Below are 53,081 nucleotides of genomic sequence, written 5' to 3'. Positions count from 1 at the left end.
GTAAATTGGGCGTGAAGAGTGGTGAAGGATTTTATAATTATGCGGGAGGAAGTAAAGAGTTGGTGGTGAGTAATTCATTTAAAAAATAAAATTAGAATAGGTTACAACAAAGCCTGCTGATATCAGCAGGCTTTGTTGTAATAAGTCGATCCTGATCAATTAACTTTTTTATACCTCACTTTATAGTCCGCTGACATATACAACAACAATTGATAAAGCTTTATTTCAAACTCCTCTCCTTTTGTGATCCATGTAAAACTATCTGCAGTATAAACGATTCCATTGCTGTTTGAATAATCAATAAAACGAAGTTTGCCATTCACTATTGAATAAGTTGTGTTAGCAGTTGTTGGCCAAGCAGGGCCGGGAGAGCCGGAGCAATCGAATTGCAGCTTATTAGTTCCGTTTACCTGCGAAAATACAAGGGTGGCGGCAGGGCCTGTGCCATCAGTACCTACTCTTACCCAAGTTCCATGGAGTTGTGCCTCATCAGATTGTTTTTCTTTTTTACAAGAAGCGGTGAAAATCAGAAATGCATAAATGACAAATAAGTATTTCATAATATCAACAAATTCCTAAAAGTGATAAATACATGTTGCTCAATACAGGGCAACCGGCTGTCTTATTTCTGACAACTCAAATCCCAATTCCGTTGTATAGCCGATTTTTTTTGCCGGTATTTGTTGCGCAATCGTTCCTCCATCGTCAATTCCGTTCTTTCGCCTATCTTCGGAATACAACCACAAGCGATGCGTCAATATTTTTTCTTAGCACTCTCATTATTCTTTATAAATTGCAACTCACCGAAGCAAACACAATCAACCGATCAATGGGTTTCTTTATTTAATGGTAAAGACATCAACGATTGGTTTGTAAAAATTCATCATCATGATGTTGGTGTCAATTTCGGAAACACTTTTCGTGTGGAAGATGAGATGATCAAAGTGCGTTATGACCAGTACGATAAATTCAACGAACAGTTTGGACACCTGTACTACAAAACGCCTTACTCCTACTATCATTTAAAACTTGAATATCGTTTTGTGGGCGAGTGGTTCAAATCAGCACCATCTTATACGTTGCGCAATAGTGGCGTCATGTTTCATTCACAGGATCCGCATACGATGCCGAAAGAACAGGACTGGCCTATTTCTGTGGAAATGCAATTCCTTGGTGGATTAAGCGATGGCAAGCCTCGTTCAACAGGAAACATGTGTTCACCCGGAACAGAAGTAGTTCAGAAAGGAACTATTGTTCCATCGCATTGCATTAATTCTTCGTCAAAAACATATGATGGCGAACAATGGGTGAGTGCAGAATTAATTGTGCTTGGCGATTCATTGATCACACATATCATTAATGGGGATACTGTATTGCAATATTCAAAACCACAGATTGGTGGTGGCGTTGTTGCACGTTATGATCCCAAAATAAAACAGGATGGAAAATTGTTGAGCAGTGGTTTCATTGCATTGCAAAGCGAAGGCCAGCCAATTGATTTCAGGAATATCCGCATCAAAGATTTGTCGAAGCAATACAGAAAGAACTAATTACTTTTCTAATCGCAGAATCACTTCAGTTCCTTTGCCTGGTTTGCTTAACACTGTAACCACGGCGTTAATAGAAGCAGCCCGCTCTCTTATTACCGTCAACCCGTTGCTGTGTTGTACTGCATCAACGTCAAAGCCTTTGCCATCATCTGCAATAATAAATGAAAGCTCTTCGTTGGTTTCAGTAATCGTTACAGTTGCGTTGGATGCTTCTGAATGATAAAGCACATTATGTAATGCTTCCTGGCAAATACGGAAAATATCAAGTTGCATTTCTTTACTTAATGCAGCATCATTACAACTTCCCTGCAGTACACAATTAATAGAACTGATCACAGAAAATTCGTTGCAATGCCATTTCAATGTTTCAACCAAGCCAAGATCATTTAACATACCGGGGCTGATTGTAAATGAAATGCGTTGAATGGTTTTCATGAGTAACTCTGTAATCACCGCCGCATGCTCCAGGCGATTGGCAACAGCATCGGTTAATTCAACTTCTTTTGCACGTATCCAATCGATATCAATTTTTAACACGGCCAGCAACTGCGCCAATTCTTCGTGCAATTCAATAGATAGATATTTACGATCCCGTTCTATACTGCCTTTAAAATGATTAGCCAGGCCTTTGAACCTGTTGAATTTTTCTTCGATTTGCTTTTCCGTTTCTTTCCTACGTGTTACATCTTTCGCAATAGCGAATACCAATTCCTTGTCAGGAAAATAAATAGCTGTCCAGTCGAGCCAGAGAATGCTTCCGTTTTTCTGAACATACCTGTTTTGGAAATTGATAAGTGGTTGGCCATTGATCATTTTCTCCCGCTCAAGTTTTGTGACCTCTTTATCACCAGGATGTATGAAGCTGCTGATGGGTTGGGCAAATAATTCCTCCTTTGTGTAGCCAAGTTTGTCAATTGCCGATTGGTTGACTTTACGGAAATATCCATCCTTACCTGCAATACAAACAAGATCGGGAGTGAGTTCAAAAAAGGGTAACAACTCAAATTCAGTCGTGTACAATAGATCAGACATATGCGTTCGTGGCAGGCAATAATACATTTAAAACGCAATTAAAAAGTCAACACATACATATTCAAAAAATACAACAGGTTTATACAACAGGTTTGCAAATGCATAGAAGTATACTAATCAAAAAACATTTTCAATACTAATGGCTCTCCTTTACCGATTGCACGAAAATAAGACGGTACGTTATTTGATATTTTACTTTATAACGATGTTAAAACATCCTACTATAATGACAATTTTTGCAACGGGGTACCTGTTACTGTATGTGTTGCTGTTGCAGTTAGAACCTTTACCTAATCTCAGTTTTATTTTATTTTTCTTTTCACCCGTTGTTGTTCTTGCACTCGCTTACAGCATTCTCCGTTATGGAAAATATACCGGCAAAGAACTTCCTGAAAGCGAACATTGGGGTTACCAGGACCGACCGGATAAAAAACCAAGATAGTATTTCAACTGCAGTATAAAACTGCCAATCGGCAAGCACTAAGGTTCAGCAAAAATTCCGTCTATCAATTTCCCTCTTCATTAATCATAATCAATTTAAGCAGGCTGAATGTTGTGGGTAGATTACAGCTACTAAAACTTAATGCTCATGAAAAAATTTTGTTTGCTGTTATTCAGCAGCGCATTTTTTATTTCTTCCTTTGCACAAATTCCATTGACTGTTTCACCGAGTGGCGGTAATAAAAAAGCTTCAGTAAGTGAGCGAATTGGCTTAACTGATGTAACAATTCACTACGATCGTCCGGCGGTAAAAGGCCGTGAAGGAAAAGTGTGGGGTGAATTGGTACCTGTTGGTTTTACCGATCCCGGTTTCGGAAGCAGCAAATCGGCTCCATGGCGTGCAGGTGCCAATGAAAATACAACAATTGAATTCAGTACTGATGTAACTGTTGAAGGGAAACCAGTGAAAGCTGGTCGTTATGGTGTTTTTCTTGCGTACGATCCTGCTGGCTCTACTTTGATTCTTTCGAATAATTCTACTTCATGGGGGCATTATTATTACGATGCAAAAGAAGATGCTTTGCGTGTTCCGGTAAAAACAGTTGCATCGGATAGATCAACAGAGTGGCTGAAATACGAATTCATGAATGAAAGTGAAGCAGGCGCTACTGTTGCATTGCAGTGGGAAAAACTCATGTTCCCTTTTCGTATAGAAACAGATTACGTAAAAGAACAGATCGCTTCTTTTCGCAGAGAATTACGCACTGAGAAAGGATTTATCTGGCAAAGTTGGAACCAGGCAGCTGCATGGTGTTTACAACGCAACACTAATTTAGAAGAAGCATTACTGTGGGCCGATTCTGCTACAAGCCGTGGCTTTGGTGGCGATCGTGTATTTGGTGCATGGGCAGTAAAAGCACAGTTGCTCCAAAAGCTTAATCGTGGAGATGATGCTTCAGCCGTTATGAAAAAGGCGATGGCGTTTGGCAACATGCAGGATCTGCATCAATATGGCCGTCAATTATTACAGTTGAAGAAAACGAAAGAAGCTTTGGAAGTATTCAAACAAAATCATGATAAAAACCCCGGTCAGTTTACAACGTTGATGGGCCTGGTGCGAGGATACTCGGCCAATGCTGATTACAAGAGTGCATTGAAGTATGCAAATCTTGCCCTGCCACTCGCCGCCGATGAGCAAAACAAAAAGAATATTGAAACAATGATCACTAAACTGAAAGAAGGAAAAGATGTGAATTGAGGAAAGAACGTTTGGAAAAATAAAAAAGGTTCACAATTGTGAACCTTTTTTCTGTGGGAGCACACGGGCTCGAACCGCGGACCCTCTGCTTGTAAGGCAGATGCTCTGAACCAACTGAGCTATGCTCCCGTTTGGGGAGTGCAAAGATAAGGGGATGACTTATTCAGACAAAAAAATCTAAAAAATATTTGAAGATTATTTTTTTGTGGGGATGATAAAATTCATCGGACGTTTACGGAAGTATTTCCACAAAATGCCCAGGAACTCAGGATAGTCTCTCAACTTAATTCCCCTTGATTTCACCGCAACAAAAAAGGCAAAACCAAAGCTCACAAAAAAATTAAGAAAGCCAATCAAACTTACACCTAACAAGATCACACCAAGATAACGGTAATCGATGGGGCCTTCCATGCCAAAGAAACCGATGGCTGTGTTACCAGCTGAAATGGTAATATGCCTGATATCTAGAGGAATCCCGAATGTCTTTCCTATGAATGCTGCCATACCAAGGAAGAAACCCAATGAAAGACTACCGGCAATCGATCCTAATTTATTCTCAACAAGATTAACCAACCGGCTTAATTGCTTTTTGCCAAGTGAATGATGTAAAGCCGGGTGCATTTGAATTCGCTGAGGCAATTGTGCATATACTACATAATTTTCTACCCAGCCTGCTATCAATCCACTTAAGAATAAAAAGAAACCCGTAAAGCATGCGTATAATAATGCCAGTGATTGAAACGGATGCTGTGCCTGCAACAATCCTAATGCTTCGCTTCCAGCTGCTATCTTGGTGCCGGTGATTTCATAATAGAGCATTGCCAACAGGTAAGTCATTGGAAAAACGATCAACAGGTTACCAGCAAAAGATGCCAACTGGCTACGGGATACCTGCGATACAGTTACAGCTAGATTATCAAGATCAGGCCTTCCTTTCAACTTTGATGAATCCAGTGAACTGGCTACAGCAGATGCTGTAAACGCCGGCTGCTTTGTTGCCAATGTTGAACCCGATGATTGTATAAGCAAGAAACCAATACTGTAATTTGTACTGTATGCAACGCCTTGCCAGAAAGGTGCAAGGGTTACTTTCACCAGCAGATTTTTAAAAATAGCAATGAAGGAAATAATAAATCCCCCGCCCATTGCACTGAGAAAAAGAAGATTGAATTCTTTCCTGGTTTTTGTGATGAATGTTTCCCCTCGTCTTCCACCATGTTCCGAAATCTGGTAAGCCAATAACCCAACGTTCTGCGACAGGAATTCACTTAAACTGTTTTTACGGTTTTGATTACGTACTACGGTTATAAAATAAGTTATGAAGCGATCAATATCAAAACGTTTATCATTGTCAACCGCATCAAGTATTAGCAGGATTCGTTCAACATGCTGCTCCATACGTGTGAGCAGGAAGGTCTCAGCTAAACTTGTACCTATACTCTCCCGTTGCTCTTTAATATACCTTATACTTTGCAGGCAATTGTTCAACGCTTCGAAAATACCCGCAGCGATCATTTTCTCATCTTCGATATTATGCGTATTCTTCTTTTTCTCAAGCAGCATATTCACCAAACGGCTTTGCTCAAGAAACGGAAACACAGCATCGTTCCGGGCATCATGCAACCGGGTGATTTCTTTTTCAAGTCCCATCATTGCTAAACGATACGACAGGGTTTGCATTGACTGTAACAACTGGTTGTTTAGCGTTGGCTCATTCAGATTAACTTCAATGCCTATTCGGCCAAAAAAAGATTTCCATAATTCACCGTCGATCTTTTCTATCCACACATAATCGTTCTTCTTGTAAAAAAGACGTTCAATTACAAAAAGAAAATCAGTGGGCTCTAGTAAAGCCGGTATAATTTTATGTTTGAATTTTGAACCGAGCTCCTGAATAAATCCTCTCGAACTCAGCAAACCACTTTCTGTAAGTGCAGTGGTAACATCGCTATTAGAAAATTGAGTAAGTAACGCCTTTCGTATAGAAAAAAGTAAGGACCGGTCTTCCTGTAGTTGAAATAAAAACGCTTTAAACTTTAGTTCGGCGGCTTCTTTGTCATTCACATCTGCGGGCCTTATCTTTCGAAACAATTCAACAAGAAAATCGAGGCCCCGATTGCTGTTATCCATAGAAATGACAACCGCCTGGCCCTGGTTTGGGCTTTCTTCAGTTTTCTTTTTAAGCAGTTGCCTGAATTTCATATGATTTCCCGTCTGTTATGCTTATCCATGACAACTTTTGTACCACTTAAGTTGCTTTCCCAATATGAAGAAATTGTTTTTTTCTTTTCATTGGTTAATTTTGCAGCTAATGTTCAGCACAGAAACACATACCAAAGAATTAATAGAAACGGATGTTCTCACAGACGTAGAAGAACCTTGTCATCTCATTATGTGGAATGACGAGGTGAATACATTTGAATGGGTAATTGAAACACTCATCGATATTTGCGACCATGCACCCGAACAGGCGGAACAATGTGCCTGGCTTATTCACAGCAAAGGAAAATATGCAGTAAAAAACGGATCATATGATGATCTGAAACCTCTTTGCGATGCAATTACTGAACGTGGCATTGGTGCCACTGTTGAAGTTATTGCCTGATTTGCACTTTACAATCCGACCTTTATTTTTGCACATGCCCTTAACGGTTTTAAATGACAAGCTCTGGTTTCCACCTGTTGAAGATTCATCAGCAGATGGTTTGCTTGCCATTGGCGGCGATTTAAGTACAGATCGATTGCTGCTTGCCTATCGCAGTGGCATTTTTCCCTGGTTTAATGATGACGAGCCACCGCTTTGGTGGTGCCCTGATCCACGATGCGTTTTGTTTCCCGACGAGTTATATGTGAGCAAGAGTATGCAGCAGCTTCTCAACCGGAATGCATTTGAATTTCGTTTTAATACAGCGTTTAAAGAAGTAATTCATTTGTGCGGACAAACACGCAAGCTTACCGAAGGCACATGGATCACCAAAGAAATTGAACAAGCCTATACAAAACTTCATCAACTAGGATATGCTATTAGTGCAGAAACATGGCTTAACAATGAACTTGCAGGTGGTTTGTACGGCATACGCCTGGGTTCAGTTTTTTTTGGTGAAAGCATGTTTAGCAAAGCAAGCAATGCCAGCAAATATGCTTTTATAAAGCTTGTTCAGCAATTAAAACAAGAAAACATTGTGTTGATCGATTGCCAGATATACACTCCTCATCTTGAGAGTTTAGGTGCACGCATGATTCCGAGAGAAGAGTTTAAGAAAATAGTTGAAGCGAACATTTGAGTCGTTATAATTCAAATGTTCGCTCATATAATTATGCTTGCGGTGCTTTTACTTTTTTCAAAACTGAACGTTTAACGGCCCATACCACAAGTGTAATAATTAAAGCAAGAGGCCAGATGTTTAATAAGCCGATCATTACTTCCACCAATCCACTCCATCCACTTAAAAAAGCTGTTTTACTTTTTTCCCAAAAGCTAACTGTTTGTGTTTCCTGGGCTGCAGCATTTATTACCTGGTAATACGTAAGATGGATAGTGCTCATTGCTGAAGCATTTGACAAGTAGTTGATACGGCCACTGGCACTTTCAATTTCTTCCTGTATACCGTTGATCTCGCTTTGAACTTGTAATATCTCTTCCATATTCTTTGCCTGCTTCAGCAAATCAAGATAACGCAACCGCACTTGTTTCTTTGCTTCCAGTCTTGATCTTGTGTCTACGTACTGCGTCGTTACATCTTCAGATGATATTTTCTTTTCATTGATCTTTCCATCGCCGCTGGTAAAAAAATCTACCGCAGATTGAAACTGATCAACAGGGACTTTAATAACAATTGTATTTTCAATCTTGTATTCTGTTTCCGACTGTAATTCATCAGCTACATAGCCGCCAAAACGGCTGGCAGATGAATGCACCAACTGGTTGAACTTTGAATAATCTTTTAGTTCCACATTTAGTGTAGCGGTCTTAATGATCTTTTTATTCCAATCGGGTTTACTTTCAGGTGACGGTGATGATTGAGCAGATGGCTTGCTTGGCTGTTGTTTTTCTTTTTCATCACCAGGAATTGCTGGTGAATGCTGTAGCATCGCAGTTGTATCTGCTATGTTGTCTTCCAATTTTACACCTGCAACCCTTATAGATTCAGCTGCTTCTTTTTTATTCTCGTGGTTGCATGAGACGGCCAGGAGCAGGAATGCGATTCCGGCAAAGAGTAATTGTTTCATGATGATGTTTTTATTTCAGATGCAGAATAGTTTTAAATACATAAACCGGCCGATAAAATATCAGCCGGTTCGTTGGTTTATTTCTTTCTCTTAAAGTGGATGACAGAGCTATCGGCACTCATGAGATTCAACTGCTCAGTAGTTAGAATTGCTACATGCATCAACTCTTGATCATCTAATGAATCTCCTTCGATAATTACGAGTTGTGAACTGTCTTTCCATTCATACTTACTTTTCTGCGGCACAATACTATCATTGAGCAATTGTGTAATAGCACCATCAGCACTAAAGCGAAAAGTATAATTGGTAAGGTTAGAGTCAAGTGATAACAACAGTAATCCAATACTGCTGGTATCTTTTGAAGCTATTGATTCAATTTTCCAATCGCCGATGATGGTTTCCTTGTAAGAAGTTTGAATAGGTGGTTTAATGTTTCTGTTGCGTTGAGAATATAAATACACAGCTCCGCCAGCTGCTGCCAATAGTACGACAGCCAAAATGATCTTTTTCATTTGATAATTTTTTAATTGTTTTTAAAAGGCCAAATGTTATTCGGATGGAAATTTCCTTCGCACTAAAAATATAGCTGCGAAAATTTTACGCTCATTTCATTTTGAAATGTTTTTGATTGTTTTAAATGAGAAGCAAGATGCAGGAGCAGCGAACCACTTGCTGAATTCATTTGCCGGCGTGCAAATCATTCAACTGCTGATGTATCATTCATAAGTAAAGATTGATACCGGGTAACGGCAAAATGTAACCGAAGCGAATTGTTAAAATATCTTAAGAGATTAAAAAGGGAAAGGAGAAAAACAATTTCGTTGAGTTCGTAAAATAAAAAAAGAGCTGACAACGTCAACTCTTTAAACTTTTTTTGTCTCGTTAAACTCTTAGCAACTCAACTCCTTTACTCTTTACACTTATTAAACTCTTACCCCCCTACTCGCCTGCTAACTCCAGCACCACATCCCACTCTACATCCGTTACTTTGCCAACACTCAAACGTCCTAAACGTAACAAGTCCATATTCGCTAAACGTTTATCTGTTTTCATTTGCGCAAGCGTTACCGGCTTCTTGAGTTTACGCACCGGTTTAAAATCAACAACTACCCACGCTTCTTCATCTGTTGTTGGATCCTGGTAAGCTTCCTTGGCCACTTTTGCAATCCCTACAATTTCCAATCCTTCATTGCTATGATAAAAGAAAACCTCCTCGCCTTTTTTCATATCACGGAGATTGTTACGGGCAGCATAGTTGCGCACACCATCCCAGAATGTTTGTTTGTCTTTTACAAACTGATCCCAGCTGTATTTGAACGGTTCTGATTTAATTAACCAATGAGCCATAAGTAATTTAAGAATTTGAAGATTTGAAAATGAAAATACAGCTTTTTGAAGATGATTAAATTCAAATTAGCCCATCCTCAAATTTTCAAATTGTATTCTCACCATCCATTTGCCAATACATCAGCCAGATGTAATGTGCGGAGGTTGTGCCCTTTTTGTTTAATGTAACCTTCTAAATGCATGAGACAACTCAGATCAGTAGAGATCATGTATTGGGCACCTGTAGCTAATGCATTATTTACTTTCTGATCGGCCATGGCGATGGAGATAGGTTCAAACTTCACTGCGAAAGTGCCACCAAAACCACAACAGGTTTCTACATCGTTCATTTCAACCAGTTCTAATCCCTGCACATGCTGCAAAAGTTTACGTGGGCCTTCTTTAATCTTACATTCACGTAACGCAGCACAGCTATCATGATAAGTTGCTTTGCCTTCCAGCTTTGCACCGATATCTTCTACCTTTAAAACATTGGTGAGAAACTCACTAAACTCGTAAAGACGCTTACCGATATCTTTTACCTCGTTATGAATCGATGAGTTGTCGAAAATTTTGCCGTAGTAATTTCTTACAAAACCACTGCATGATGCACTTGGTGCAATAATATATTCACTCCCCGAAAAGTCTTTCATGAATTTCGTTGCAACATCTTTACACTCCTGCTGAAACCCTGCATTAAATGCCGGTTGTCCGCAACAGGTTTGATTTGCATTGTACTTCACATTACAACCCAGCTTCTCCAGTACTTTCACCATATTAAAGGCAGTTTCCGGATAAAGCTGATCAACAAAACAAGGTATAAACAGTTGTACAGTCATGGCCAACAAAGGTTGAGCGCTTATTTTTTTAATGAGGTGTTTAGTACGATCATTTTTAATGCAGTAATGGCTGCTTCTTCGCCTTTATGACCATGGCTACCACCAATTCGTTCAATAGCCTGCTGTTGATTTTCAACAGTAAGCACGCCAAGTATTACCGGCACATCAAGGGTAAGATTCAAATGCGTTACCGAATCGGTAACTGCTTTGCATACATAATCGAAATGAGGAGTATCGCCACGAATGACACAACCAAGTGTAATAAATGCATGTGGCCTTGTTTTGATATGCCTTGACTTACTGTCCCAGTAAGCTTTTACTGCAAAGCCAATTTCAACTGCTCCTGGCACAGTTACAGTCACTACTTCATGAACACCAAATTCGTCTAATATTTTTCTGCATCCTTTTTCAAGTTCATCGATCACTGTTGCATTCCACTCGGTACGTACCAATACAACACAGGCACCCGAAAAATCGTGAGTGCCTGCATTTAGTTGGTATAAGTTGCTATTGCTAACTTCTGCCATAATATGATTGCTTAATGCTGTTTATTCATTTCCTACAACACCAAGTCGTGCAAGATATTTTTCAGCTTGTCCTGCAGCTGTTGACTTTGGATATTTTTCTTTCAACGATTTTAAAAGCTCCGTTGCTTTTTCTTTTTTACCTGCTACTTCATAAGCCATTGCTGCACGGTAAAGATTTTCAGATGATGTGTATTCATCTTTATCATTCAGTGTTGCAGCTTTCTCGTAGAAAGAAGCGCCTTTATCTTTTTTATCGGTGCTCATGTATGCATCGCCCAACATACGCCATGCTGCGCTTTGTACCTGTGAAGCATCAGTTGAAAAATCTTCCAGCTGTTTTATAGCGTTGTTATAATCTTCTTTGCGGAGATAAATTGCACCAGCATAGTAATGAGCAAGATTACCTGACTTTGTACCGCCGTAAGTTTTGGCGATCTTCAGGAAACCTGCTGCAGAACCATCACCATTTAAGGCAAGGTCTAACGAATCCATTGCAAAATATTGTTGAGCACGGCTGATTGCTTCACTCGCCTTTTTTTCTTTTGGACCAACAAAGAAATTCTTATAAACCAGGTAACCACCTGCAAGTAAAATCACCAATCCACCAATGTAAGTGATCGGTTTTGAAAAGCGACCCCAGAAATCTTTCGCTTGTTTGATGGCTTGCACTTCGTTAAGTTCCTGTGCTGTTGTTTTTTTTGTTTCAGACATTTTGAGTAATAATTCAGATTAATTTATTTCTTACGTTCATCCCTACTTCGCTCAGGTTTCTTAATCAACAATGAACGGATAGTTTTGATCTACATACACGTCTTTCAGCAATTCATCTGCTTCAGGGTATGGGCTTTCTTCAGAGAATTTCACACACTCTTCCACTTCTAAACGCACCCGCTCATTGATCTCTTCAATCTCTGCTTCGCTTACACCAAACACTTCCAGCAATTTCTTTTTAGAAGTTTCAATTGGGTCACGTTGTTTGTATTCTTCTACCTCGTCTTTAGAACGGTATTTCTGGGGATCACTCATCGAGTGACCTTTGTAACGATAAGTTTTAATCTCTAATAAAGTTGGGCCTTCACCTGTTCTGCCACGTTTTACAGCACGTGCTACTGCTTCGTGCACTGCTTCAGGATCCATACCATCAACACTATCGGCAGGCATTTCGTATGCATCAGCCAGCTTATAAATATCAACTACGTTACTTGTACGGGTTACTGAAGTACCCATTGCATAGTTGTTGTTTTCGCAAATAAAGATCACGGGCAATTTCCACAACATTGCAAGATTGAATGTTTCGTGAAGCATACCCTGGCGTGCAGCACCATCACCAAAGAACGTAAGACATACTGCATCAGTGCCTTTGTATTTTTCCGCAAATGCCAAGCCAGCACCTGTACCAATTTGTGCACCCACAATACCATGACCACCATAAAAACCAACATCCACTCCAAAGAAGTGCATACTACCACCTTTACCTTTCGAGCATCCGGTAGCTTTACCATACAATTCAGCCATACAGCTTTTTGCACTCACACCTTTCGCAATGGCTAAACCATGATCACGATAAGCAGTGATCATTTTATCTTCAGCTTTCGTAGCCGTCATACAACCTGCAGCAATGGCTTCCTGGCCAATGTAGAGGTGGCAGAAACCACGGATCTTTTGCATACCATATAATTGTCCGGCTTTTTCTTCGAAACGGCGAAGGAGCAGCATCAACTCATACCAGTAGAGATAAGTTTCTTTCGTGAATTTAGTGGCCACGTCGTAATTTTTTTAGAGTGGCAAAGATAAGGGGACGGGGTTAATTTCAGATGGCCGATTTTAGATTGTGGATTTCGTAAATCTATTCAGTTTTAACTGGTTAAAACCAACATGTGCTGTGCTGCTCTATTATGTGCCGGCAGCCAGTTCTGGCCTGCATATTGTGCCAGCTAATTCGAACTTTTGGTTCTTGGCAAACTGCTCCTTTTTGCGTAACTTATATATGTTGACATTGTTCTTTCACTCAATCTTTTTTTATGGGTATGTTACATCAACTTCAGCAATGGAGCATCACCCATCACCCCAAATGGCTGGTGGTGCTACGTGTTGCTCTCGGGTTAAGCCTCATGTTAAAGGGGATTTCATTTATCAGTAATAATGTGTCGTTACAATTACTTCTTAAGGGTACCAGCTTTGCATCACAAAACTGGCTGATCACTGCTATACCGTGGATACATCTTCTCGGTGGTTTCTTTATTATAGTTGGCTTGTTTACACGCTGGGCCGTATTAATTCAGATTCCCATTCTGCTTGGCGCTGTATTTTTCGTAAACGTTCAAAAAGGTATTTATGCAGGCCAGTCTGAATTAGGGCTTTCGATCATTATTCTCTTATTGCTTTGTTTCTTTTTTGCAGAAGGTGGCGGCCCTATTTCGATGGATGACTATTTCAGGCGCTATTGGAAAATAAACACGCATTAGGAAATTGAATCGCCGGAAGTAGCCGCTTGCGTCTTACCTGGATGAAGGGCATAGTAGGCAATAATTGCACTGGCGATGATGAGAATGGCTCCCAACAAAAATGATGAACCCGGAAAATAAACAGGGGCCGACTTACTTGTGAAGTAAGCAAATGTATTTGTCATTAGCAGCGGACCAATAATGGTGGTAAGACTCATCAGCCCTGATAACGAACCCTGCAACTCGCCTTGTTCGTTTGCAGGCACATGCCCTACCATTATGGATTGCAATGCCGGGCCACAGATACCGCCCAGGCAATAAGGAATTAGAAAGGCAAACATCATCCAGCTCTGCGTTGCAAAGGCAAACAATAACATGCCTATTGCGTAAAAAGCAAGCCCGATGTAAACGCTTTTTTCATTTCCCAATCGAGGATTTACAATCCTCGTTAAACCGGCTTGTACTCCACCGACCAATACGCCCACCACGGCTAGAGAAATTCCAATCATACCGGGCGTCCAGTTAAAGCGTTCAATGGTAAAAAAACTCCAGTTCGATTGCACGGCATGACCACCTAGGTACACCAGCACAAGGGAAAAGATTAGACCACCAATAGCCGGGTATTTTTTTAGGTTATAGATACTCACGCCGGGTATCGCTCTTTTCCATTCAAAAGGCCGGCGCAGTTCAGGCTTTAATGATTCAGGCAGAATAAAAAAGCCATACAGGAAGTTGAGAAAACATAAACCGGCTGCCACCATAAACGGAACCCTGGTTCCAAGCCCACCTAATAAACCCCCGATCATAGGGCCGATAATAAAACCTAGCCCAAAAGCCGCACCGATCATTCCAAAGTTTTTTGCCCTGTCTTCGGGTGTGCTGATATCGGCAATATAAGCCGAGGCGGTCGTGAAGCTTGCTCCTGTTATTCCTGCTATGATCCGGCCAATAAATAGCCAACCAAGATTGGGCGCAAAGGATAGTAACACATAATCAAGCGCAAAGGCAAAAAGAGAGGCCAGCAAAATGGGCCGACGGCCATATTTATCGCTAAGGTTACCCACTAATGGCGAAAACACAAATTGGGTAATGGCAAAAACAGCCAGCAAAACACCTCCTATTTTCGACGCCTGGCTCACATTAACATGCGCCAGTTCTTCAATAAGATTCGGCATAACAGGAATGATAATTCCAAACCCGATTACATCGATCAGTAAGGTGATGAAGATGAAACCAATTGCTGCGTTTTTACCTGATGCCATAGTTGATGATTAAGTGTGCAAAGATGAATTTTGAACGGGATATCGTCCGGATTTTTTCAGAGAACTTATAAACAAAAAAAGGCAATGAATTTCTTCATTGCCTTGTATCAAAATCAAGCTGTTTTAAGCTCTCTTTTTTGTTGCCGTTTTTGCAGCGGGCTTTTTCGTGCTCGCCAGTGAATCAATGGCTTTGCTGAATGCACTTACATTCACTGGTCCATTATACACTTCTCCATTAATATAAAAGAAAGGAACATCTTTAATGCCTTTGTCGGCACCTTCCAGCAGGTCGGCACGAACGCTCCAGCCATAAACTGAATCAACGAGTTTGGTCAAAAAGTTTTTATCGGTTACTCCCGCTTCTTTTGCATAGCCTTTCAAGCTAATTGTACCAAGATTACGACGGTGAGCAAACAGGATATTGTGCATATCCCAAAACTTAACTTCGCCTTCCTGTGCTGCACCAATAGAAGCTTCTGCTGCTTTTTGTGCACGCTGATGAATACGAGTTAAAGGGAAATGGCGGAAGTTGAACTGCAATTTATCTTCGTATTTCTCCATCAACTGGTTTACAATTTCATTTGCTTTTGCACAGGCCTCACTTTCATAATCGCCATACATCACTAATTTAACCGGTGCTTTTTTATTACCTACCCATATATCTTTCGGCGGAATAATTTCTATTTCTACTGATTTGTGTGCCATAACCTGTCTCCTTTTTTATTTATTAATTCAATTCGCTGTTAATCCACTTTTGTTGCCGCCGTCTTGTTCTTTTCCTTTGTTGAAGGAGCCTCGTCGTTTTCATTTCTGAAAACAACAACCCCGTCAAATACATCCACAAGTACTTTGCGGTTTTTTTCGATATCGCCTGATAAAATCTTTCGGCTGAGCCCGTTTACGATCTCTTTTTGTATTAATCGTTTCAGGGGTCTTGCACCAAACTGGGGATCGAAACCATGTTCGGCAAGGAATTCAAGGGTGTAGTCAGAAAATTCCAGCTGTATTCCACTTTGAGCAACCAGTTGCCTGAGATTGTTCAGCTGAATGTGAATGATGGATTTGATTTCCTTACGAAGTAATGGTGCAAACATAATGATTTCGTCCACACGATTCAAGAATTCGGGCCGAATGGTTTGTCGCAACAATGTCATAACTTCAATTTTTGCCCTTTCTGCCGCCTTATCTATCTCATTTTCAGTATCTACGCCTTCGTAAGCTTCACTAATAAGATGACTACCGATATTGCTGGTCATAATGATAATGGTGTTCTTAAAGTTCACCATCCGGCCTTTATTGTCAGTTAAACGGCCATCATCCAGTACCTGCAACATAATATTCCATACGTCGGGGTGCGCTTTTTCGATCTCGTCGAGTAACACTACACTGTAGGGTTTACGCCGAACAGCTTCAGTTAACTGACCGCCTTCATCGTAACCCACATAGCCGGGAGGCGCTCCCACCAATCTTGAAACAGTGTGTTTTTCCTGGTACTCACTCATATCGATCCTCGTCATCATACTTTCATCATCAAACAAATATTCAGCCAGTGCTTTTGCCAGCTCTGTTTTACCTACACCTGTTGTTCCAAGGAAAATAAACGAACCAATCGGTTTCTTTGGATCACTCAACCCTGCCCTGCTCCTGCGGATTGCATCCGCAACTGCAGTGATGGCTTCATCCTGGCCAATAACCCGGTTATGCAATTCATCTTCGAGGTACAATAACTTCTCCCGTTCGCTTTGCATCATCTTCGATACAGGAATGCCGGTCATCTTCGCAATATTCTCTGCAATATCTTCAGCATCCACTTCCTCTTTCAACAAACGCTTTTCGCTGCTTGCAGCAAGCTGACCACTTAATTCACTAATGATCTGCTCCTGCTCTTTCACTTTACCATAACGGATCTCTGCAACCTTGCCATAATCGCCTTCACGCTCTGCACGCTCAGCCAACAATTTCAAGTTTTCAATTTCAGCCTTTGCATTCTGCACTTTTTCCACGAGTTCTTTTTCATCTTTCCATTTTGCTTTAAGAGTATCTCTGTCGACAGAAAGGTTAGCGATCTCGGTGTTGAGTTCTTTTAATTTAAATTCATCATTCTCACGTTTGATAGCTTCACGTTCAATTTCCAATTGACGGATCTGACGCTCAAGCTTATCCAGCTCTTCGGGCATGCTGTTCATTTCCAAACGAAGCTTCGCAGCACTTTCATCAATAAGATCAATTGCTTTGTCGGGTAGAAAACGATCAGTGATATAACGAACACTTAATTCAACAGCTGCAATAATTGCCTCGTCTTTAATACGCACATGATGATGTGTTTCATAACGGTCTTTCAAACCACGAAGAATAGAAACTGCATCTTCCACACTTGGTTCATCGATCATTACTTTCTGGAAACGACGTTCAAGCGCTTTATCTTTTTCAAAGAATTTCTGATATTCATTTAACGTTGTGGCACCAATGGCACGAAGTTCACCTCTTGCCAGTGCAGGCTTCAGGATATTGGCTGCATCCATGGCGCCATCGCCGCCGCCTGCACCAACAAGCGTATGAATTTCATCAATGAACAAAATAATTTCACCATCACTGGTGGTTACTTCTTTCACCACACTTTTCAAACGTTCTTCAAACTCCCCTTTATATTTTGCACCGGCAATAAGTTGCCCCATATCCAATGCATAAATAATTTTCGATTTCAGGTTTTCAGGTACATCACCATTTACAATGCGCATGGCCAAGCCTTCCGCAATAGCTGTTTTACCAACACCGGGTTCACCAACGAGTATAGGATTGTTTTTACTGCGACGTGTTAAGATGTGCAGTGTGCGACGTATTTCTTCATCACGACCAATAACAGGATCAAGTTTACCTTGCCTTGCCATTTCAATCAGGTTCTTTGCATACTTATTTAATGCATTGAACTGTGTTTCCTGTGTCTGACTTTTTACCGTATCACCTTTACGTAGTTCTTTAATTGCTGTAATAAGTCCCTTTTCAGTTAAGCCTGCATCTTTCAACAATTTTGCTGATGAATCATTTCCTTGTACAATGGCCAGGAGTAAATGTTCAGGTGTTACGAACTCATCACCAAAACCTTTGAGTGATGCACCTGCACGCAATACCACCGCATTTGCTTCACGGCTGATTGATTGTGCAGCATCGCCACTTGTTTTGGGCAATCGGTTAATGGCTTCATCCAGTTTTGTTTCAACAAGATTAACGGTAACATTATTTTTCTTTAATAGGTATTCCACAGGGCTATCTTGCTGATCAAGCAACGCTTTCAGCAAATGTTCAGTCTCGATATTTGTGTTCTGTGCATTAAACGCCAGTTGCTGCGCCTGCTGCACAGCTTCTGCCGCTTTTATAGTGAAGTTTCCTAAATTCATATTCTCTTTATTTTAAACATTAGTCCTCAAAACGCAATCCAATAAAAAAATTCAGTAAGAATGTCACGTAACCGTTTGAATATCCGCCCCAAAGTCAGTGCCAGCATTGTTTTCCTGTTATTCTTTCAGTTCAGTTTCGCCCAACAAAACTTTGGCAAAGTGGAAGAATGGGTAAATAAGAATCTCACCGATCTCGGTGGCCGGGCAGTGTTGATGGTTTATAAGGATGGAAAATTTGCATACACCCAGAACTTTAACAATTTAACAAAGGGCCAGCAGAACCGTGGAAAGATTAAAGCAAAAGTACAGGGCAAAGATGTTGAAGAAGTGTTGCAGGATTATACAACCACAACACGTGAACGTATTGCCAGCAGCAGCAAGTGGTTCACTGCAGCATTGCTGATGACCTATATTGATGAAAACAAAGTTCGGCTAACCGACTCCGTTGGAAAGTTTTTACCGGTAATGACAAAGTACGGCAAAGGTGGTATTAAGGTATGGCAATGCCTTAATCACACAACGGGAATCAAAAGCGGTGGATTGGGTGATATGCTGAACGGAATGAAGAATGTAACAACCATGTTTCAGTCCATTGAGCAAATTGCAATGCTGCCGATGGAAGGCACCCCGGGGAAATATTTCCACTATAGTAATACAGGTTTGCAAATTGTGGCGGCCATTATTGAAAAAGTAAGTGAGAAGGATTTTGAAACTGCGTTTAAAGAACGCATTGCTGATCCGCTGGAAATGAAGAATACCGATTTTGGAAAGAGCGGTGTACCACTTGCAGCAGGTGGTGCCTACAGCACACCTGAAGACTATATGAACTTTTTGATCATGCTGCTGAACGAAGGTGAGTTCAATGGAAAGCGCATTATCAGTAAAGCATTGGTGAATGAAATGCAGAAGAATCGTTTAGGCCGTGATGTGGAAATGGCTTATAGTCCCGAAGAAGCAGGCAACTGGGGTTATGGTTTTGGCGAATGGATCATGGATGTTCCTTTAGCAGTAAGTGAAAAGAAAGATGCGATGCCCGTATCAAAACGTGGAGTTGCCGTAAGCAGCCCGGGATTGTTTGGTTCTTTTCCCTGGATCGATAATGATAAAAAGTACTGTGCGTTTTTGTTTGTGTACAATCTGAAAAACAAAGGACGTCATGAAAAGTATACGGAGTTGAAAGGATTGGTGGATAATGTGATGAGGTAGATTAAAAATGAATATTCAGAAGGTCATTCATAAAAAAATCATCCCATGTTGTTTCCAACATGGGATGTAAAAAATAATCACTTTGCTTCTTTAACTCTCGTAAGTTTCATTTCTCCCCTTTCATTCTTAACCAGTATTTCATTTTCATTTATCAGCTCGGCCGTGCTGGCAATTTTCATATCGTTAAAGGAAATACTGTACGAAAACTTCTTTCCTTCTATTTTGCCATCTTCCACTTTTGCTTCACCGAATTCTGTTTTCCACGTGCCGATAACAACTTTCCCTTCTACCTTAAACGTATAATTAATTTCAAAAGTACCGTTGGGTGTTTCACGTGAACCTTTCCATTTACCATCAATGGCATTTTGCGCAAAAGCTGTGCAGCATCCAAATACAAATAAAAAACTAAGAACGTATTTCATACAATTTGTTTTAATGAATAAAAATTATGAGCGTTGGGTTAAAATTTTTCTACTCCTTTCACATTCATCTTTACTGAAGTGATCCTGTCAGGACTGGTCATGAACAGTATTTTATTATTCGCACCAGCAAAAACATTGTTAGTGCCGCCACCACCAGGAATTGTAAGGACCTTGTTTCCGTTTTTATCATAAGCATTCAAACCTGGGCCACCACTCACATAAATATTTCCTTTCTCGTCGAGCGACATTCCATCGCAAAAATTCAGATTTGCAACCAGCGTCTTCATGTTAGAAAGTGTACCATCTGCTTTAATAGCAAATTCTTTGATCTGGCCGGTGCCATCGTATGTCCAGTTGTTTACATACAGCTTTTTACCGTCAGGTGTTCCGGTTATACCATTGGGCCATATATCAGCATTCCATCCTGCCATTGTCGTTACTCTCACAAGTGTGCTGGCACCAGGCGCCAAATAGTACACATGTCCACCCTTACCAGTGGCAGCTTGCTCGGAATGTGTCGGTTCCCAATTTTGTTTACGTGGATCTGTTGCATCCCAATAATCTCTTGGAAAAATTGGATCGGTAATATAGATGCCACCATCTTTTGGATTGATCCAAACATCATTGGGACCATTCAATAATTTTCCATTGTAATTATTGACAAGAACCGTGTGAGAACCATCAGGAGCAATGCGCCAGAGTTCTCCATACATATCAGCACAAGCAATCAGGTAACCATCTTTGTCAAATGCCATTCCATTTGCACGACCGGTGCCCGTTAAAAATGTTGTGATCTTTCCCGTTGCTGCTGTCCATTTATAAATTTTATCATTGGGTTGATCAGTGAAAAATACATTTCCTTCTTTGTCAACAGCAGGGCCTTCTGTAAAGCGGAAACCTTTTTGAACAGTATCTAACACGCCATGCTGACTTTTTGAGATGAGCCCGGAGGGATCAAAAAAATTACTGTTTGAAACACGCATATTAACAGACGCAGTTTCAAACAATGATTCATTGATCGTATCGTTTTCGGAATGAGCTATGTTTTTCGAACAGGAACCCAGCCCGATAGCACATAGCATGGCCATAGAAAAAAACATTTTCTTTTTCATACCAGCAAACAATTTTGAGATTGATAAATAGATAACAATAGCACAGAACTCTGCACCAATACGAAAGCTATTTAAGTTTATAAATAAATGCTACCAAAAAATACCGCTGAAGAATTTTAAACAAGGGCGAACGCCGCAATACCAGCGCCGCATTTATTTAAACGGTTATCCACTTTGCAACTATGAGATCATTTTATTTCTATATTTAATTCATTAAACTTATCTACATGAAAAAGATTTCCCTTAGCAACATTTGCTTTACATTATTGATTCCTTGCTTTCTTCTTTTCTCTTTTACAACGGTTGATTACCGTGCAAATTTTTCAGGCGATTGGAAATTAGATGAATCCAAAAGTGAATTAGGAAATGCTGCCGGTCGCACAGCACGTTCCTTAAAGGCAGAGCAAAAAGAAAACGACATTACCATCAGCAGAACAACGCCGGGTTTTAATGGTGGCGATCCGGTTACCACAACTTACACAGTAACCTACGATGGCAAAGTAACAGAGTCGGAAGGTTTTGGTGGATCAAAAAGAAAATCGACAGGAAAATGGTCGGATGATGGACTCACACTTACAATCAACAGTGTAATGAACTTTGAAAGAGATGGCCAAACGATGGAATTTAAATCAAATGAAACATGGTCGCTCACAAGTGACGGTCTGCTTTCAGTTGTTACGCATTCATCATCGGCCAGAGGTGAGACAACCACAAAAGCTATTTACAGTAAGTAAACAATCCAAAAAATAAGCAAACGCCACTGCCATGCAGTGGCGTTTGTGTTTGTAAAATACTGTTGTATATTTAAACAACTACTCAATTACCGTCTTACTTAAAACCAAATTAACATGCCACCGGTAGACATTGAAGACCTCCGAAAGGTTCTTGCATTTGCCGATCTTCCTGACGATCATTTGCAATGGATCATTGACCGTTCAGAGTACGTTGAACACCAGGATGGCGACATCATTGTAAAGTATGGCGACCCTGCCGAAGTAATGTGGATTGCACTGGAAGGCAAAGTAACCTTCTACATGTATATCAACGGACGACAGGTTTACTATTTCACGTTTGAAAACACAAGCACCACTGGAGGTGTGGGCGGCTTACTCCCCTATTCCAGAATGAAAACAATGCCCGGCTATTCATATGCACTGGGTGATGTAAAAATGTTGCGACTTCACAAAGATCATTTTCATGAACTGGAATTGCTTAACCCCGATCTTATTCAACGGCTCATCGGTTACATGACGGAACGTGCAAGAATTTTTGCCACTACGCAACTGCAACATGAAAAAATAGATGCTTTGGGTAATCTTGCTGCAGGCATAGCACATGAACTGAATAATCCGGCAGCAGCCATCAGCGGTATTGCAGATGAATTAACAAAACGTGTAACGCAAAACTATATACTTACAAAGCAATTGCTCGATTGTAATATGACAGCCGACCATATTCAACACATTCATTCAATTATTGAGCAAAAAGAAAACACCCCTGCAGAAACAAAAAAAATGAGTGCACTTGCAAGCATGCAAATGCAGGATGACATTGAGGATTGGCTGGAAAACAATGGCATTAAACAAAGGGAAGCAGCCGAAACATTTTCTGAATTTGGTTTTACATTGGAAGAGCTGGAACAAATTCGTGATGATGCCGGCACAGATGCGTTTGCACGGGTAATTCCATGGCTGGAAAACCTGATCAGTTCACAAAAAATGATCAAAGATTTAGGAGATGCTTCAGATCGTATTTCTAAACTCGTGGCTTCCATAAAAAGTCATGTGCACATGGATCGCACCAATGATCTGCAACCAACCAATATTCATACAGATATTGAAAACACGTTAACGCTTCTTGGTTTTAAACTGCGTAAAAAGAATATTGAAATTGTAAAAAACTTTTGCAGCGACATGCCGGTGGTGCCAGCATATGTTGGTGAATTAAACCAGGTTTGGACCAACCTTATTGACAATGCAATTTCTGCCCTGGATCAAAACGGAACAATCACTGTTACAACAAAGTGCACAACCAAAGATGTTACGGTTTCAATTATGGACAATGGAACGGGTATTCCTAAAGAAATCATTTCCCGCATTTTTGATCCCTTCTTCACAACAAAGAAAGTAGGCGAAGGCACTGGCATTGGGCTTGACATCGTTAACAGGATCATTAAACGTCACAATGCAGAAATAAAAGTAGAATCAATACCTGGCAAAACTATTTTCACTGTTTGTATTCCGCTTAGCCAACAGATCGTATCACATTAACCAAGTGTACTAAATATTAAACACATGAAACTTCCCTATATAATTTTAATTGACGATGATGTGCAGGTGCTTCGTGCAATTCAAAGAGACATACGTAATAAATACCGTGACGAATATAAAGTTGTTGCAACGGAATCGGCAACAGAAGCGCTTGAACTCATTAAAGAACTAAAGCTGAAAAATGAAGTGGTGGCCTTGTTTATTTCAGATCAGCGTATGCCTGAAATGGAAGGTGTTGCTTTGCTGGAAAAAGCAAATGAAATTTTTCCTGAAGCAAAAAAAGTATTGCTTACTGCTTATTCTGATATTGAAGCAGCGATCAAGGCCATTAATACCGTTAAGCTTGATTATTATCTATTGAAACCCTGGCATCCTGCTGAAGAAAAACTATTTCCGGTTGTGAATGATCTGTTAGATGAGTGGCAAGCGTTATACAAACCAGATCATGAAGCCACAAGAATCATCGGTTATCAATGGTCGCCTAAAAGTCATCAACTAAAAGAATTTCTTTCAGGTAATCTTGTTCCTTATATCTGGATGGATGTTGAAAACGATCCTGAAGCAGAAAAATATCTGATCAGCGCCAATGCTTCAATTTCTGATTTGCCTTTGGTGATTTTAAAAGATGGTTCTGTAATAACCGATCCTTCCATATCTCAAATTGCCGAACGTGTAGGGCTGCAACAAAAAGCAACAAAAGAAATGTATGATGTACTGATCATTGGTGCAGGCCCGGCAGGGCTTGCAGCATCTGTCTATGGTTCATGTGAAGGATTAAAAACATTATTAATCGAAAGAAGTAATCCCGGCGGGCAGGCAAGCAGCAGTGCACGTATTGAAAATTATCTCGGTTTTCCTACTGGTTTATCTGGCGCCGAATTAAGCAGAAGAGCTATTACACAAACACTTCGCTTTGGCACCGAAATTCTTACGCCACAGGAAGTAAAAAGCATTAGTGTGAAAGATGGTTATAAGATCACACAACTAACAGACGGTTCTGAAATACATAGTAAAGCAATTGTGATCGCTACCGGAGTTGCTTATAAAAAATTAGAAGTGGAAGGCATGGATTTGTTTACAGGCGCTGGAGTATATTATGGAGCTGCTGCTATTGAAGCGCAGGCATGCCGCAATGAAAGTATTTATATTATTGGTGGCGGTAATTCAGCTTGCCAGGCTGCAATGTATATGAGCAAATTTGCAAAGGAGGTGAACATACTTATCCGTAAAGATAAATTGTCGGAGGTTGCTGCTAATTATCTGGTTGAAAACATCAGTCATACCTCAAATATCAAAGTACTTCCTCATACTGAAGTGATAGCTTGCTCGGGTTCAACCATTCTTGAAACGATTACATTAAAGGACGCTTCTACGGGGGAAGAAAAAACGGTTCCTGCAAAAGCATTGTTTGTTTATATTGGCACAAGGCCGGGCACAGCCTGGTTAGATGATCTTGTTTTAAAAGATGAAAAGGGATTTATTCTTAGTGGTAGTGAGTTGATGAAAGAAAAATCTTTTGCTGCTACATGGAAATTAGAGCGTGAACCTTACCTGCCTGAAACAAGTGTTCCGGGCATCTTTGCTTCAGGCGATGTACGCTTTGGTGCAATGACGGGTATTTCAGCTGCAGTGGGTGAGGGATCTATGGCTATTCGTTTTGTTCGTAAGTATCTGCAGGAGATGTAAAGGACAGCCATTATTGAACAATTATTTTTTCAACAGTTCGCTCTGATGTTTCGTTGTTTATTATGGATAATGTGAATAGGCCTTTCGGCAGGTTACTCATCTTCAACACAGGCGCATTGTATTTTTCCCACACACGAATTTTTTTTCCGTTGGAATACATTAGTTCAATTGTATTTGTTCCTTTATTGTAAGGCAGTACAACCTGCAGGTTTCCTGCAGATGGATTTGGATAAATCAGCGTTTGAAGTTTACCTGCGTTCCTCAGTACTCTTACTTCGCTATATCCTTCCTGGTCGTTGAAGCCGATTAGTTTCAATCGGTAGAAAATTGTTTTGGCAGAGAATTGTTCATCATCAACAAAACGATAATTCAGAACCTCGCTGCTGAGACTATGTGGTGCTTTGCTGTTTACGAATCCGATGCTTTCAAATTGGCCATTTACTTTCCGTTGTATTTCAAAGCCTTTATTCATTTCTTCAGCAGAAGTACTCCAGTTTAAAATTGTTTTGCTGCCTTGTTTTTCCACTTCAAATAAATTGATCGAAGCTGGCAAAATTGCGCCATAGGTATTGACGAAATTATTATCATTGACATCTGCAGTTAAAGTATTTCCATTATTGACATCAGCGCCAGAAGGGCATTGACCGGACACATCGGTATAACTCTGTGTTTTAGATGAATAAATTAAAATTTCCTTATACTGATTGGTTGGCTGGTCGCCAACATTTGTAATGAATTGTGCTATATAATTGCCGTTATTAGCAGGTATTGCATAGTCATAGTTATAACGATAAAGATTAAAGTTAGCAGGATTAGCTAGAGTAAAAGTGGCAGTAAAGAATGGAACAATCTGACCACAATTGATTCTGATAACATTATTACATTTATTTGTGGAGCGTTGAAAATGGTATGTTTGATAGGTCCCAAAAGATGTTGATTTATTTCCTACAGTCCAGGGAGCCACAGGGTTTGCCGGAGTGCCATTATCCTGATCTGTAGTGGGGTTGCTTCCGAAATAGTAAGTATCGTCCAGTCTTGCTCCACTAGGAATAAATCCTGAACTCTGTAAAATCAAATCAGAGGACCACTGTAATTCAAAATCAATTGATACCAGTCCTATCTCAGAATTGCAATTACCATCTCTTTGCAAACCTACCTGTACGGTAATTGTTTGGTTTGTGGAATTATAGAAAACAGTAGAAATAAAATTGACTTGCTGCCCTTTTGCAAAGAAAAGACAATCTAAAAAAACAATAAGTAAGTAGAAACGTTTCATAATTGCTGTTTTTTGTAAACAGTAGAAAACATTTCCACAAGGCATCAGAAAAAAGAATCTGTAATTTCAGGGGAGCTGAGGAGCAGTAGCGTATACTAAATTTAAAACTATTACTTTAAAGTTCATTATAAAACGTTAACTATTTCTATATGAGATAGCAGGCGCTTCGTTTTTACATCAACATAGTTAATCGATCTATTATATGAATAGCTGGCAGATATCTAATTCATAAAGGAGAGTGCACCAATGGTTTATTATTCATAAATTCTACCGTCCCAAGAAGTTTCAAATTCTACGATAGCAACATCGTTATTCTACTATTCTTTGCCTCATGGGTTTGCTGTAGCTTAGCAGCAAATCCCTTACCCCGTGAAACGATCTCTATCCGCTCTTATTTGTTTCATTTTTACTGCAGCTGGTTTTACTCAACCGCTTGTTGATACTGTTGGCAAAATGGTTGAGCAGAAAGAAAAGATCATCACAGAAAATACCATTATCAAAATTGAGAATCTGGGCTTTCGTGTTAATTCCGAATTACCGGAATTACGTCCCACCATTTCTGCCGATGGAAATTTATTATTCTTCATTTGCGAAAGTCACCCTGAAAATAAACATGCACATGAAGTGCGTAACTCACAGGATATCTGGTATTCCATCCGTGATACTGTAACAGGCCAATGGACTGATGCTGTTCATTTAGGTTTTCCATTCAACACTGCACACTACAACGCCGTTTACTGGATATCTCCGGATAAAAACCGTATGCTCTTACGCAATGCATTTGTTGATGGCGACTATTATGGCAATGGCGTAAGCCTGAGCGAAGTGCAGAAAGACGGAAGATGGAGCAAACCAAACATGTTGAAAATAAAAAACTATGCGAAGTATGATAAAGGTTTTCAATCAGGAGCAAGCATGTCGAGTGATGGACGGGTATTGTTACTCTACATGAGCGAAGAAAGTAAAAGCCGCATCAATAAAATTTATGCTTGTTTTCTACAGGATGATGGCACATGGAGTGAACCAAAAAGTTTGGGTAAAAAAATAAATCAGCAGGGTTATAATCAAATGACACCTTATCTCGCATCCGATGGCGTTACACTTTATTTTAGTAGCGACAGACCCGGAGGAATTGGCGACCAGGATATATGGAAGACAAAACGCTTAGATGATACATGGTTAAAATGGAGTGATCCTATAAATCTTGGTGAGCCAATAAACACTGCTGATTTTGATGCCTTCTTTACATTAGAGGCGGGAGGCGAATATGCATACCTCACCAGCAGTTTTCAATCGTTGGGTAAAAGTGATATCGTAAGAGTAAAATTATTAGAGATCGAAAAACCTGATCCTGTTGTATTGGTAAGAGGTAATGTGTACAATGCAAAAACAAAACAACCTTTAAGTGCCAATCTTATTTATGAAACATTGCCCGATGGCGTTGTTGCCGGCAATGGTTTATCAACCCCTGGCGATGGTGCATTTCAGATAGTATTACCTTACGACAAAAATTATCTTATCCGGGCCTCTGCCGATCATTTCTTTGCGCAATCAGAAAACCTGAACCTTGATTCATTAATAAGAGCTGGTTATAAAGAGATTCACAAAGATCTTTACCTTGTTCCAATTGAGATCGGACAAATCGTTCGGTTGAATAATGTATTCTTTGATTTTGATAAATGGGATTTGCGGCCGGTTTCATTTATTGAGTTAAATCGTGTAGTGAAAATGTTGAATGACAACCCGGCTATCAGTATTGAACTGGGTGCTCACACCGATGCCAAAGGTTCAGATGAATATAATATTAAACTCAGCCATAACCGTGCAAACTCAGTTATGCAATATATTTTGTCAAAAGGGATTCCAGCAGAACGTGTAAGCTTTAAAGGCTATGGCGAAACGGTGCCTGTAGCAACAAACGAAACCGATGAAGGAAGACAATTGAACCGACGAGTTGAGTTTAAAATATTGAGCAACTAAGATTCTAACTATTCATTTGGAACCGCTACAACACAAATAGCCGACGTCGGCGTTAGTTCTTTCAGAATAGTATCCACTACGGAAAAACCATAAGCCGATAATTTTTCTGCAATAAGATCAGCAGCACTGATTGTTATTTCAAATGGATCCTGGAAGAAGATAAACAGCTTACCACCAGGTTTTAAAAACTGTTTTACTCTTTGTAATACTTTGTCGGGGTTCTTTCGAAAAAAGTTGAGATTAAAAGCGGTAATGATATTAAATGAAGAAGCTTGCAGATCAATTTTTAAAAAATCAGCAGTTAAGAATTCAACAGCTCCATCAGCAATAAATAATTTGTTTCTTCTCTTCGCCTTGTCGATCATAAAAGATGATTTATCAATGGCAACCAGTTTTCCATCAACCAGCTTGCTACCAATCAACTCCGCCATTAATCCTACACCGCATCCTATTTCCAACACATGATCCGAAGGTTCCAGCTGCAGCATATCAACTGCCCAGGTAAATCGCTTCGGCATCGATGAATATGTTTTCCTTATCGTCATAGTTTAATCCTGTCATTTTCAAATTAAAATTCCCCGCTCGACAACGGGGAATGCTCACATTTTACTTAAAAGACCAAAATAAAATTTCTTTGTATGGTTATATTAATCTCATTTCATACTAATCATGTTTCGCTTACTAAAACACATAATTAGTACAGCAATTTCTATACCAAAAAATCATAATATGTTTAAACTTGAAAACTTTTCTGCCTATTTCTTTTTCGCAGGCTTTTCAAGATTCTGTTTTACACGAAACTTTACAATCTTCGTAATGAGCGAGAGTGGCATGGGTTCATCAAGCGGAAACTGCACTGCACCTTTTGAACTTTTATAAATAGCCAGCTCTTTTTCAAACGCCTTAATTCCTGAGGGCGCCGGATAAAAACCTACATGTTGTTTGTAACCTCCAAAATGGACCAGGTTGCCGTTGAGTTTATAAGTGGGAATGCCATACCCAATGGTTTCTTCCGCTTTGGGTGCAGCTTTTTTAATACAGTTATGTACCTGGTTCAATTTCTTTTGTGTTTCTTCAGGAAAGCTGGCTATATATTCTTCAATTGTTCCAGGTTTTGATGACAACATGCTGTAGGTATTAAGAGATTTAAATCGAATTACTAAATGTATAAACTTCTTTTATAAAATAGAACCCACTCGCCACATCACTTATCACTGCATCATTTGTTTCCGTAACTTTTAAGTATGAAATTCAAACCCGAAATCATCACCGGCCGCCTGGCGAGGGTAAGAAAGAATCTGAGGCTTGGGCTTTCGCTTGCATGGGCAGCATCTCCAAAATTGTTTATACGTTATACGGTGCTCGGTATGATCAACTCTGTGATGCCTCCTATCCTCGTTTACCTTGGTGCTGTACTCGTTAATAAGATTGCAGTAGCTAAAACAGAGCACCTGCAATTACAAGATATACTTCCTATCATCATTGGCTTGTGGCTCACCATCATTGTGCAACGCACGCTTGGCTCCTACATTGGTTACGGACGTAACCTGTATGTTCGTCGTGTGGAGCTTGAAGCGGAAAGACGCCTGCTTCATAAGGCATCAAAAGTTGATCTCGGGCATTTTGATAATTCTGATTGGCACGACCGGCTTGCACGTGCAAAGCGTGATGTATCATGGCGGCCGGGTGATCTTACATGGTCGGTACTTGGTTTATCCGGCAATATTATCACTATTGTTTTGATGGCGGGATTGCTTGCAAGTCTTCATTATTTATTGGTGGTGCTGGCACTTATGGCTGCGGTTCTTTCATTGGTGATCGAAAGCCGTGTTACGTCAAAACTCTACAAATATTTTTATAAGGAAACACCTGAAGAAAGAGAGCGTGGCTACATTGCCGATCTGCTTGTTGAGCCCAAAAACACGAAAGAGATCCGGGCAAATGTATTGGCCGATTATTTATTGAACCGTCATAAAAATATTTCAGAAGAGTTGTTTACGCAGCGTGCTCAAATGTATAAGTCCGGAACACGCATTTCGATGATCAGCGGTATTGTAACAGGCACTACTCTTGCCTTGGCTTATGTATTTGTTGCGGTCCGTGGTATTGCCGGCACAATTGATCCAGGTGGTGTTGTGTTGGTGATTGGTGCATTTACATCAGTTGCAGGAAGTCTTGGACAAATTTCAAGCACCTTCGTAGCAGTTGATCAGCACACAACTTTCCTGGAAGATTATTTTTCATTTCTGCAGGTTGAAACTTTGTTGCCGGTGCCTCTTCATCCTAAAAAAATACCTGCTGGACCTGTACAGGAAATTGAATTTAACAATGTAAGTTTTTATTATCCCGGCGGACATGGAGCTGCGGTTGAAAATTTAAGTCTGCATATTAAGAGTGGCGAGCTCATTGCATTGGTGGGTGAAAATGGCGCTGGAAAAAGTACACTCGTTAAACTGTTGCTTCGTTTTTACGATACACAAAAAGGTGAAGTGCGTATTGGCGGTGTGAATGTAAAAGATATGGAGCCCGATCATTTGCGTAGCCGCATTGGTGTATTGTTCCAGGATTATGCAACCTATGAATTATCGGTGCGTGAAAATGTAGTGATGGGCTGGCCTTATGATGAACCAAACGATGAAAAAGTGCATAAAGCATTGAAAGATTCACGAAGCGAATGGCTGGTCAAAAAAATGGCGAAAGGACTTGATTCAAAAGTGGGACGATTGTTTGAAGGCGGGCATGATCTTTCGGGTGGTGAATGGCAACGGTTGGCATTGGCGAGGATCATGTATCGTAATGCGGATATCTGGATACTCGATGAGCCTACTGCTTCACTTGATCCCGAAGCAGAAGCGGCCATTTTTGCTGAGCTGAAAGCAAATCTGAAAGGACGAATTGGAATTGTGATTTCGCACCGTTTTTCTACTGTACGGATTGCTGATCGGATTGCTGTAGTGGAAGATGGTCACATCAAAGAACTTGGTTCGCATGAAGAATTACTTGCTTCCAATAAACGTTATGCGCATTTGTTTGAGTTGCAGGCGGCGGGATATCGATAACAAGTTTAAACCGCCACCATCTCTTTATTATACTTATTTCTGTACGCTAATGGAGATAATCCAGTGATCTTACGAAATACCGTACGAAATGCTTTCTCATCAGAATAACCTGTATCGTACATCACTTCGTTTACATTCTTTCGGCCGCTTTCCAATTGTTTTTTTGCTGCTTCCACTTTCACACGTTGAATATATTCAACAACAGTATTGGCAGTTGCCTTTTTGAAACGACGTTCCAGGTTACGGCGCCCTAATGCAAGCATATCAGCCAAGTGATCAACAGTTATCCGATCCTGGTAATTACGTTCAATATATTCCTGTGCTTTTTTGATCGACTCATCTTCATGCGCTTTCTGTCCATTGAAAATAATGAACGGGCTCTGACTTTCACGATCAATATCGATCATAAATGTTTTGGCAATTCGCACTGCAATTTCACGACCGGCATGTTTTTCAATAATGTATGCCAGCAGGTTTAAAAATGAATAAGCACCACCGCTGGTGTACAGCCCATCTTCTTCTGTCATGATGCGATCATCAACTAATTCCACGTCAGGAAACATTTTACGAAAATCATTTGCAGCGATCCAATGTGTTGCACACTTTTTTCCATTGAGTAAACCGGTTGCAGCTAAAAAGAAAGAAGCAATGCAAAAACTTACTACCTCGGCACCATTGTGATATTGCTCAATGATCCATGGAAGAAATGCAGCATTACGTTCCATTGCTTTTGGCAGATCGCCATGCATAGCGGGTATAATGATGATATTTGTCTTTGGCACATCGGCAACTAATACATCGGGCTGAATAGTATATAAGCCATTCCGCTGCTCAATCGTATTTTCTAATCCAACCAACTGAATTTTAAACAGCGGCTCTTCTCCTTTTGCCACACGAATATTATTTACTTCACTTAATATCTGGTGAGTTCCGTCAATGTTAGGCAAACTGGTGTGCCCGAGTGGAACTAAAATTGAAATGTGTTTCATCGACTGGTTGTTTTAGAAAGCGATCGTTTTGCTAAGAGCCATCAAATGTAAGCAATGCATCTGTCGCAATCAACCCCAGATAAAGCCGCATTTGCACCCTTCATGTAAAAAAAACAGTTTTTAGGTTTGTGCAAGAATCATGCATATGACAACAGGCACTGTACAAATAGCAACTCTTATCAATAATATTGAACACGTGACGGATAAGCTGGTACAATTACTGCAATCAGTTGAAGGGCGGCATTTAAACCAGAAGCCCGGGCCCGATAAGTGGAGCATTGCACAGGTGGCCGACCATATTACCCTTTCGAATAATTCTATAGCTAAAGCATTGGCATTAAAAGGAAAACCTGTTGACAGGAACCCAGGTGAACGTGTAGAAGAATTGAAAAGCATTTTCCTGGATTTTCAGAAAAAATTCAAGTCGCCAGAATTCATTTTGCCAACAAGAGAGATTTATGATGGGAGACTTTTGCTGAAAGAGCTGGAAGTATCCATCAAAAGAATTCGTGAACGGATGTATGAAGATGATCTTGATGAACTCATTAATCATCCGGCATTTGGTAACATCAGCAAATTTGAAATCCTGCATTTTGTTTTGTATCATACCCAACGGCACTTGCGACAGATAAATGAAATAGCAGCAAACCTCTGAAGTAATGATTGAACTGTTTAAAACAAATGTGACTGATACAAACGCAAAGGAATGTGTTATCCGTTTGCTGGAGCAGTTCTTCCCCGGCTGCCAGGTTACACTCGATATGCATGATTGTGATAAAGTGCTGCGGCTTGAAGGATTGAATGTGCAACCTGAAACAGTAAAACAATTGGTGCGTGATAAAGGATTTCATTGCATTGAACTCGAATAAATAAAAATCATGGCAACTAAAAAACTTAAACCAACAGATGAACAACAGGTGAACGACTGGATGAACGAACTTGAGCATCCGTTGAAAGATGAGATTGATGCCGTGCGCAAAATCATTAAAGACAGTAATAAGGAAATTCATGAACGTATTAAATGGAATGCTCCCAGTTATTATACATCGGCCGATATTGTAACATTTAATCACCGTGCCACGAAACATGTGCATCTTGTTTTCCATCATCCCAGCATTGTAAAAATAAAATCTGCACTTCTTGAAGGCGACTATAAAGACCGAAGAATGTTATACCTGCCCGACATGAAAGCTGTAAAGGCAAATAAAAAAGAACTGCAACGCATCATCAATGAATCGGTGCAGTTAATTGGTTAACTCTTAAAACATTTTTTATGGAACAACTTCATTTCTCAGTAAACATCGAAGCGCCCAAAGAAAAAGTATGGGATACTTTATGGGCAAAAGGAAAATACGAAGCATGGACAAAAGTTTTCAGCGAAGGCTCTACCGCTGAAACAGATTGGAAAGAAGGAAGTAAGATCTTGTTTACTGATGGCAAAGGCAGTGGTATGGTTAGCAGGATAGCGAAAAAGAAAGAAAATGAATACATGTCGTTCGAGCACCTTGGCGAATTAAAAGATGGTGTGGAAGATACTACAAGCGAAAAAGTAAAGCAATGGCAAGGTTCAACTGAAAATTATACGCTTACTGAAAAGGATGGCCATACACAACTTGATGTGGACATGGGTATCACAGCCGAGTATAAAGATTATTTCGAGAAAACGTGGCCACAGGCAATGGAAACAATTAAAACATTAGCAGAATCATAAAATTAAGATCATGTCAAAAGTAAAATCGATCTACGTTAACCTGCCGGTAAAAGATCTCGCAGTAACAAGAAACTTCTGGACAAAACTCGGTTTTAGTTTTAATGAACAGTTCAGTGATGATAAGGCCATATGTCTTGTGTTGAAGGAAGAAGCCATTTACTGCATGTTGTTGAAACACGAATTCTTTTCCACTTTTACCAACCGTTCTATTGCCGACGGCACTTCTACACAGGTATTACTTGCAGTTGATGTAGAGAGCAAGGAAAAAGTAGATGAGATCGTTAAAACCGCATTGGAAAATGGCGGCAGTCGCTACCGTGAATCGGCCGATCATGGCTGGATGTATTACGATTCGTTTGCAGATCCTGATGGCCACCAATGGGAAATATTGTTCAGCGACCTGTCAAAAATTCCATCTTAAAATTTAAAAAATATAAAAGATGCCAACAACCTTAAACCCTTATCTCATCTTCGATGGCACTTGTAAAGAAGCAATGAGTTTTTACAAAGATTGTTTTGAAGGCGAGCTAACATTACAAACTGTTGCAGAATCGCCCATGGCCAGCCAGATGCCACCAAATTTGCAAGATGTGATCATGCATTCGCAATTAACAAGCGGCGCAATGGTGATCATGGCTTCCGATATGAACCGGGAAAAACTGAACGATGGCAATGGCTCGCAATTATGTGTTGTGTGCAGCACAAAGGAAGAGATCGTTCGTTTTTTTGATCACTTGCAGCAGGGCGGCAAGGTTACAGAACCTTTGGCTAATATGTTTTGGGGCGGCTATTATGGTTCGTTGATCGATAAGTACGGCAAATACTGGTCGTTCAATTACGAGGAGCCCCTACCCTGATAACTTTGTTAATCTTCAACCGGGTGCTTCGCCGCACCCGGTTTCCATTTATCTTTAGCAGCATAAAATTTCGTCCATGAAGACAATGCTGCTTTTTATTTTTACAGCCTTTTTTTTCCACACTACATCAGCTCAAAATTTTGCAGAGGTTGAGCAGTTCATGCTCAACAATCAGAAGCAGTTAGGCGACGACCAGGCGCTTATCATTTATAAAGATGGAAAAGTATTGTACCAGAAAATGCTTGGCGATTTTCGCCCTAACATTCAGGCACCCGTTGGGGAAAGCAGTCAATGGTTCACCGCAGCATTGGTGATGATTTTGGTTCAGGAAGGGAAAATTTCTCTTGACGATAATGTTGGAAAATACCTGCCTGTTTTTCCAAAGTGGATGAAAGGCTATATCACCATTCGTCATTGTCTTAGCCACACAACCGGTATTGAAACAGATAAACAAGGCGCAGGAAAATTATTTCAACGCAAAGGTTTTTCATCACTGGAAGAAGAAGTGAATTACTATGCCGAGAAAAGAGCAATTGCTAACAACCCCGGCAACTGGTTTCAATACGATCAGATTGGCCCCTCGATCGTTGGCCGTGTTTTGGAAGTGGTGACAAAGAAAAAGTTCGACAGGCTTATCCAGGAAAAATTATTTCGTCCCCTCAACATGCGCATCAGCAGCTTTAGTAATTACACGTCCGCTATCAGTCCTTTTGATGGTGCTAAATCATCAGCCGTTGAATACACAAATTTCTTAAGCATGTTATTGAACAAAGGAATGTTCAATGGCAAACAAGTACTTACCGAAGTATCTATTGCGGAGATGACCAAACTGCAAACAGGCACAGCGTTGAACAAATACACGCCGCCTTTCATGAATGGCTTTAGTTATGGGTTGGGCACATGGCGTGAAACAGCTGATGGCAAAGTAGTGAACAGCGTATCGCAGAACAGCCCGTTTGTATGGATCGACTATTGCCGTGGCTACAGTTGTATCCTCCTCGCAAAAAAAGAAAGAGATGGTTTTAAACGTGAGTTATATGATCAATTGAAAACAGCGGTTGATGCGCAGATTGGCAGCACTTGTAAATAGACTGTGTTGGTTTACATTTGTAAATTGAATGTTTACCCATGTACGAACATAAAAAGCAACCCCTCGCTACAAAGAAAACCTACTACAAACGCATTGGCAGAAGTGTGTTGCTTGCATTGGTAGTTTTGTTCGTCAGTTTACTGATCGGCATTGTTGGTTATCATTACACAACAGGAATGACTTGGCTTGATGCGTTGTTAAATGCATCAATGATCCTTAGCGGCATGGGGCCGGTCGACACAATTACACAAGCTTCCGGAAAATGGTTTGCTTCTTTCTATGCGCTCTTCAGTGGTGTGGTCTTTATTACAAACATCGGCCTTATACTTGCACCAGCTATTCATCGTATTATGCACAGGCTTCACGTGGAGGATAAATAAGAAACTATCTTTGGGCCTTTTCATCATTTATTTTGATCAACACATCAGCAAATACCGCTTTTATAAAACAGGGAGCTTCTTCGCTTGGCTTTAGCTATTGTGGTATAGCCAAAGCAAAACGATTGGATGATGATGCAAGAAAACTGGAAGCATGGCTTAGCAAGGGAATGCATGGCAGCATGCAATACATGGAAAATTATTTTGAATTACGTGTTGATCCAACGCAACTTGTTCCCGGTGCAAAGAGCGTCATCACATTGATGATGAATTATTTTCCATCAGCCAAACAAAAAGAGAACACGCCGAATATTTCGAAGTATGCTTATGGAAACGATTATCATGATGTGATACGCAGTAAGCTGAAAGAATTATTGTCACTTATCAATTCAAACATTGGTGAAGTACACGGAAGAGGCTTTGTTGATAGTGCACCTGTGCTTGAACGCAGCTGGGCACAACGAAGTGGTTTGGGATGGATCGGTAAGAATGGAAACCTTATCAGCAAACAAAGCGGTTCATTCTTTTTTCTTGCAACACTCATTTGCGATCTTGACCTGGAATACGACTCAGCTTTTGTAAAAGATTATTGCGGCAGTTGCACAAAGTGTATTGATAATTGTCCCACCGATGCAATTCTACCGGATAAAGTAATTGATGGAAGCAAATGCATTTCTTATTTCACCATTGAGTTGAAAGATGCATTGGTCGATGAAAGTATGAAAGGCAAATTCAACAACTGGATGTTTGGCTGCGATGTTTGCCAGGATGTTTGTCCATGGAATCGTTTCAGTAAGCCGACTACAGAAGCCGGTTTCACTCCTATTCCCGAAATTTTAAATCTCAGTAACAAAGAATGGGAAGAGATGAGTGAAGAAACATTCAAACAGGTTTTTAAAAACTCGCCGTTAAAACGCACAAAATTTGCCGGCATTCAACGCAATCTCAAATTCATTCAATCGCAATAAAAAAGAAAGAGGCAAAAGCCTCTTCTTTGATAGGTGTATCCCGGTTTGCGTATTCAACAAATGATGAACCAGTTGTTGATCAAAACATCAATCCAATTTTTACGGCGATCCGGTTGAACCGATAATTATAGTTTAAAACGCCTGCATCGGTTCCCTGGGGCCATGGCCACGATTGCCAGCTAAACCCTTCCTGTTTTTCGGGCACATGTTTGTAAGTGTACCCGAGGCTAAATAAGAACGCATCATTTTTCTTCGTGGTTAAACTAAACCCTATACCTGCATCGGTATAAAGTCCTGCACTTTGTGAAATAATATTCCGCTGTTCCTTGTTCTTGATCCATGGAATATGAACACCGGCATCAGTGTAAATAAAAAGTGATTTATGCTTACTAGAAAAATGATAACGAACATCTGCAAACAAAGGCACACCTCTCTGCATATAAAAATCAAGACCTGCACCAACACCCGTATACCAATTACCCAAACGAAAACCATTGATTGTTTGCAGTGCAGCCGATTCAGTTGAACTGCCTGCCAGCAATCCACCTTGTATGATCGTTTGAAACTTGACAGGCTTTCTCAAAACCGCTTGCACTTTTTCCTGTGCAAAAGCAGAAGTGACCATACAACTTAAAATGATAAAGAAAGACTTCTTCATATAATTATCGTTGAATAGCAATGCTGCTACGTTGAGTGATATTTGTTTGATTGCTGTAATCGAATTGCAACAAAGCTGTTTTTGTTACAACCAATGCATTGCCATTCCAAGCAATGACATCATATGCATCAAATCCTTTGATATGTTTCACCAGACTTAGGTTTGTTGGGTTCGATGCATTGTACACACGCAAACCATCTTTACCATCGCACACAAACAACAGGTTACCATCTTTTGACAGGCCATGCGGATTTGTGAGTGGATATGTTTTCAATAATGAAGGTGATTGCAGGTTCGTAATATTGATCACATCCAGCTGATTAGCGTTTGCCGCCCTGCAGGTAGTTCCTGTGCGAAGTGTAACATATGCATGTGTATCATCTGCAATAACGGGATCGCAGGCGAATGCATGATTAAAACTTCCCGTTTTTTGCGGTGATGCAGGATTTTGCACACTGTAAATAAACATGCCTGTATTCGATCCGATAAACAATTGATCTTTGAAAGGATAGATCGTTTCAATTCCCCAACCAACATTAATCGTATTTAACTGCTGCGGTTGATCTGCATTCTGCAAACCAAATACTTTCAGATCATTCGTTGAAACAGTGTAGAGATAATCATTCTTCAATGCAAATCTCGCCATGGAACCATTAATGCCGGTGGTTACTCCACCTGCATTTGACGAAGAAAAGTTTTGTGCCACCGCAAGAAAACCTCTGTCCCATAAAAAATTTTGTGCTTGGGTATTATTGCAGCTTACTGTAACGGAGGTATCTTTTTTCAACCAATCTACTATCACAAGATTCGTGTCTGCTGTAAATCCATTGTTGAATAAACGATGAGGAAAAACTTTTTCCTTAATACTCACCACTTGTATGTTTTTGGGATCACTGATGTCGATCGTTACAAGATCAGCAAACAGATCAGCATACAACCTGTTGCCTTTAATGGCGAGATCAACATTGCCGGGCACTTCAATAAATCCAATGTTCTTTGGTTGCGATGGATTGCTGTTATCGATTACATGAATACCTTTATCAATTTCGTTGAGAAAAATAGTTGTACCGAATAAAGATATTTTTCCCGGCTGCACAATGGTTCTTGCGGATTTGCTTTTTATTTCACTCCTTACTTCCTGCTTGGTTTTATAAACGGGGCGATACAAAGTATACGTTTGCGTACACTTATCTTTTAAACAACCGGAGAAAAAAGCTGCAATTACAACCAGCAACGCAATGGATTTAAAATTCTTCATGGCAGTTTGTTTAGAAAGTTGACACTGCCAGTTTCAAAACCGTTGCGTTGTTGTTAACGATTTTTTAGAAGTAGATGCGATAACGAATACCTGTCTGCCACCAATAATCTTTTGAAGAAGATTGATAAGCACGACGTAGTCCATAATTGAGGTAGGCACCTAACTGCGAACTTATTTTCTTACCCCTCCATTCAAATGCTGGTGATAAATATAATTGCGGCTGCCAGGCAGTTGCTTTTGTTTCTTTTGCAGTTGGGCTGCCGCCAGATGCATAAGCGTTACGAGAACTTTCAGCAGCATAGCGAAATGCAGAAAGTGTATCGGTTTGAGTTGAAGAAAGGATAAACCAGTTATGAATACCTGCATTGAATAACAATTTACCCTTTTTAATGTCAGCAATTTTCAACTCCATTTCCAGCGGCACATTTAATGCATGCATACGGAACTGTGCTTTTCTTTCCTTAATTGAAATATTACTGAAATAATTATTTGCAAGAATAAATGTATCGATACGCTGGCGTTGAGTAACGGAATAACTGCTATATTGATATTGCAGACCAGTTACAAAAGTATTTCTTTTCTTAAACGGCTTACGAAGGATGACACCTGCACCGAACTCTAACGCCGGTCTAACTGTATATTCATATTGAACAATACGTGTAACACCACCCAACCCACCATTGTTGCTATTAGGTGATGCAAACGCATCAGAGAAATAAAGCGATTTTGTTCCTGAGCCTGGGAAAAGACTTCCTCTTATATCAGATGTGCCCACGCTAATATTCAAACCCAACTGCCATTTCCTTTTTGAAATGATCGGGGCTTGTTCTGAAGGCTTAGCGTTAATCGAGTCAACAACTGTTGCTGCTGGTTCGTTTGATTGAACTGTATCTGCTTTACTAAGAATTGGTTGATCTACTAACACACTATCATTTTTCTGCTCGGTTTGTGTTGCATCAACAACTACCATGTTATTTTCAATAGCAGTTTCTTTCTGATCAGTTTTTTTATGAGCAACAACTTCATCTTTACTTGTTTGCTCTTTGGTTCTTACTACAACAGCATTTGTCTTTGTTATTTTTAGATTCTGACGCCCCGGCCGTGTTATATTGTTGTTGTGTTGAATTGGCTGATTTTTTTTTGTCTGTGCCTGTAAACTATTTTCAACTATTTCCTTTTCTGAAAAGCCTGTTTCATTTACAGTAGTTGCTGATGATGGTTCTTTGGTTAATGGCGATTTGTTTGTCTTCGTTACTACAGTTGTTGTAGTTGAGTTGTTTGTACCCGATTGTACCGCTACATTTTCTTTTGCAGGTTTCTCCTCAGGCCATACTGCATAAAGTAATCCACCAATGAATAAAGCTGCAATCGGCAAATAGAAAAACCATCTTCTGCGTTTTCTATCTTCTTCCAATTGCTTTTCCACTTGTTGCCACACTTCTGCATTCGGCTTCAGTTTGAAGTCGGCCAGCTGCTGGCTTACTTTCTGTTCAAATTGATGATCCGCCATACACTTGCTTTTGGGGTTCGGAATTATGCTTTTCAATCCAGGTGATCAACAGGTTTCTTGCACGCATATACTGGCTTCGGCTGGTGCCTTCACTGATGCCCAGCATTTTCCCGATTTCGACATGGGTAAATCCTTCAACAGCATGCAGGTTAAAAATTGTTTGATAACCGGTGGGCAACTGCCTGATCAATTCAGCCAGTTGTTTGGTGCGAAGTAATACTTCGGGGTTATCATTACTCACAGGATGCAACGGCTCACTCAGGAAAGACATATCGTACTGGTATTCCTTTTTCTTTTTCAAATAGTTCAACGCAGTGTTCACCATAATGGTGCGTATCCATCCGCCGAGTTCTCCTTCGCTCCGGTAAGTGTGCAGGTTCCTGAACACTTTTACAAAGCCTTCCTGTAACACATCTTCTGCATCTGCCAGCGATTTGGTGTAGCGATAACAAATACCCAGCATGGTCTCAGCAAAAGCATCATAGAGTTGCTTTTGCGCCATGGTATTGCCACGCAAACAGTCTTTTATAAATTGCCGCTGATCGATCATCCGGGTTTTGTAATGGGTTGACAAAGCTATTTGTCCATTCGTTGCTCAACTGTTAAAAATTTTTACAAAAAAGAAACCCCGTTAGAAAACGGGGTTGTACACTTAAAACATAACTACTGATAAAAAATTTATATGGCCGGATCGGCGGGTGTGTTTGCGTTATTTAATCGTTCCTGATCGGGGTAAGGATAAAAATTCCTGTTACGCTCAAATGTAACTGGCACAGGATTTACGTTTGCAGGAGGGGGAGTTCGACCAAAACGCCGACTATCTTCCAAACGCAAACCACTTAAATACAATTCGGCACAACGCTGTCGGTAAACTTCAAGTAAAAGATCATTAACTGTAGTTGAACCGGAATATGCTGGTAGGTTAGCATGAACGCCAAATACATCACCACTTGATTGTTGACGCACGGCATTGATCTCTGTTAATGCATCGGCCACTGTTCCGCCAGAACGCAGAATAGCTTCGGCTTTAATTAAACGCATTTCATCGGGTAGATAAACAGGAATAGGGCTGCTGTTTGTTTGTGCAAAACCACGAATGGTACGCAACACATCAGGACCACTTGTTACTTGCGGACCCTGCAAATAAAAAGCAATACGTGCATCAGCTGGATCAAACAAACCTGCAGGTAAACCAAAATTGTCACGGGGAGAATAACTATTTGTTACCCGCAGTTGAGTGTAGATCGGGTTTACTGTTTGAGCACCATCAAAAACAAATTGAGAAGCTGAACTTAACGGAACAAGATTAGCTGCTGTAATTGCCTGCGCATAACGGCCAGCCATCATGTTATATCTTGCCAGGTAGGCATTAATGCAATTTAACAAGCTGAAGTTTGATCCTGCTACCCTTGTATTAAATTCGCCACTCGGTGCAGTTGCAGCTATTAATGCTGCTGCCTGCTCTAACAACTCAATTGCTTTCAATAAACCTTGCTGACGGGGAACAAACGTTACGCCGCCTGCTTTATTAGTTGCGATGGGCACTTGCTCAAATGAAGTTGCCAATCCGCCTATGGCCATTGCCTTAAACAAATGTGCATGGGCCACAATACCTGAACGCATAGCATTGTCCGTTGCAAGTACAGTTGGTGCATTTGCAATAATATCATCGGCCATACCCATTACACGAGTCATACGCAACCAAACACTTAATACAGCTGCGTTGAATGTTGGCAAAGCTGAACCACCTGCTTCAATTTCAAGCACGGTAGTAAATGTGGCAATGCCCTTTAATTCACGTGTTGTACCTCCGGTTGTAATTACCAGTGCATCATATGCTGAAGCTGCATAGTTCTGTTTCATACCAATACTGTAAGTGATCAATCCCTCACGTGTGGAAACAACCTGTGCATCGGTAGGACCATTCGGGTTTACAATATCCATCTTACAACTGCTGAACGCAACCGCAATGAGAGATAATGAATAAACGAATATCTTTTTCATATCATTTAGTTTTTTCAATTAGAAATTAATGTTTACGCCAAACATGATCATTCGGGGAAGAGGTACTTCCACAAAATCAAAACCACGCACTGCATTATCCTGTCCGGCTGCATTTACTTCAGGATCCCATCCGCTATAATTATCAAATGAAAACAGGTTACGTCCTGTTAAACTCAAACGCATACTGTTACCTTTTAAAAACTTCGGTTTCATGTTATAGGATAATGATAGCTCACGGAGTTTCACAAATGAACCATCCTCTATCCAGTTTTCAAATATGCTGAAGAGAGCCGCACTTGTACCTTTTGGAACTTTGCCTAATAACTCAGCTTCATAACCTTTCAATCCGCCATAAAAATCCCGATCGCCTACACGCTTGGTAAAGTTGAATACATCATAACCCAACATCGCATCCCATTGCATACGGAAATTGAATTTGCCGAAATCCAGTTCATCAATTTTAGAGATGACATGCTTCGGATTTGGCTGACCAATTACTTTACTTAACAACGTTCCGGAGGGTTGACCATTTGCTGCACGCTGAACCGTGTAATTACCATTTGCTAGTTGGGTACCTCTTTCACGCTGTGGCAAGCCATTCAAATCGAGCAATAAGCTGCCATTTGGGTTACGTGCAAAGAATGAACTGTAATAGGCACCTAATGGATAGCCATTCACCGCAGCAACTTGTCCGAAGCCACCAGCAAAAGGCAACACGCCATTTCCTTCTACCCCATTCACAACATTTTTATTATTCAAATAAGATAAACTTGATACCCAACGCAAATTATTTTTATTGAGGATAGCGGCACGCACAAGGAATTCAAATCCCTTGTTCGTCATGGTGCCGATGTTGACAAACCGATTATTATAACCAGTGGTTGGCGCAAGTGTGCGATTAAGAATAAGTTCTTTCACATCTTTATTGAAATAGCTGAATTCAACACTAATAGCATCATTCAGTAAACCCAGATCGAAACCAACTTCAACTTCTGTTTGGCGTTCGGGTTTAACAGTAAAGTTACCCAATGTAGAAGGAGCTATATAACCTGCTTGTCCGCCATAAACTACCGGTGAAAAATTGGTGAAACGATCGTACTGACCAATAGCCGTCAAGTTACCGCTCTGGCCATATGCAGCACGTAATTTTAAACTGCTTACTGCTTTTGCAAGACCGTCACCCCAGAATTTTTCATTTGACACAATATAAGTTCCGCTCACTTTGGGGAAGAACTGCCAGCGGTTATCAATGCCATAAACAGACGATGCATCTACACGTGCTGCACCTGTAACAAAATACCTGTTTTTAAATCCAAACGTCTGTTGCAAGAATGCTCCCATAATTACTCGCTCACCTCTGAACTCACCAGCTGCAATAGTTCCATTATTAATAGTTTGACCGAAGGCGCCCAACTGAGTTGCATTTGCAGAAAAAGTTAATGTGCGATCGTATTGCAATGTGCCACCTAATGAAGTGGTTGATTGTAATTCATTCGCAATGTCCTTTTGGTATGTTGCTGTAAGATCATTATTCAATTGCATCACAGTAGCATCTGCCCGACGAATAAAACCTCCATTATAAGATGGCGTTGTATTACGTGGAGGAATGTAGGCTGTGGCCGTTTGTGTATAGTTATCAATGCCGGAAGTAAACTCGATACTTAAACCGCTGACAGGTTTAATCGTTAATTGAGCACTTGAAACAATACGGTTTGTCTTTTGTCGAAAATCAAAACGTTCAATTGCTTCCAACGGGTTGGTACGAGCAACAATTGCCGTTGCATTTACTGATGGATAAATACCCGTTGCCGGATCCTTATCTGGATTAACATAATTGTTACCAAAAATAAATCCTGTTAATGCGCCATATGCTTCATTGATACCTCCGTTTGGAATTTCCTTACTCGTGCTGTAAGTGTACGCAGTATTAAAATTGAGCGTCATGGTTTTGTTCAACTTCTGCTGCAGGTTTAAACGAAAACCATTCCGCATGAAATTCGTGTTTCGAACAATGCCCTCATTGTAAAGGTTAGAAACAGACGCATAATACTTTGTATTAACTGTACCGCCTGAAACAGACAATACATTCTCTGTACCAATTGCATTTTGGAAAATCTTATCCTGCAGATCGTAACGCTGTACGGGAACTGTTGTAAGATCACTTGCAGTGAAATTGGTAAAACGGAAAGGCACTTTATTATACTCCATTTTTTTGCGAAGCGTGCTGCTGCGCAATTGCGTTGAGAAACTGAACTGCGGTTTGCCTTCACGACCTTTCTTTGTAAATATCTGTACAACACCATTGTTTGCTCTCGAACCATAAATGGCAGCTGCAGCTGCACCTTTAATTATTTCAATGCGATCGATGTCGGCAGGGTTTATATCTACCAACCTGTTTTGTGCATATCCACCAAGATCGATCAACTGGCGAGAATCATTATTTACAATTACACCATCAACAATATATAGTGGATCAGATGAACCAACAATAGTGCTAGGGCCTCGCAAACGAACAGTGATACCGCCTGCAGGGTTACCGCTGTTTTGTGTAACCTGTGCACCAGCTACTTTTCCTTGCAAGCCCATATCAATAGATGTAGCACCGCCTCTTGTTAATTCTTTACCCGATACTGTTGCAATAGCATTACCTAATTGCTTTTTCTTAGTTGCCACACCTGTTCCGGTAACCACTACTTCATCAAGGCCCAGCACATCTTCATCTATTTCAGCATCGCTGGTATAATTGTTCGTGCCACTTTCAACGGATAAATTTTTTGTTGCTGTCTTATACCCAACACCGGAGAACTCCAGCACGTATTTCCCGGGTTTCAAATTTGCAGTAAAACTGTAAGCGCCGTTAGCATCTGTTGATGTGCCATAGTTTGTATTACGCACCACTACCGATACATTAGCTGCGGCATTCCCTGCGCCGGTTACTTTACCGGAAATAGTTACTTGCGCCTCAACCATGGAGCACAGCATCAACATAAGCAGAAACAAGGGTAATTGCACCCACCTTCCATTTTGTTTTTTAAGATTTGGTTTCATGTTGCAGTTTTTAGTTTTAAATGAATCAATGTGGAGCATTAGAGAATGCTGATACCGGCTTTTTTGTAGGGATCGAAAATGTTGCTGTCAGGTGATAATTCGGTTATCAACATATCCAGTTCATTTGCTTTGCATACCTGGATATTTTGTACGGTATTTATTTTTTCAGAGATGGATAACGCAACTACTTTAGAAGCAGATTCACGCATGGCTTTCTTTACCTGCACAACATCATAATCATTATCAGTTAATCCATGTTCAAGATCAAGTGCGTTGATGCCAAGAAAACAGAGATCAACTTTAAATTGCCTGATCTTCAGAATAGCTTCTGCGCCTATCGAAATTTGTGAACTCTTCGAAAGTTTATCGCCAATAAAGATCACTTCAATATTAGGATGATGAATATATTCCAATGCCGCTGGCAAGCTTCCCGTAATGAAAGTTGCCCGCAGATTATCGGGCAATGCTTTTGCCATTTCAATGATGGTTGTACCACCGGTACTCATCACAAACATTCCATCCTTAATAAGTGTAGCTGCTTTTTGTGCAATTGTTTTCTTTGCATCAATACTATAAACACTGGAAGAGTTAATTGAACTGCTGAACGACCTTGACAAAGCGCCACCATGTACTTTAATGATCTTTCCTTTATCAGCCAGCTCCTGTAAATCACGACGGATGGTGTCTTCTGACACATTAATCTGCGTGCTGAGATCAGATGACAACACACGGTTGTGGAGATTCACCTGGTGCACAATGTAGGCTTGTCGTTCCTGCTTAAGCATGTTGGTTTGGCTGTTGATCGTTAGTAATAAGACAAATGAAAAGTACAAAAGTTTTGAAAACCTGCAAAAAAACGCAGCCATCTTCTACATGAACGGCATAAAAACGGCATAAAAAATCAAACCGGTCGCAAATACGGGCATTTCTTATATTTATTCCATGAACAGGAATATGCAACAACTGATGACCATTGCACAGAAAAAACAACGCCGCATTATTGGTTTAATGAGCGGCACTTCCGTTGATGGGCTTGATATTGCTTATTGCAATATTTCAGGTGCAGGACATGACACTGCCATTGAACTGGTGGCTTTTGAAACCATTAATTATGGTTCCAGTTTTAAAGCCGAGATCAAATCAGTTTTTTCAAAGAAGGATGTTGATCTTGAAAAATTAACCTTGTTAAATCCATGGGTTGCACAACAGCAGGCGGCCATGATTAATGCATTTTTGGAAAAACATAGTATCAAAAAAGATGACGTGGATTTGATCGCCAGTCACGGACAAACAATTTATCATGCGCCCAAGGCTTTGCATCAACAGGATAAATTCAGCAATGCCACTTTACAAATTGGTGATGGCGATCATATGGCTGTTGAAACAGGCATCATCACTATCAGCGACTTCAGGCAGAAACACATTGCAGCAGGTGGTGAAGGTGCGCCACTTGCCGTGTACGGTGATTATTTTATCTTTTCAAAGAAGGGTGAAGACAGGATAATGCTAAACATGGGTGGCATTGCCAACTTTACTTTTCTTCCCGGTTCAATGGATGCGAATAAAATTTTCAGTACCGACACAGGAACGGGCAATACATTAATGGATGCATTAATGCAGCAACATTTTCCCGGTAAGTATTTTGATGAAGATGCAGGCGTTGCAAAACAGGGAACAGTCAACGAGGCATTGCTCAACGCTTTAAAAGATCATCCTTTCTTCCAGCAATCATTTCCTAAAACAACAGGACCGGAATTATTCAATCTTGAATATTTGCAGGGAGCAAAAGAAAGATCGGGAACAAGCGATTTAAATGTGTACGATACCATGGCAACGTTGAATGCTTTTTCTGCCCAAACTATTGCAGAAGCTATTACGAAGACAATGCCGCAAAACAGCAGCTTTCATTTGTATGCCAGTGGCGGAGGCATGCACAATCCTTTATTGATGCAGAAGATAAAACAACTGTTACCGGATGTGCCCATTCATTTAACAAGCGAGCTTGGTATTAATCCTGATGCAAAAGAAGCAGTGTTATTTGCCATTCTTGCGAATGAATGTGTTGCTGGTGGCAATGTGCAATTCAGCAATGAACTGAAAGGAATTCCTTCTGTAACGATGGGAAAGATCAGTTTCCCGTGGTGAGAGCGGCAGACACATTATTTACATCGGCCTGTTCAATATAATTTTTGAATTGCTCCAGGCCTTTATCGAAAGCGGAACCAATAATACGATCAGTAAAGATGCCAAAGAAACGTTCCCATGGATACCATTTCAATTTATATTCCATGAACCATTGCACTTCCGTCACATCATTTTTTGCACCGGTGCTACGCATTCGAAAACCACCCTCTGCTTTATTCATATCCTTTAATTCGTGCAGCAACAAAATTTCACCCGACTTTATTGATTGGATTGTAATTGTTCCGGCACTATTGATCTTCATTCCCTTCCAACGAAAATAAGAGCCGGGCTGATTTGTAACAGCTGAAAGTTGAACAATTGCACCGCTATCGGCTGTAATCCATGGCAACCATTTGTTCCAGTTCGTTACATCACTTAATTCCTTATGTACTGTACTGCTATCAGCACTGATGATAATACCACGGGAAATTTTTACACTCGATGGTATAAACAACCCTATAAGCGTAATCACAGCAAACAATCCCAGCATCACAAACAAAAACATTTTTATTAATCGCATAATTATAGAAAATAGTCAATAGTAAATAAGCAATAGGCAAACCGTACCTCGTATTTCAAACTTCGTACTTGTTTCTCATTCCCACCTGAACACTTTAATGGCAATTGCATACAATGCAACACCCCATATTGCAAGAATGCCAAGTTGTTTTCCGCAATCAACCAAATGACTTCCTTCAAATGCAATATTGCGCATAGCATCATTAAGATGTGTTAAAGGCAATATTTTACAAATGGGTTGCAGCCATTTTGGAAATGTATCGATGGAGAAAAAAGTTCCTGCCAATAAGAATTGTGGTAACGTAAACATATTCGCAAACGGTGGAATAGTGCTTTCATTCTTTGCCAAGCCACTTACAATAAATCCAAAGCCCATGAAAACAATCAGACCCACCAGACTTAACAACAGCAGTTCGATAAATGTCACAACTCCATGAACGAGCGTAAATCCAAAAACAAATCGTCCGATCAACAAAATCACTACAGCAGTGATCAATTGAAACAATACACGACTGATGCCTTCACCAAATAAAATATAACCACGCTTAATAGGCGTTGCAAAAAACCGCTTCAATACTAATTGCTGTCGAAGATTGAAAAACAAAAATGCCACACCAAACACACCTGCACTTAATAAAGAGAATCCTAACTGGCCGGGCAATATAAAATCGATGGTTTTATAGATTCGTCCGGGCATTGGTGGCGGCAGATCAATACTTGCATAGGTTGGAGCGTCGGGTGCAGCTCTTCGATCGATGTTAACGATAATATCTTTTAATGTTGATTGAAGTATCGCCAACCGATCAACACTTGCAGTTGATGTTTGAATGCTGATATTGTATAATGGAAATGTATCGGTGCCATTTGGCTTCATATCAAGAATGGCGGTGATGCGGCCTTTCGACAGATCATTTCTCAACTCCTCTTCACTTTTCTCAATAACACGAATGGTTTTGTATTTCAACAATTGTTGATACACGGCATTGTTTTGTGAAGTATCGGTTCCTTTTGTAAACCCTATACGAACTGTTGGGCTTCCACCTCCAATAAAACCAAACACCAAAATAAAAATGAGCGGAAAGGCAAAACTGAAGATCACTGCCGAAGGGCTGCGAAAAATAGCCCGGAAACTTGCCCTGGAAATAGCCAGCATTGCTTTCCACTGGCTGTAAGGTTGACTCATGGGCGCAAAGCTATTTGTTTATGTCATTGGCGAAAAAAACTTTTTCCTCCCCTACTTTTACAGCATGCGGTTACATAAGTCTTTTATTTTATTGGGCAGCAACCAGGGGCAACGCAAACAATTCCTGCAAAAAGCAATTGAGCAACTGAAAGATCGTTGCGGCACTATCACGAACGAATCATCGATCTATGAAACGGCTGCATGGGGACAAACACAGCAAGCTGCTTTTTTAAATAAGGTGATTGTTTTACAAACACAACGTACTGCCGATGAACTAATGAAAACACTATTACAAATTGAACAGGAACTGGGCCGAATACGCACTGAAAAGTATGGTCCACGCACTATTGATCTTGATATTTTGTTTTACGATGACATAATCTATCATTCGTCTATTGTAACGCTACCCCACCCTGCCATACAAGACAGACGATTTGTATTGATTCCGCTTGCCGAATTGTCGCCAAATAAAGTGCACCCCGTTTATAAAAAAACCATTACGACATTGCTGAAGGAATGTGCCGATGATCTGGCAGTAACGAAACTCAAATCCTGACTTTTCCACAAACTGTATAAGTTCATACCACGATTTGCCTGCATGCTTTAATTTGCCGCCGGATGAAATATCATTTTGTAACGATAGAAGGGAATATCGGTGCCGGCAAAACAACGCTGGCACATTTGCTGAGTAAACATTACAATGCCCGTTTAATACTGGAAGAATTTGCCGACAATCCTTTTCTGCCAAAGTTTTACGAAAACCCCAAACAGTTTGCCTTTCCGCTGGAATTGTTTTTTATGGCCGAGCGTTACAAACAGTTAAAGGATCTTTTGCACACGCAGGATCTTTTCAACTCCATTACGGTTTCTGATTATCTATTTACAAAATGTTTATTGTTTGCAAAAGTGAATTTGCCTGCCGATGAATTCAGGTTATATCAAAGTTTGTTTGAAATCATACACCAGCAACTTATACAGCCTGAGATACTCATCTATTTGCATTCACCCGTTTCACGTTTGCAACAAAACATCCGCAAGCGAAACCGCAGTTATGAGCAACAGATTGCTGATGATTACTTGTTCAGCATACAGGAAACTTATACACAGTATATTAAACAGCACAATGTAAAAACGCTGTTTGTTGATGCAAGTAACGCCGATTTCCTTGGCAACAAAGCACATCTGCAAGTGATCATTGATGCACTGGATAAGGAATACGAACAGGGGCAACATTATCTTACACTGCCATGAGTCAAGCAATAAAACAACCGTTTTTACTCAACAGAGAATTTGCATGGTATGTTACTGCCCGATTAATTTTTCTTGCAGGCTTGCGTATGACGCCTGTGTTGCTCGGATGGAAATTATATGAAATTACCGGCAGCAAACTATCATTGGGGGTACTTGGTTTATCAGAAGTGATACCAGCAATTTTGCTGGCGCTACCGGCCGGCGTAAAGATCGACCGAAGTAACAAGCAGCGGCTCATCAGTGTTTGCATGGTACTTTATTTTTTCATCATGCTCGGCATGTTACTGGTTACCTCCGATTACTTTATACATTCCACTTCCACGTTTGTAATACAATGGAGTATTTATGGATTAGTTGCTGCAACAGGCGCAGTAAGGGCATTCAGTAGTCCGGCATTCAGTGCATTTCTTTCGCAGTTGGTTTTTCCAACGCAATTGGTACGAGCCACTTCCATTAACAGTATGGCATGGCTGCTGGCGGCTGTGATTGGTCCGGGTGTTGCAGGTTTGCTAATGGGTTATACAAATGTCACCATTGCTTTTATTGTAGTATCCTCATTAGTATTAATTGCCGTGTTTTGCATGCAGAATGTAAAACAAAAACCTGTGTTATTTAAACCCGGTAACACACGCACATGGGAGAGTGTAAAAGAAGGTATCAATTTCATTCTTACTCAAAAAGCATTGCTGGGTTCAATGACCTTAGACATGTTTGCGGTTTTGTTTGGTGGAGTTACAGCTTTGCTCCCTGTATTTGCGAAAGATATTTTACATATCGGCCCTGAAGGTTTGGGTTGGTTAACTGCTGCTACTTATCTCGGTAATTTTATCGCTATTGCCGCACTCACCTGGAAACCGATGAAAAACAAACAGGGACTGAAACTATTTTACGTAGTAGGTGGCTTTGGTGTTTGTATTTTAATATTCGCCTTATCGCAAAATTTCTGGTTAAGTTTTGCAGCACTCTTTGTCAGCGGTTTGTTTGATGGCGTAAGTGTGATCATACGTGGCACTGTCCTTCAATTATTTGTTCCTGATGAAATGCGTGGCCGTGTAAGCAGTGTAAGCTCCATTTTTATTAACAGCAGTAATGAGCTTGGTCAGTTTGAAAGCGGCACCGCTGCTTCCATTATGGGTACTGTTCCTTCTGTGATCTTTGGTGGCTGCATGACGATCATTGTTGTAACAATTACCTGGTTTAAAGCGCCCACGCTTCGAAAGCTGGAGTATTGATTCGTCGCCACTCATCCTTTTTATTGCAGAATATTTTTTGAGCCTTTAAACAAAACGGCAGATTGTTTATTTTACAGTAGATAAAATAGATCAACATGAACCGTAAATCATTTCTGCAAACATCTGCACTTTCTGTCGCTGCACTTTCTGTTCAACAAACATTACTCGCTCAACTATTTCAACAGGAAGCATGGAATATAAAAATGCTTACCGATGATATTGGTGTATTTACAGAACGAGGCGGAACAATTTTGTTTTATCTGAGCAAAGAAGGCATTGTTGTTGTTGACACGCAATTCCCCGACCAGAGCAAACATTTGATTGACGAGTTGAAGAAACGTTCAGAGAAGCCGTTTAAACTGTTGATCAACACACATCATCATGGCGATCATAGCAGCGGCAATATTTCATTCAAAGGAATAGTTGAACATGTATTGGCGCATGAAAATTCAAAAACCAATCAGCAACGTGTAGCGGTGCAATCAAAATCAGAAGACAAACAATTATACCCCGATCAAACATTTGGTAAAACATGGAGCCAGAAGATCGGCAATGAAAAAATTACGCTGCATTATTTTGGTGCGGCACATACGGATGGTGATGCGTTGATTCATTTTGAACATGCAGATGTTGTACACATGGGTGACCTTATCAACAATCGACGCTATCCATTCATTGATCGCACAGCAGGCGCATCAATTAAAAACTGGATAAACGTGTTGGAACAAACCACAAAGAAATTCAATAAGAAAACAACATTTGTATACGGTCACGCATCACAAGGATTCGAAGTATATGGAAAGATGGACGATATTAAAGCCATGCAGAACTATTTTGAAAAACTGATCGTATTTGGCGAGGCGGAAATAAAAGCAGGAACAAGTAAAGAAGATTTTTTGAAAAACAAATCGATACCCGGTGTTACAG

54 protein-coding genes and 1 tRNA gene (1 of these 55 running past the window's edge) are annotated in these 53,081 nt (G+C 40.3%); 26 read left to right on the top strand and 29 right to left on the bottom strand.

The window, feature by feature from the left end; all coding sequences use genetic code 11:
- Positions 1 to 155: 155 nt before the first annotated feature.
- Positions 156 to 560, bottom strand: a complete 405-nt coding sequence (locus ACO1QW_RS15815; protein ID WP_486260170.1) for a hypothetical protein — start codon at positions 558 to 560, stop codon at positions 156 to 158.
- Between the two features lie 189 nt (positions 561 to 749).
- Between ACO1QW_RS15815 and ACO1QW_RS15810 the strand changes: the two genes are divergently transcribed.
- On the top strand, positions 750 to 1,550 hold the full coding sequence (locus tag ACO1QW_RS15810; protein WP_486260168.1) for a 3-keto-disaccharide hydrolase: 801 nt from the start codon (positions 750 to 752) through the stop codon (positions 1,548 to 1,550).
- On the opposite strand, the gene ACO1QW_RS15805 is transcribed toward ACO1QW_RS15810, so the two are convergent.
- Positions 1,551 to 2,582, bottom strand: coding sequence for a PAS domain-containing sensor histidine kinase (locus ACO1QW_RS15805; protein ID WP_486260166.1), 1,032 nt, complete (start codon positions 2,580 to 2,582; stop codon positions 1,551 to 1,553).
- 226 nt (positions 2,583 to 2,808) lie between these two features.
- Between ACO1QW_RS15805 and ACO1QW_RS15800 the strand changes: the two genes are divergently transcribed.
- Together ACO1QW_RS15800 and ACO1QW_RS15795 are read left to right on the top strand one after the other, a co-directional pair.
- Positions 2,809 to 3,024, top strand: a complete 216-nt coding sequence (locus tag ACO1QW_RS15800; protein ID WP_486260164.1) for a hypothetical protein — start codon at positions 2,809 to 2,811, stop codon at positions 3,022 to 3,024.
- Positions 3,025 to 3,171: 147 nt separating this feature from the next.
- Positions 3,172 to 4,281: a DUF2911 domain-containing protein gene (locus ACO1QW_RS15795; RefSeq protein ID WP_486260162.1), complete on the top strand. Its 1,110-nt coding sequence runs from the start codon at positions 3,172 to 3,174 to the stop codon at positions 4,279 to 4,281.
- Between the two features lie 54 nt (positions 4,282 to 4,335).
- Here the strand turns inward: ACO1QW_RS15795 and ACO1QW_RS15790 are convergent.
- Positions 4,336 to 4,410 (bottom strand) — tRNA-Val (locus ACO1QW_RS15790).
- Between the two features lie 66 nt (positions 4,411 to 4,476).
- Entirely contained in the window at positions 4,477 to 6,483 is a 2,007-nt protein-coding gene (locus ACO1QW_RS15785; protein ID WP_486260160.1) for a hypothetical protein, read from the bottom strand.
- 109 nt (positions 6,484 to 6,592) lie between these two features.
- Here ACO1QW_RS15785 and ACO1QW_RS15780 point away from each other — a divergent pair, with 109 nt between their 5' ends.
- Entirely contained in the window at positions 6,593 to 6,886 is a 294-nt protein-coding gene (locus ACO1QW_RS15780; RefSeq protein WP_486260158.1) for an ATP-dependent Clp protease adaptor ClpS, read from the top strand.
- Complete coding sequence (gene aat / locus ACO1QW_RS15775; RefSeq protein WP_486260156.1) at positions 6,837 to 7,565, top strand: leucyl/phenylalanyl-tRNA--protein transferase; 729 nt, start codon at positions 6,837 to 6,839, stop codon at positions 7,563 to 7,565. Before ACO1QW_RS15780 ends, aat begins: the two co-directional genes overlap by 50 nt.
- Before the next feature lie 31 nt (positions 7,566 to 7,596).
- On the opposite strand, the gene ACO1QW_RS15770 is transcribed toward aat, so the two are convergent.
- The 7 genes from ACO1QW_RS15770 to pdhA all read right to left on the bottom strand — a co-directional run bounded on the left by ACO1QW_RS15770 (position 7,597) and on the right by pdhA (position 12,967).
- Complete coding sequence (locus ACO1QW_RS15770) at positions 7,597 to 8,511, bottom strand: DUF4349 domain-containing protein (RefSeq protein ID WP_486260154.1); 915 nt, start codon at positions 8,509 to 8,511, stop codon at positions 7,597 to 7,599.
- 77 nt (positions 8,512 to 8,588) lie between these two features.
- Complete coding sequence (locus ACO1QW_RS15765; protein WP_486260152.1) at positions 8,589 to 9,023, bottom strand: hypothetical protein; 435 nt, start codon at positions 9,021 to 9,023, stop codon at positions 8,589 to 8,591.
- 427 nt (positions 9,024 to 9,450) lie between these two features.
- Positions 9,451 to 9,858, bottom strand: coding sequence for an EVE domain-containing protein (locus tag ACO1QW_RS15760; RefSeq protein ID WP_486260151.1), 408 nt, complete (start codon positions 9,856 to 9,858; stop codon positions 9,451 to 9,453).
- A gap of 98 nt (positions 9,859 to 9,956) precedes the next feature.
- Positions 9,957 to 10,676, bottom strand: coding sequence for a (Fe-S)-binding protein (locus ACO1QW_RS15755; protein WP_486260149.1), 720 nt, complete (start codon positions 10,674 to 10,676; stop codon positions 9,957 to 9,959).
- Between the two features lie 20 nt (positions 10,677 to 10,696).
- Entirely contained in the window at positions 10,697 to 11,203 is a 507-nt protein-coding gene (ribH, locus tag ACO1QW_RS15750; RefSeq protein WP_486260147.1) for a 6,7-dimethyl-8-ribityllumazine synthase, read from the bottom strand.
- A 21-nt stretch (positions 11,204 to 11,224) separates the two neighbouring features.
- Entirely contained in the window at positions 11,225 to 11,914 is a 690-nt protein-coding gene (locus ACO1QW_RS15745; protein WP_486260145.1) for a tetratricopeptide repeat protein, read from the bottom strand.
- 60 nt (positions 11,915 to 11,974) lie between these two features.
- On the bottom strand, positions 11,975 to 12,967 hold the full coding sequence (pdhA, locus tag ACO1QW_RS15740; protein ID WP_486260143.1) for a pyruvate dehydrogenase (acetyl-transferring) E1 component subunit alpha: 993 nt from the start codon (positions 12,965 to 12,967) through the stop codon (positions 11,975 to 11,977).
- A gap of 263 nt (positions 12,968 to 13,230) precedes the next feature.
- Here pdhA and ACO1QW_RS15735 point away from each other — a divergent pair, with 263 nt between their 5' ends.
- Complete coding sequence (locus ACO1QW_RS15735) at positions 13,231 to 13,668, top strand: DoxX family protein (protein WP_486260142.1); 438 nt, start codon at positions 13,231 to 13,233, stop codon at positions 13,666 to 13,668.
- Here ACO1QW_RS15735 and ACO1QW_RS15730 read toward each other — a convergent pair.
- The 3 genes from ACO1QW_RS15730 to clpB form a co-directional block, all read right to left on the bottom strand.
- Positions 13,665 to 14,909 (bottom strand): TCR/Tet family MFS transporter, encoded by a 1,245-nt coding sequence (locus ACO1QW_RS15730; protein ID WP_486260140.1) that lies wholly within the window; start codon positions 14,907 to 14,909, stop codon positions 13,665 to 13,667. The genes ACO1QW_RS15735 and ACO1QW_RS15730 overlap by 4 nt on opposite strands.
- Before the next feature lie 123 nt (positions 14,910 to 15,032).
- Positions 15,033 to 15,614 carry a DsbA family protein gene (locus tag ACO1QW_RS15725; protein ID WP_486260138.1) on the bottom strand — a complete coding sequence of 194 codons (582 nt, stop codon included), beginning with the start codon at positions 15,612 to 15,614 and terminating at the stop codon, positions 15,033 to 15,035.
- Between the two features lie 38 nt (positions 15,615 to 15,652).
- Complete coding sequence (gene clpB, locus ACO1QW_RS15720) at positions 15,653 to 18,304, bottom strand: ATP-dependent chaperone ClpB (protein ID WP_486260135.1); 2,652 nt, start codon at positions 18,302 to 18,304, stop codon at positions 15,653 to 15,655.
- A gap of 60 nt (positions 18,305 to 18,364) precedes the next feature.
- On the opposite strand from clpB, the gene ACO1QW_RS15715 reads away from it, so the two are divergent.
- Entirely contained in the window at positions 18,365 to 19,510 is a 1,146-nt protein-coding gene (locus ACO1QW_RS15715) for a serine hydrolase domain-containing protein (RefSeq protein WP_486260133.1), read from the top strand.
- Between the two features lie 77 nt (positions 19,511 to 19,587).
- Here the strand turns inward: ACO1QW_RS15715 and ACO1QW_RS15710 are convergent, their stop codons facing one another.
- The gene (locus tag ACO1QW_RS15710) at positions 19,588 to 19,932 is read right to left on the bottom strand and encodes a hypothetical protein (protein WP_486260131.1); all 345 of its coding nucleotides are present in this window, start codon (positions 19,930 to 19,932) and stop codon (positions 19,588 to 19,590) included.
- 38 nt (positions 19,933 to 19,970) lie between these two features.
- A complete protein-coding gene (locus ACO1QW_RS15705; protein WP_486260129.1) occupies positions 19,971 to 21,044 on the bottom strand; it encodes an SMP-30/gluconolactonase/LRE family protein in 1,074 nt (357 codons plus the stop codon).
- 227 nt (positions 21,045 to 21,271) lie between these two features.
- On the opposite strand from ACO1QW_RS15705, the gene ACO1QW_RS15700 reads away from it, so the two are divergent.
- The 3 genes from ACO1QW_RS15700 (at position 21,272) to ACO1QW_RS15690 (ending at position 25,000) form a co-directional block, all read left to right on the top strand.
- Complete coding sequence (locus ACO1QW_RS15700) at positions 21,272 to 21,778, top strand: hypothetical protein (protein ID WP_486260127.1); 507 nt, start codon at positions 21,272 to 21,274, stop codon at positions 21,776 to 21,778.
- A 114-nt stretch (positions 21,779 to 21,892) separates the two neighbouring features.
- The gene (locus ACO1QW_RS15695) at positions 21,893 to 23,314 is read left to right on the top strand and encodes an ATP-binding protein (protein ID WP_486260125.1); all 1,422 of its coding nucleotides are present in this window, start codon (positions 21,893 to 21,895) and stop codon (positions 23,312 to 23,314) included.
- A gap of 24 nt (positions 23,315 to 23,338) precedes the next feature.
- Positions 23,339 to 25,000, top strand: coding sequence for an FAD-dependent oxidoreductase (locus ACO1QW_RS15690; RefSeq protein ID WP_486260123.1), 1,662 nt, complete (start codon positions 23,339 to 23,341; stop codon positions 24,998 to 25,000).
- 10 nt (positions 25,001 to 25,010) lie between these two features.
- Here the strand turns inward: ACO1QW_RS15690 and ACO1QW_RS15685 are convergent, their stop codons facing one another.
- The gene (locus tag ACO1QW_RS15685; protein ID WP_486260121.1) at positions 25,011 to 26,276 is read right to left on the bottom strand and encodes a T9SS type A sorting domain-containing protein; all 1,266 of its coding nucleotides are present in this window, start codon (positions 26,274 to 26,276) and stop codon (positions 25,011 to 25,013) included.
- A gap of 369 nt (positions 26,277 to 26,645) precedes the next feature.
- Here ACO1QW_RS15685 and ACO1QW_RS15680 point away from each other — a divergent pair, with 369 nt between their 5' ends.
- On the top strand, positions 26,646 to 28,256 hold the full coding sequence (locus ACO1QW_RS15680; protein WP_486260119.1) for an OmpA family protein: 1,611 nt from the start codon (positions 26,646 to 26,648) through the stop codon (positions 28,254 to 28,256).
- An 8-nt stretch (positions 28,257 to 28,264) separates the two neighbouring features.
- Here ACO1QW_RS15680 and ACO1QW_RS15675 read toward each other — a convergent pair whose 3' ends face one another.
- Together ACO1QW_RS15675 and ACO1QW_RS15670 are read right to left on the bottom strand one after the other, a co-directional pair.
- Positions 28,265 to 28,774, bottom strand: a complete 510-nt coding sequence (locus ACO1QW_RS15675) for a class I SAM-dependent methyltransferase (protein ID WP_486260117.1) — start codon at positions 28,772 to 28,774, stop codon at positions 28,265 to 28,267.
- 237 nt (positions 28,775 to 29,011) lie between these two features.
- Positions 29,012 to 29,383, bottom strand: a complete 372-nt coding sequence (locus ACO1QW_RS15670) for an iron chaperone (protein ID WP_486260115.1) — start codon at positions 29,381 to 29,383, stop codon at positions 29,012 to 29,014.
- A 117-nt stretch (positions 29,384 to 29,500) separates the two neighbouring features.
- Here ACO1QW_RS15670 and ACO1QW_RS15665 point away from each other — a divergent pair, with 117 nt between their 5' ends.
- Positions 29,501 to 31,315 (top strand): ABC transporter ATP-binding protein, encoded by a 1,815-nt coding sequence (locus ACO1QW_RS15665; RefSeq protein WP_486260114.1) that lies wholly within the window; start codon positions 29,501 to 29,503, stop codon positions 31,313 to 31,315.
- Positions 31,316 to 31,320: 5 nt separating this feature from the next.
- Here ACO1QW_RS15665 and ACO1QW_RS15660 read toward each other — a convergent pair whose 3' ends face one another.
- On the bottom strand, positions 31,321 to 32,304 hold the full coding sequence (locus ACO1QW_RS15660; RefSeq protein WP_486260113.1) for a GlxA family transcriptional regulator: 984 nt from the start codon (positions 32,302 to 32,304) through the stop codon (positions 31,321 to 31,323).
- Positions 32,305 to 32,449: 145 nt separating this feature from the next.
- On the opposite strand from ACO1QW_RS15660, the gene ACO1QW_RS15655 reads away from it, so the two are divergent.
- The 9 genes from ACO1QW_RS15655 to queG all read left to right on the top strand — a co-directional run bounded on the left by ACO1QW_RS15655 (position 32,450) and on the right by queG (position 37,307).
- Positions 32,450 to 32,959 (top strand): DinB family protein, encoded by a 510-nt coding sequence (locus ACO1QW_RS15655; protein ID WP_486260111.1) that lies wholly within the window; start codon positions 32,450 to 32,452, stop codon positions 32,957 to 32,959.
- Between the two features lie 4 nt (positions 32,960 to 32,963).
- Positions 32,964 to 33,173, top strand: a complete 210-nt coding sequence (locus tag ACO1QW_RS15650) for a hypothetical protein (RefSeq protein WP_486260110.1) — start codon at positions 32,964 to 32,966, stop codon at positions 33,171 to 33,173.
- 9 nt (positions 33,174 to 33,182) lie between these two features.
- Positions 33,183 to 33,560 carry a DUF1801 domain-containing protein gene (locus ACO1QW_RS15645; RefSeq protein WP_486260108.1) on the top strand — a complete coding sequence of 126 codons (378 nt, stop codon included), beginning with the start codon at positions 33,183 to 33,185 and terminating at the stop codon, positions 33,558 to 33,560.
- A gap of 17 nt (positions 33,561 to 33,577) precedes the next feature.
- Entirely contained in the window at positions 33,578 to 34,015 is a 438-nt protein-coding gene (locus ACO1QW_RS15640) for an SRPBCC domain-containing protein (protein WP_486260107.1), read from the top strand.
- A 10-nt stretch (positions 34,016 to 34,025) separates the two neighbouring features.
- On the top strand, positions 34,026 to 34,436 hold the full coding sequence (locus ACO1QW_RS15635) for a VOC family protein (protein ID WP_486260105.1): 411 nt from the start codon (positions 34,026 to 34,028) through the stop codon (positions 34,434 to 34,436).
- A 19-nt stretch (positions 34,437 to 34,455) separates the two neighbouring features.
- On the top strand, positions 34,456 to 34,872 hold the full coding sequence (locus ACO1QW_RS15630; RefSeq protein ID WP_486260104.1) for a VOC family protein: 417 nt from the start codon (positions 34,456 to 34,458) through the stop codon (positions 34,870 to 34,872).
- Between the two features lie 76 nt (positions 34,873 to 34,948).
- Positions 34,949 to 35,962, top strand: coding sequence for a serine hydrolase domain-containing protein (locus tag ACO1QW_RS15625; protein ID WP_486260102.1), 1,014 nt, complete (start codon positions 34,949 to 34,951; stop codon positions 35,960 to 35,962).
- Positions 35,963 to 36,000: 38 nt separating this feature from the next.
- Positions 36,001 to 36,342 carry a hypothetical protein gene (locus tag ACO1QW_RS15620; RefSeq protein ID WP_486260100.1) on the top strand — a complete coding sequence of 114 codons (342 nt, stop codon included), beginning with the start codon at positions 36,001 to 36,003 and terminating at the stop codon, positions 36,340 to 36,342.
- Positions 36,343 to 36,374: 32 nt separating this feature from the next.
- On the top strand, positions 36,375 to 37,307 hold the full coding sequence (gene queG / locus ACO1QW_RS15615; RefSeq protein WP_486260098.1) for a tRNA epoxyqueuosine(34) reductase QueG: 933 nt from the start codon (positions 36,375 to 36,377) through the stop codon (positions 37,305 to 37,307).
- Between the two features lie 79 nt (positions 37,308 to 37,386).
- On the opposite strand, the gene ACO1QW_RS15610 is transcribed toward queG, so the two are convergent.
- From ACO1QW_RS15610 to ACO1QW_RS15580, 7 genes are all read right to left on the bottom strand, one after another.
- The gene (locus ACO1QW_RS15610) at positions 37,387 to 37,965 is read right to left on the bottom strand and encodes a hypothetical protein (RefSeq protein ID WP_486260097.1); all 579 of its coding nucleotides are present in this window, start codon (positions 37,963 to 37,965) and stop codon (positions 37,387 to 37,389) included.
- A 4-nt stretch (positions 37,966 to 37,969) separates the two neighbouring features.
- Positions 37,970 to 39,223 carry an LVIVD repeat-containing protein gene (locus ACO1QW_RS15605; RefSeq protein ID WP_486260095.1) on the bottom strand — a complete coding sequence of 418 codons (1,254 nt, stop codon included), beginning with the start codon at positions 39,221 to 39,223 and terminating at the stop codon, positions 37,970 to 37,972.
- A gap of 64 nt (positions 39,224 to 39,287) precedes the next feature.
- Positions 39,288 to 40,733 (bottom strand): outer membrane beta-barrel protein, encoded by a 1,446-nt coding sequence (locus ACO1QW_RS15600; protein ID WP_486260094.1) that lies wholly within the window; start codon positions 40,731 to 40,733, stop codon positions 39,288 to 39,290.
- Positions 40,714 to 41,283, bottom strand: coding sequence for an RNA polymerase sigma factor (locus tag ACO1QW_RS15595; protein WP_486260092.1), 570 nt, complete (start codon positions 41,281 to 41,283; stop codon positions 40,714 to 40,716). Before ACO1QW_RS15595 ends, ACO1QW_RS15600 begins: the two co-directional genes overlap by 20 nt.
- A 128-nt stretch (positions 41,284 to 41,411) precedes the next feature.
- Complete coding sequence (locus tag ACO1QW_RS15590; RefSeq protein ID WP_486260091.1) at positions 41,412 to 42,737, bottom strand: RagB/SusD family nutrient uptake outer membrane protein; 1,326 nt, start codon at positions 42,735 to 42,737, stop codon at positions 41,412 to 41,414.
- A gap of 18 nt (positions 42,738 to 42,755) precedes the next feature.
- Complete coding sequence (locus ACO1QW_RS15585) at positions 42,756 to 45,785, bottom strand: SusC/RagA family TonB-linked outer membrane protein (RefSeq protein ID WP_486260089.1); 3,030 nt, start codon at positions 45,783 to 45,785, stop codon at positions 42,756 to 42,758.
- Between the two features lie 38 nt (positions 45,786 to 45,823).
- Entirely contained in the window at positions 45,824 to 46,570 is a 747-nt protein-coding gene (locus ACO1QW_RS15580) for a DeoR/GlpR family DNA-binding transcription regulator (RefSeq protein WP_486260087.1), read from the bottom strand.
- Positions 46,571 to 46,727: 157 nt separating this feature from the next.
- Here ACO1QW_RS15580 and ACO1QW_RS15575 point away from each other — a divergent pair, with 157 nt between their 5' ends.
- Positions 46,728 to 47,930, top strand: a complete 1,203-nt coding sequence (locus ACO1QW_RS15575; protein ID WP_486260085.1) for an anhydro-N-acetylmuramic acid kinase — start codon at positions 46,728 to 46,730, stop codon at positions 47,928 to 47,930.
- On the opposite strand, the gene ACO1QW_RS15570 is transcribed toward ACO1QW_RS15575, so the two are convergent.
- Complete coding sequence (locus tag ACO1QW_RS15570) at positions 47,914 to 48,489, bottom strand: SRPBCC family protein (protein WP_486260083.1); 576 nt, start codon at positions 48,487 to 48,489, stop codon at positions 47,914 to 47,916. The two genes, ACO1QW_RS15575 and ACO1QW_RS15570, sit on opposite strands and share 17 nt — an antisense overlap.
- Before the next feature lie 75 nt (positions 48,490 to 48,564).
- Entirely contained in the window at positions 48,565 to 49,671 is a 1,107-nt protein-coding gene (locus ACO1QW_RS15565; RefSeq protein ID WP_486260081.1) for an ABC transporter permease, read from the bottom strand.
- A gap of 64 nt (positions 49,672 to 49,735) precedes the next feature.
- Between ACO1QW_RS15565 and folK the strand changes: the two genes are divergently transcribed.
- The 4 genes from folK to ACO1QW_RS15545 form a co-directional block, all read left to right on the top strand.
- Positions 49,736 to 50,227 carry a 2-amino-4-hydroxy-6-hydroxymethyldihydropteridine diphosphokinase gene (gene folK, locus ACO1QW_RS15560; protein ID WP_486260079.1) on the top strand — a complete coding sequence of 164 codons (492 nt, stop codon included), beginning with the start codon at positions 49,736 to 49,738 and terminating at the stop codon, positions 50,225 to 50,227.
- Positions 50,228 to 50,289: 62 nt separating this feature from the next.
- On the top strand, positions 50,290 to 50,922 hold the full coding sequence (locus ACO1QW_RS15555; protein WP_486260078.1) for a deoxynucleoside kinase: 633 nt from the start codon (positions 50,290 to 50,292) through the stop codon (positions 50,920 to 50,922).
- Positions 50,919 to 52,154: an MFS transporter gene (locus tag ACO1QW_RS15550; RefSeq protein ID WP_486260076.1), complete on the top strand. Its 1,236-nt coding sequence runs from the start codon at positions 50,919 to 50,921 to the stop codon at positions 52,152 to 52,154. The genes ACO1QW_RS15555 and ACO1QW_RS15550 overlap by 4 nt, the downstream gene beginning before the upstream one ends.
- Before the next feature lie 95 nt (positions 52,155 to 52,249).
- Positions 52,250 to 53,081 carry the 5' portion of an MBL fold metallo-hydrolase gene (locus ACO1QW_RS15545; protein ID WP_486260075.1) on the top strand. 65 nt of this gene lie beyond the right edge of the window, so the window shows 832 of its 897 coding nt (coding positions 1–832); it begins with the start codon at positions 52,250 to 52,252; its stop codon lies off the right edge, out of view.

This window comes from Lacibacter sp., assembly GCF_057361365.1.
This window is presented reverse-complemented; position numbering and strand designations above follow the sequence as displayed.

What these genes read in the sequence shown, in the direction of transcription:
- ACO1QW_RS15815 (WP_486260170.1), bottom strand. Translation starts at nt 560, where the DNA reads ATGAAATACTTATTTGTCATTTATGCATTTCTGATTTTCACCGCTTCT.
- ACO1QW_RS15810 (WP_486260168.1), top strand. Translation starts at nt 750, where the DNA reads ATGCGTCAATATTTTTTCTTAGCACTCTCATTATTCTTTATAAATTGC.
- ACO1QW_RS15805 (WP_486260166.1), bottom strand. Translation starts at nt 2,582, where the DNA reads ATGTCTGATCTATTGTACACGACTGAATTTGAGTTGTTACCCTTTTTT.
- ACO1QW_RS15800 (WP_486260164.1), top strand. Translation starts at nt 2,809, where the DNA reads ATGACAATTTTTGCAACGGGGTACCTGTTACTGTATGTGTTGCTGTTG.
- ACO1QW_RS15795 (WP_486260162.1), top strand. Translation starts at nt 3,172, where the DNA reads ATGAAAAAATTTTGTTTGCTGTTATTCAGCAGCGCATTTTTTATTTCT.
- ACO1QW_RS15785 (WP_486260160.1), bottom strand. Translation starts at nt 6,483, where the DNA reads ATGAAATTCAGGCAACTGCTTAAAAAGAAAACTGAAGAAAGCCCAAAC.
- ACO1QW_RS15780 (WP_486260158.1), top strand. Translation starts at nt 6,593, where the DNA reads ATGTTCAGCACAGAAACACATACCAAAGAATTAATAGAAACGGATGTT.
- aat (WP_486260156.1), top strand. Translation starts at nt 6,837, where the DNA reads ATGCAATTACTGAACGTGGCATTGGTGCCACTGTTGAAGTTATTGCCT.
- ACO1QW_RS15770 (WP_486260154.1), bottom strand. Translation starts at nt 8,511, where the DNA reads ATGAAACAATTACTCTTTGCCGGAATCGCATTCCTGCTCCTGGCCGTC.
- ACO1QW_RS15765 (WP_486260152.1), bottom strand. Translation starts at nt 9,023, where the DNA reads ATGAAAAAGATCATTTTGGCTGTCGTACTATTGGCAGCAGCTGGCGGA.
- ACO1QW_RS15760 (WP_486260151.1), bottom strand. Translation starts at nt 9,858, where the DNA reads ATGGCTCATTGGTTAATTAAATCAGAACCGTTCAAATACAGCTGGGAT.
- ACO1QW_RS15755 (WP_486260149.1), bottom strand. Translation starts at nt 10,676, where the DNA reads ATGACTGTACAACTGTTTATACCTTGTTTTGTTGATCAGCTTTATCCG.
- ribH (WP_486260147.1), bottom strand. Translation starts at nt 11,203, where the DNA reads ATGGCAGAAGTTAGCAATAGCAACTTATACCAACTAAATGCAGGCACT.
- ACO1QW_RS15745 (WP_486260145.1), bottom strand. Translation starts at nt 11,914, where the DNA reads ATGTCTGAAACAAAAAAAACAACAGCACAGGAACTTAACGAAGTGCAA.
- ACO1QW_RS15735 (WP_486260142.1), top strand. Translation starts at nt 13,231, where the DNA reads ATGTTACATCAACTTCAGCAATGGAGCATCACCCATCACCCCAAATGG.
- ACO1QW_RS15730 (WP_486260140.1), bottom strand. Translation starts at nt 14,909, where the DNA reads ATGGCATCAGGTAAAAACGCAGCAATTGGTTTCATCTTCATCACCTTA.
- ACO1QW_RS15725 (WP_486260138.1), bottom strand. Translation starts at nt 15,614, where the DNA reads ATGGCACACAAATCAGTAGAAATAGAAATTATTCCGCCGAAAGATATA.
- clpB (WP_486260135.1), bottom strand. Translation starts at nt 18,304, where the DNA reads ATGAATTTAGGAAACTTCACTATAAAAGCGGCAGAAGCTGTGCAGCAG.
- ACO1QW_RS15715 (WP_486260133.1), top strand. Translation starts at nt 18,365, where the DNA reads ATGTCACGTAACCGTTTGAATATCCGCCCCAAAGTCAGTGCCAGCATT.
- ACO1QW_RS15710 (WP_486260131.1), bottom strand. Translation starts at nt 19,932, where the DNA reads ATGAAATACGTTCTTAGTTTTTTATTTGTATTTGGATGCTGCACAGCT.
- ACO1QW_RS15705 (WP_486260129.1), bottom strand. Translation starts at nt 21,044, where the DNA reads ATGAAAAAGAAAATGTTTTTTTCTATGGCCATGCTATGTGCTATCGGG.
- ACO1QW_RS15700 (WP_486260127.1), top strand. Translation starts at nt 21,272, where the DNA reads ATGAAAAAGATTTCCCTTAGCAACATTTGCTTTACATTATTGATTCCT.
- ACO1QW_RS15695 (WP_486260125.1), top strand. Translation starts at nt 21,893, where the DNA reads ATGCCACCGGTAGACATTGAAGACCTCCGAAAGGTTCTTGCATTTGCC.
- ACO1QW_RS15690 (WP_486260123.1), top strand. Translation starts at nt 23,339, where the DNA reads ATGAAACTTCCCTATATAATTTTAATTGACGATGATGTGCAGGTGCTT.
- ACO1QW_RS15685 (WP_486260121.1), bottom strand. Translation starts at nt 26,276, where the DNA reads ATGAAACGTTTCTACTTACTTATTGTTTTTTTAGATTGTCTTTTCTTT.
- ACO1QW_RS15675 (WP_486260117.1), bottom strand. Translation starts at nt 28,774, where the DNA reads ATGCCGAAGCGATTTACCTGGGCAGTTGATATGCTGCAGCTGGAACCT.
- ACO1QW_RS15670 (WP_486260115.1), bottom strand. Translation starts at nt 29,383, where the DNA reads ATGTTGTCATCAAAACCTGGAACAATTGAAGAATATATAGCCAGCTTT.
- ACO1QW_RS15665 (WP_486260114.1), top strand. Translation starts at nt 29,501, where the DNA reads ATGAAATTCAAACCCGAAATCATCACCGGCCGCCTGGCGAGGGTAAGA.
- ACO1QW_RS15660 (WP_486260113.1), bottom strand. Translation starts at nt 32,304, where the DNA reads ATGAAACACATTTCAATTTTAGTTCCACTCGGGCACACCAGTTTGCCT.
- ACO1QW_RS15655 (WP_486260111.1), top strand. Translation starts at nt 32,450, where the DNA reads ATGACAACAGGCACTGTACAAATAGCAACTCTTATCAATAATATTGAA.
- ACO1QW_RS15650 (WP_486260110.1), top strand. Translation starts at nt 32,964, where the DNA reads ATGATTGAACTGTTTAAAACAAATGTGACTGATACAAACGCAAAGGAA.
- ACO1QW_RS15645 (WP_486260108.1), top strand. Translation starts at nt 33,183, where the DNA reads ATGGCAACTAAAAAACTTAAACCAACAGATGAACAACAGGTGAACGAC.
- ACO1QW_RS15640 (WP_486260107.1), top strand. Translation starts at nt 33,578, where the DNA reads ATGGAACAACTTCATTTCTCAGTAAACATCGAAGCGCCCAAAGAAAAA.
- ACO1QW_RS15635 (WP_486260105.1), top strand. Translation starts at nt 34,026, where the DNA reads ATGTCAAAAGTAAAATCGATCTACGTTAACCTGCCGGTAAAAGATCTC.
- ACO1QW_RS15630 (WP_486260104.1), top strand. Translation starts at nt 34,456, where the DNA reads ATGCCAACAACCTTAAACCCTTATCTCATCTTCGATGGCACTTGTAAA.
- ACO1QW_RS15625 (WP_486260102.1), top strand. Translation starts at nt 34,949, where the DNA reads ATGAAGACAATGCTGCTTTTTATTTTTACAGCCTTTTTTTTCCACACT.
- ACO1QW_RS15620 (WP_486260100.1), top strand. Translation starts at nt 36,001, where the DNA reads ATGTACGAACATAAAAAGCAACCCCTCGCTACAAAGAAAACCTACTAC.
- ACO1QW_RS15610 (WP_486260097.1), bottom strand. Translation starts at nt 37,965, where the DNA reads ATGAAGAAGTCTTTCTTTATCATTTTAAGTTGTATGGTCACTTCTGCT.
- ACO1QW_RS15605 (WP_486260095.1), bottom strand. Translation starts at nt 39,223, where the DNA reads ATGAAGAATTTTAAATCCATTGCGTTGCTGGTTGTAATTGCAGCTTTT.
- ACO1QW_RS15600 (WP_486260094.1), bottom strand. Translation starts at nt 40,733, where the DNA reads ATGGCGGATCATCAATTTGAACAGAAAGTAAGCCAGCAGCTGGCCGAC.
- ACO1QW_RS15595 (WP_486260092.1), bottom strand. Translation starts at nt 41,283, where the DNA reads ATGATCGATCAGCGGCAATTTATAAAAGACTGTTTGCGTGGCAATACC.
- ACO1QW_RS15590 (WP_486260091.1), bottom strand. Translation starts at nt 42,737, where the DNA reads ATGAAAAAGATATTCGTTTATTCATTATCTCTCATTGCGGTTGCGTTC.
- ACO1QW_RS15585 (WP_486260089.1), bottom strand. Translation starts at nt 45,785, where the DNA reads ATGAAACCAAATCTTAAAAAACAAAATGGAAGGTGGGTGCAATTACCC.
- ACO1QW_RS15580 (WP_486260087.1), bottom strand. Translation starts at nt 46,570, where the DNA reads ATGCTTAAGCAGGAACGACAAGCCTACATTGTGCACCAGGTGAATCTC.
- ACO1QW_RS15575 (WP_486260085.1), top strand. Translation starts at nt 46,728, where the DNA reads ATGAACAGGAATATGCAACAACTGATGACCATTGCACAGAAAAAACAA.
- ACO1QW_RS15570 (WP_486260083.1), bottom strand. Translation starts at nt 48,489, where the DNA reads ATGCGATTAATAAAAATGTTTTTGTTTGTGATGCTGGGATTGTTTGCT.
- ACO1QW_RS15565 (WP_486260081.1), bottom strand. Translation starts at nt 49,671, where the DNA reads ATGAGTCAACCTTACAGCCAGTGGAAAGCAATGCTGGCTATTTCCAGG.
- folK (WP_486260079.1), top strand. Translation starts at nt 49,736, where the DNA reads ATGCGGTTACATAAGTCTTTTATTTTATTGGGCAGCAACCAGGGGCAA.
- ACO1QW_RS15555 (WP_486260078.1), top strand. Translation starts at nt 50,290, where the DNA reads ATGAAATATCATTTTGTAACGATAGAAGGGAATATCGGTGCCGGCAAA.
- ACO1QW_RS15550 (WP_486260076.1), top strand. Translation starts at nt 50,919, where the DNA reads ATGAGTCAAGCAATAAAACAACCGTTTTTACTCAACAGAGAATTTGCA.